The sequence below is a fragment of the Paracoccus sp. NBH48 genome (assembly GCF_015390265.1).
Taxonomy (GTDB): Bacteria; Pseudomonadota; Alphaproteobacteria; order Rhodobacterales; family Rhodobacteraceae; genus Paracoccus; species Paracoccus marcusii.
Map to the genome: position 1 here is coordinate 72501 of NZ_VUOJ01000005.1, position 56856 is coordinate 129356.

Here is a 56856-nt window from a genome sequence, read left to right on the forward strand (position 1 = left end):
CTGTGAAGATGCAGACTTCCCGCGGTTAGACGGAAAGACCCCATGCACCTTTACTACAACTTCGCACTGGCATCAGGATTGCGATGTGCAGGATAGGCGGTAGGCTTTGAAGCGGGGACGCTAGTCCTCGTGGAGCCATCCTTGAGATACCGCCCTTCGCACTCTTGATGTCTAACCGCGGCCCGTTATCCGGGTCCGGGACCCTGCGTGGTGGGTAGTTTGACTGGGGCGGTCGCCTCCCAAACAGTAACGGAGGCGCGCGAAGGTTGGCTCAGACCGGTCGGAAATCGGTCGTTGAGTGCAATGGCAGAAGCCAGCCTGACTGCAAGACTGACAAGTCGAGCAGAGACGAAAGTCGGCCATAGTGATCCGGTGGTCCCGAGTGGAAGGGCCATCGCTCAACGGATAAAAGGTACGCTGGGGATAACAGGCTGATGATGCCCAAGAGTCCATATCGACGGCATCGTTTGGCACCTCGATGTCGGCTCATCTCATCCTGGGGCTGGAGCAGGTCCCAAGGGTACGGCTGTTCGCCGTTTAAAGAGGTACGTGAGCTGGGTTTAGAACGTCGTGAGACAGTTCGGTCCCTATCTGCCGTGGGTGTTGGAGACTTGAGAGGAGCTGCCCCTAGTACGAGAGGACCGGGGTGGACGTTCCACTGGTGGACCAGTTGTCGTGCCAACGGCAGTGCTGGGTAGCTATGAACGGACAGGATAAACGCTGAAGGCATCTAAGCGTGAAGCCCCCCTCAAAACAAGGTCTCCCTTGAGAGCCGTGGAAGACCACCACGTCGATAGGCCGGAGATGTAAGTGCAGCAATGCATTCAGTTGACCGGTACTAATGGCTCGATAGGCTTGATTTGATCCGGAAGAAGCAGGATTACCCTCCTTCCTCCAAAGCATCCTTGGACAATATCAGACCCCTCAAAAGGGTCCGACGCTGAGCGTTTCTTTCCTGGTCTGGTGGCCCTAGCGCGAGCAAAACACCCGATCCCATCCCGAACTCGGCCGTTAAGTGCCGCTGCGCCGATGGTACTGCGTCTTAAGACGTGGGAGAGTAGGTCACCGCCAGACCTGGTAAGAAACGCAATATCTCTCTGATACGATAATACAAACCCGATCAGGACAACCTTGGCGCGGGGTAGAGCAGCCCGGTAGCTCGTCAGGCTCATAACCTGAAGGTCACAGGTTCAAATCCTGTCCCCGCAACCACCGTCAAAGACTCACCACCAGCCCCGGCCAAACGCCGGGGCTTTCGCATGTCCGGGCGACTGATGCCGGCCTGGCCTTCCGCAAGGCCAAGAATCGCCGCAAGCTTACCTAAAAGTGGAAAACCGTGGGCGCCCGGCGCAGCAGCCTCCGGCACCATCCGGATCTTACAGATCAGACCCCGCAAAATCCCCGTCGCCACAGATCGCGTGGACGGCCTCTGCATTGCCTCCGCCAGGCAGCCGATCTCCTGGCGGTAGCGCTCGCCCAAGGCCGGGTGCAGCCGCAGGGCAGGGGCTCGGGCGTCGCCGCAAGCATCCGGGTCAGCTCCGCCTTGCGTCCCTCAAGAGCCTCCATCTTCGCTTTCATCGACGGGTAATACATCCCATCCTCAATCGCGGTCAGGAGGCCCGCGATCTTCGCCTCGGCCTGCGCGAGCGCCGTACGGGCGGCGTCATGATCGCTGCTGCGCCGCCCGGCTGCCTCGTTGAAGGCCAAGCGATAGGCCTCCACGAAGGCGGCGATCAGCTCCGGATGCATCAGGCGATCCCGGAGCCCGCCTAGCACCCGCTCTTCCAAATCCTCGCGTCCGATCGTCGCCCGGTTGGTGCAGACGGCTGCACCGCGGTTGCGCGCCCCGCTGCAGCCGAGGCGGGTCCGATTGATCATCGAGTATCCAGACCCGCAGCAATCGCGACGCACCAGATCCGATAGCAGGTAAGCCGGTCGCCTCGCGCATTCCGGCCCTATGCGGGCATCGTTGACTCCGGCGGGGTTCATCGCTTCGCGGATGCCGGCCTGCCGCGCCTTTACCCGATCCCACAGCGCCGCGTCGATGATCCGTAGCTCGGGCACCTCGGTCGTCACCCACATCTCCGGCGGATTCAGACGCGCCTGGCGCTTGCCCGTGTCGGGGTCTTTCAGGAAGCTCTGGCGGTTCCAGACCCGCACCCCGACATAGAGTTCGTTGTTCAGGATCCCCGTGCCGCGCCGCCAGTTGCCCTGGATGGTCGATGATCCCCAGCTGCCAGAGCCCGTCCCGCCGCTACGGGGCGGCGCCACGCCTTCACCGTTCAGAGCCGCCGCGATTGTCCGTGCCGAGAGGCCGCTGTCGTAATCCGTGAAGATCCGGTGGACCACGGCAGCCTCACCTTCGTCGATATCCCGTTCGCCCGTGATCACCGAGCCGCCCGCATCGAAGCCGCGCCGCACCCGGTAGCCGTAGCTGTTGCCACCGCCCGATTTGCCCGCCGTCACCCGGCCCTCGAGGCCGCGGCGTGTCTTCTCAGCCAACTGCTTGAGGAACTGCGACGACATCAACCCGCCGAAGCTGATCCGCATCTCGTCAATCTCGCCCTCCGACCGGGTTATGATCTTGACCCTGTGATAGGCCATCCGCTTGTGGAGGCCCGCCATATGCTCCTGGTCCCGGGACAGCCGGTCCAGCGCCTCGGCCACGATGACATCGCAGATGCCGTCCCGCACCGCCTTGTGCAGCCGCTGAAGGCCCTGACGCAGATGCGGGGCGCAGCTGATCGCCTCATCCCGCATCTCCTCGACCACGTGCCATACATGCGCCTGGAAAAGCCGTCTGAAGACATGGGATTTTTTCTTCATCTGCGACTAGAATCCGCCCCAAGGAAAGGACGGACGATGAAGCGAACGATACGAAGCGATCAGCAGATCATCGGGATCGTGCAGGAATACGAGGCAGGCGCGAAGTGCGCTGATCTGTGCTGCAAGCATGGAATGTCGGAAGGCACGTTTTATGCCTGGAAGGCGAAGTATTCCGGGATGACAGTGTCCGAGACCAAGCGGTTGAACACGCTGGAATGAGACGCATATCGCCGAATGAGAACGCGAAGCTGAAGAAGTTGGTGGCAGAGCAGATGCCCGACATGGCGGCGATGAAAGAGCTACTGTCAGAAAAATGGTAGCGCTCGCCGCGAAGCGCGAGGCTGTCGCGCAGCTGAAGGCCCGGTTCGGGCTGTTGTAACGCCGGGCGTGCCGGATTGCTACGGCAGACCGGAAGATGGCGCGCTATCAGTCGCGACGCGCACCTGACACGGCGCTGCGGGGTCGGTTGCGAGACCTGGCCAATGAGCGGCGTCGCTTTGGGTATCGGCAGCTTTTTGTGCTGCTGCGGCGCGGTTGGGAGTTGTCGGACATCAACCGCATTTATCGGCTCTACCGCAAGGAAAGGTTAACCGTCCGCAAACGCAAAGCGCGCCGCAAGGCGCTCGGCACGAGGGCCCTGATCCTGATTGAGGCGTGCGCCAATGCCCACTGATCCCTCGACTTCGTGCATGACCAGTTCGCCTGCGGGCGACGGTTTAGGGTGCGGAACGTAGTGGACGACGTCACAGGGGAATGCCTGGCGGCGATCCCCGACACATCGATCTCGGGCCGCCGTGTCGCCAAGGAACTGACGACGCTGGTCGAACAGCGAGGCAAGCCCGGGATGATCGTCAGCGATAATGCGACAGTGCTGACCCCCAACGCCATCCTGAAGTGGTGCCCCGAGGCCAAGGTTGAATGGCACGACATCGCGCCCGGCAAGCCAATGCGAGACACGGCCTCGTAGAAAGCTTGACCGGCCGGATACGGGACAAGTTTCTGAACGACGTCCTGTTCCGCAACCTCACCCATGCCCGCGAACTGATGGCGGCATGGGGGACCGACTACAACACCGGGCGTCCGCATTGTGCGCGTGGCTACAAAACCCGCGCAGGCTTCGCCCTGCACCTGACCAAAACGCTACTGCCCTACCTGCTGCACGCGATAAGGGTTCCGCGCGCTGGGCGATTGCTCAAGCCGCGCCAACCTGCATAAATCCCAACCGAAATCCGGTCGTGGCTGGATGAAAGATAAGTGGCAGGTCATTGCGAACCGCCCTCGTTGAAAGACTTTGGTTATAAATGGGAGAAAAAGTTGCTAGAGGGTCGGCCTTGGCTCGTACCCCCGGAAATCAGCGGATGTGCGACCGGACATGGAGCGCGCGGACCTGTCGTGCAAATTCCTCGACAGGGCCGTCGACCGGCGTATCGCTGATCACGTCGCGGATGGGCAGCGGGCGAACCCGGAACGCGGGGACGCCCAGGTCGGAAAGCCACGCCGTCATCTGGGCTGCAGAGCTTGCATAGACGATTCGACCAAGCCCCACCCAGCCATGGGCGGCGGCGCACATCGGACAGTGTTCGCCAGAGGTATAGACCGTGGCCTTGGCGCGATCCTGAACGTCCATGTTGTTCGCCGCCCATCGGGCGATGGCGAACTCCGGGTGCTGGGTGTGGTCACCCCCGCCGATGCGGTTGTAGTCCTCGAACAGCACCTCACCCTCGGACGACACAAGCACCGATCCGAAGGGCTCGTTGCCGCGGTCCAGCGCTTCGGATGCCAAGTCGACACAGCGCTGCAGGTGCTTTCGATCCGTGTCATCGATCATGATACGCCTTTCCTTTCAACGGACCTGGTCTGGCTTTCGAATGACCGGGCGCAGCTCTCCTGTGACGACCTGATGGCATAAGACGGCCGCGGGACCATCACTCCAAGGCCTCGGAGATGGCGTCGAACACGACCAGCGGATCGACCGGTTCGCGTCCGACGGGCTTCGGTTGCGCCATATGCGTCGCGATGACGACGTTCCGCGTGGGGTTGATGTAGATGTTCTGCCCCTGGATGCCGATGGCGGCAAAGGCACCGTCGGCGATGGACGGCTCGGTCCAGCCCGGCCACCACATGTATCCGTAATCGATCGTCTCGCCGCTTTTCAGCTCCTGCGGTTGGCCGGCGGTCTCCGTCCATCCGTCGGGCAGGATGGTGCTACCGTCGATCACCCCGCCCTCCAGGAAGAACTGCCCGAAGCGGGCGAAGTCGCGCAGGGTGGCGGACAGGCCGCTGCCGCCGATCTCGACCCCGTCGGGACTGTCCAGCCACCAGTTTGCGTCGGCCTCCATCCCATAGGGCTGCCAGATCTTTTCCGCCAGATAGTCAGACAACGGCTTGCCGACCGCGCCATAGACAACCTCGCCCAGAACCTGCGTCTCGCCGGTGGAGTAGGTGTGGTGGGTTCCGGGTTCATGCGCGCGGGGCAGGGCGGCCATCACCTCCATCGCGGCGCCGGGGCGCTGTTCGATCTGCGCACGCAGCAGGTCGCGGCGGTCGGACTGGGGGTCGGTATAGGTCTCGTTCCAGTCGACGCCCGACGCCATCAGCAGGATGTCGCGGATGCTGACCCCGTCATAGGCGCTGCCGGCCAGTGCGGGGACGTAATCGACCACCATGTCGTCCACGCCACCGATATGGCCATCGACGATCGCCGCGCCGACCAGGGTCGAGGTGATCGACTTGGCCACCGACATCGACATCCAGCGCGTGTCCGCCGTGTTGCCGCGCTGATAGGTCTCGTAGACGACCTTGCCGTCCTTCAGCACGATCATCCCGGTGACATTGTCCAGCAACAGAAAGTCGTAGAGGTCATAGGTCGCGTCATCGACCTGATAGGTCACCATTTCCGGCAGATCGACCAAGGCCTCCGGCAGGTCGCGGGGCGTGTCGCCGGCCGGGATGGTCCGGGTGGGGAACAGCCGGTCGATGTTGCGGAAGGTGCTGACCGCCAGGTCCGGCGTCAGGTGGCCGTCATAGACGTCCTCGACCGTGCCGATGGGTTCGTCCGCATGCGGATAGTCCTGCGCCTGCACCGTGCCGGGCAGAGCCAGGCACAGGCCCCCCAGGGTCAGCAGGAACCGCGTCCGGTAAAGCGGCCTCAGGGTCATGACATCCTCCCATCCGTTTCAATCCATGAAAGGGCAGCCTTGCAGCATGTGCAAGGCTGGTCATGTCCGAAAGAGGGGCCGTCAGGTTGGCCAATCGTCGCTGGAGCGGTTGCGGCGCGTGCTTGCGCGGGGGATCAGCTGAAACCCTAGGTCGACCGCATGGCCGCGGGGCGCATCCTGTCCGGCAAGGCGCGCGCGGATCAGGCGGATCGCCTGAGCGCCCATCGCCCGCCGATCGGTGGCGACCGAGGTGATGGGCGGTTCGGCCGCGGACATCATCTCGTGGTCGTTGAACCCGCAGATGCCAAGGCGGGTGGGCACGGCGATGTTGCGGCGACGCGCCTCGAACAGGACGCCAAGCGCCAGATCGTCGTTGTTGCACAGGACCGCATCCGTCTGCGGCAGGCGCGCCATCAGATCCGCGAACAGCCGGCACCCCAGGCTGACCGAGGACGGCTCGGGTGTGGTGACGACGGGATCGTCGCCCCCCAGCCCGGCGGCCTCCAGGCAGGCGCGGAACCCTGCCAGGCGGCGCTGGCTGCGCGGGTCCATCTGAGCACCCAGAAAGGCCGGCGCGCGGTATCCCTGCGCCAGCAGATGCTCGGCGGCGGCCCGCGCCCCGTCGAAATGCGACAGGCCGACGGCCAGGTCGATGGGATCGGGGCCGACCTCCATGATCTGCACGACCGGGCATTCCGCCCCGGCCAGCAGGGCGCGGGCGGCGGGGGATTGATCGTGGCCCGCGACGATCAATCCGGCCGGGCGCTGTGACAGGAACACGCGGATCAGCTGCTCCTCGGTCAGCGGAGAGTAGCGCGTGGTGCCCAGCTGCACGATCAGCGGGCTGCCCTGCAGACCTTCGTCAATGCCGCGCATCACGTCGGCGAACACGTTGTTGCTGACCGACGGGATGATGACCCCCACGATATCGGTGCGCCCCGATGCCAGCGCGCGCGCCGCGGGGTTCGGCACATAGCCCAGTTCGCGGATCGCCCGGTCTATCCGGTCGCGGGCCAGCGGCGACACCTTGGACGGGTCCCGCAGCGCGCGCGACACGGTGATAGGGCTGACATCGGCGGCCAGCGCCACATCAGACAGGGTGATCCGCGAGGTTTTGTTCATGACGCGCGCAGATTACGCCATCGCCGCGTAAAGAAAAGGGGCTTGACCGATGACAGCGCTGTCATCCATGATTGCGCTGTCATTGGGAGGAGACATCATGGACGCGCGGCCGATTCTGGTCATGGGCATCTGCGGCACGGGCAAGTCGACCGTGGCCCGTGGCATCGCCGACCGCATCGGCGGCAGCTTCATCGAGGCGGACCTGTATCACGACGAATCCAGCGTGGCGCGCATGCGGGCCGGGCTGCCTTTGACCGACGACATGCGGTGGGGGTGGCTGGACCGCCTGGCGGCGGCGACGCGTGCGACGCCCCATCGCGCCGTTCTGGCCTGCTCGGGGCTCAGCCAGGCGCATCGTGACCGGTTGCGGGCCGGGGCAGGGGCGATGGACATCGTGTTCCTGCACGGCGACCGCGACCTGATCGCGGCGCGCATAGCGGCACGGCGCGACCACTACATGCCCGCCAGCCTGATCGACAGCCAGCTGGCCGCGCTGCAGCCCCCCGATCCCGCCGCCGAAGGCGCGCTGTGGATCGACGTGGCGCTGCCGCCCGACCAGATCATCGACCGCGCGGTCGCGGCCCTGTCCGACCCGCGCCCAGTTTCAACCGGAGGAGAGACACCATGACCAAGATGACCCGTTTCCTGATGTCGGCCAGCGCCGCGATGGCCTTGGCCGCACCCGCCATGGCCCAGGATCACAGCTTCCGTTTCCAGTCGTCCGACCCGTCGGGCAACCCGAACTTCGTCCTCCAGCAGGGCTGGGCCGCGGATGTCGCGGAAAAGTCCGGGGGCCGCATCGCCATCGACCTGCTGCCGGTCGAATCCATCGTCGCCCATAACGAAACCCAGGATGCGATCGCGACGGGCATCCTGGACGGTCACGTGACCGACCTGTCGTATTTCTCGGGACGCGATCCGGCCTTCGGCCTGATGGGCAACCCGGTGGGCGCCTGGTCCGACCCCGAGCAGATGCTGGACTTTGTCGAGAACGGCGGCGGGGCCGAGCTGCTGAACCAGATCATGAACCCCTATGGCCTGCAGTTCATCGGCGCCACCACGCCGGGCCTGGAGGCGCTGGTCAGCGCCGTGCCTCTGGACGGGGTCGATGATCTGGCCGGCGTCAAGATCCGCGCGCCCGAAGGCCTGGTCCAGTCGGTCTTTGCCGCCGCCGGCGCATCGCCGGTGAACCTGCCCGGCTCCGAAGTGTTCACATCGCTGGACAAGAAGGTCATCGACGCGGCCGATTACAGCGTCTTTTCGACCAACCAGGCGCAGGGCCTGAACGAGGTCGCGCCCCATCCGGTCTATCCCGGCTTCCACTCCATGCCCCTGGTCGAGATCTCGATGAACAAGGATAAATGGGACGCCCTGCCCGAGGACCTGCAGCAGGTCATGACGCAGTCGGTGCGCGATTTCGCCCGCGTCCAGGTCGCAGCCCTGGCCGAGGCCGACGCGGCCGCCGTGGCGGAGGCCGAGGCCGGCGGGACGATCACCGTCCACGACTGGTCCGACGAGGAGCGCAACAAGTTCCGCGGCATCGCGATGGGCGAATGGGAAAAGGTCGCCGGACAGTCGCCCGCGGCGCAGCAGGTCTATGACGCGCTGACCGCGTACCTGACCGAAAAGGGCCTGGTGCAGTAAGCGCCGCAGGATCGGGCGTTCGCGCCCGGTCCCTTCCAGGGAGGAGGACATGATGGACGCATCCGAAGCCATTCCGCGCGAGGAACACGAGGCCGTGCCCCAGTCGGGGCGCCTGGGTCGCGTGATCGACCGCCTGGCGATCATCCCGGCCCTGGGCCTGGTGGTCGCCATGCTGATCTTGATCCAGGAGGTCGTGCTGCGTTACGTGTTCGGCCGCCCGACGAACTGGGCGCACGAGACGACGGTGTTCCTGTGCGCGATCTCGTTCGTCTACGGGGGCTTGCTGTGCACCGCGCGCGACCGGCACATCCGGGTCGTCCTGGTCTATGACCTGCTGCCGCCCGCCGCGCGGCGGGTGGCCGACATCCTCATCTCGGCGATCTGCGGCCTGTCCTCGGGCGCCTTCGCCTGGGCGGCCTGGCAGATGGTCAAGCGGTCCGCCTGGCGCCCCGACGGCAGCTTTCACCTCGAGACCTCGGGCTCGGCCTGGAACCCGGCCTATCCGGGCGTGCTCAAGGTGCTGCTGATGGTGGCGCTGGCGATCATGGCCCTGCAATTCGCCATCCTGACCGTCAACTATGCCCGCGGGCACAAGGGAGCCCGCTGATGGAGATCTTCGGTTCGCTGCAATCCCTGGGGATCGAGGCCGGGACGGGCCTCCTGTTCGCGCTGCTGCTGCTTTTGCTGCTGACGGGCATCCCGCTGGCCTTCGTCACGCTGCTGGTCACGCTGATCTTCGCGCTGGGGTGGTTCGGCCCGAACGTCGTGCCGCTGATCACCAGCCGCGTCTACACCTTCGTGTCCAGCTTCGTCTTCGTGTCGGTGCCGATGTTCGTGCTGATGGCCGCGATCCTGGACCGCAGCGGCATCGCCCGCGACCTGTTCGAGGCGATGCGCCTGGTCGGCGGCCGCATCCGCGGCGGCGTGGCGGTCCAGACGATCTTCGTGGCCGTCATCCTGGCCGCCATGTCCGGCATCATCGGCGGAGAGGTCGTGCTGCTGGGCCTAATCGCGCTGCCCCAGATGCTGGCCCAGGGCTATGACCGCAAGCTGGCCATCGGCGTCGTCTGCGCGGGCGGCAGCCTGGGGACCATGGTGCCGCCTTCGATCGTGCTGATCATCTATGGCCTGACCGCGAACGTCTCGATCGGCGACCTATTCACGGCCGCCTTCGTGCCGGGCTTCATGCTGGCGCTGCTCTATGTGGCCTATGTGCTGATCCGTGCCTGGCTGACGCCGGGCGACGTGCCCCCGGCCGTCACCGCCCGCGTCCCGCGGGACGAAAAGCTGCGCCTGCTCAAGGGCCTGTTCCTGCCGATCCTGGTCGTGATCATGGTGCTGGGCTCCATCTATGGCGGCATCGCATCCGTGACCGAGGCCAGCGCCGTGGGCGTGGCGGGCGTGCTGATCTCGACCGTGATCCGCGGCGAATTCACCTGGGGCCTGCTGCGCGGCGCGGCCATGCAGACGCTGCAGACAGTCGGCATGATCGTCTGGATCGGCATCGGTGCATCTGCCCTGGTGGGCGTCTTCAACCTGATGGGCGGCATCAACTTCGTGTCGGAACTGATCACCGGCATCAGCGACAACCCGACGATCATCATCCTGTTCATGATGGCGATCCTGTTCGTGCTGGGTATGTTCCTGGACTGGGTCGGCATCGCGCTGCTGACCATGCCGATCTTCGTGCCGATCATCGTCAGCCTGGGATACGACCCCGTCTGGTTCGGGGTGCTGTTCGCGATGAACATGCAGGTCAGCTTCCTGTCGCCGCCCTTCGGGCCCGCCGCCTTCTACCTGAAGTCAGTGACCCCGCCGGACATCTCGCTGGGAGAAATCTTCCGCGCCCTGCTGCCCTTCATCGGGCTGCAGATCCTGGCGGTGGGCCTGCTGATCCTGTTCCCGGCCCTGGCGATCTACTGATCGCCTGCCGTGGATCGGGGGGCATGCCGGATGCGGCGTGCCCCCTTTTCGTTCGGGGACAGGAATGTTGCACCGGCAAGCGGATTGACGGATGATCCGGGTCCGTCACCCAAGGCTGACCCACCATGCACGACCCCGAACCCGTCCCCCGTCCGGACCTGTTCACGAACAAGGACCATGACGCCTGGCTGGAGCAGTTCCTGTTCCTGCGATACACCCTGCACATGCCGGCCGAACGCATCGCCCAGATCGACTATGGCCTTGACCCTGACCATCCCGAAGCCCCGATCGCCGGCCTGTTCTGGGGCAGCCAGATCGAGCGGGACTATCCCCGGCTGGACCTTCGCCACCTGTGGCGAAAGAGGCCCGGCCAGGTTTGAAGCCCTGCGGTGTCAGGCGCTGGATCGCCCGGTGGTCTGACGCCCTATATCCGACCCCCCATCAATGCCTGGCAGGAAGGACTGCGACCAACTCCTTCCTCCGCAGGGCGCCAGCGCGTTCGACCAGCGGCGCACCGGTCGCCGGGATCAGGCTGGCATAAGCGGCGGGTGTCACAGGTGCGTCGGCCGTGGTGGCCGGGTCGGCTGCGGGCTGCTTGCCGCGGCAGTTGACTTTGTCCCCACCCGGCGGCATTTCCGTCCGTGATGGTTCCCGTGCCGGCCAAGGCCCCGGCAGGGTGAAAAGGGAACGTGGTGAGGTGTAGCCATCAGGCGCCGAATCCGCGACTGCCCCCGCAACTGTAAGCGGTAGCCGACCCCATGATGCCACTGGCGCCCCCTGCGCCGGGAAGGCGGGGAAGGCCGCGACCCGCAAGTCAGGAGACCTGCCATCATGACCTGAACCAACCCGGGCGGGGTGCCCCGGAGAAAGACCGCATGCGCCGATCCACGGCCTTCATCCGACGCGACCGCGAAGGTGGGTGGGACCCCGGTGACGCCGCTGCGCCTTTTTCAGCCCCGTCCTTCGTTTCATGAAGGACGACCATGACGACCAGAATCTTCCTGACGACCGCGGTGGCGCTGGGCCTGGGCCAGGCGGCCCTTGCCGCGCCGACCGACTATCCGCTGGTGATCGACAATTGCGGGCACCAAGTGACCATCCCCGCGCGTCCCGACAACGTCGTGTCGATCGGCCAGTCCACGACCGAGATCCTGTATGCGCTGGGCCAGGCGGACCGGATGGCCGGGACCGCGCTGTGGTTCACCCCGGTGCTGCCCGCCTTTGCAGAGGATGATGCCAGGGTTGACCGCATCAGCGACGACACGCCCAGCTTTGAATCGGTGGTGAACCGGCGCCCCGGCTTCGTGCCGACGATGTTCGCCTGGATGATCGGGGATCAGGGGGCGGTCGGCACGCGCCGGCAGTTCGCCGATCTGGGCATTCCGGCCTATGTCATGCCCACGGACTGCCAAGGCAAGGACAACAGCGTGGGCGCCGACGGCACCCGCCTTGCGCCCTTCGACATCGCGACGCTGTGGGACGGCATCGACCAGATCGCGCGCGTCATGGACGCGCAGGACGCGGGCCAGGCGCTGATCGCCGACCTGCAGGCCCGAGAGGTGGCGGTCGTGGAGCGCGCGCGGGCGATGGACCTGCCGGATGCGTCCGCGGCGGTCTGGTTCTCCTCGGCCGATCTGGCGCTGGACCCCTACATGGCGGGCGGGATGGGCGTCCCGGCCTGGATGATGGACCGCCTTGGCCTGCGCAACGTCGTGACCTCGGACGAGGAATGGCCCGCCGTAGGGTGGGAGACGATCGCCCGTGCCGACCCCTCGGTGCTGGTGATCGCGCGCATGGACCGCCGCCGCTTTCCTGCCGACGATGTCGAGGCAAAGCTGCGCTTTCTGAAAACGGACCCGGTCACGCGCCGGATGACCGCCGTGCGCCGGGATCGCATCGTCATCCTGGACGCCGAGGCGCTGCATCCCGGCATTCGCATGATCGACGGGCTGGAGGCCTTGGCGGCGGGCATGGACGGGCTGTCCGAATGACCGCCGATGTCGGGGTGCCGACCGTCCGCCGCCCCTTGGCCCCGGTCTGGCTGTGGGTGTCGCTGCTGATCGTGGCGGCCCCCCTGGCCGGCACCGCCCTGGGGGAAACGCCGATCCCCCTCTCGACCGTCTGGCAGGCGCTGGCCAACCAGATGCTGGGTGCGGGCTATCCGCTGGACCCGATCGATCAGGGTATCGTCTGGGCTTACCGCCTGCCGCGCGCGCTGGTGGCAGGGGCCTGCGGAGCGGGGCTGGCGATCTCGGGGCTGGTCCTGCAGACGCTGTTGCGCAACGCACTGGCCGACCCCTATCTGCTGGGCATCTCGGCGGGGGCGTCTACGGGGGCCGTGACGGTCGCGGTGGCGGGGATCGGCGCGGGGTTCGTGCCGATGTCGGCGGGCGCGCTGCTGGGCGCGATCGCGGCCTTTGCGTTGGTGGTGGGGTTGGCGCGCCTGTCGGGTGGCGGTCCGGGCGCGCGGGGTGCCGCGCAGATCGTGCTGGCAGGCATCGCCGGGTCGCAGCTGTTCAACGCCCTGACCAGCTTCATCATCGCGCGGTCGGCCAGTGCGGAACAGGCGCGCGGCATCATGTTCTGGCTGCTGGGCAACCTGTCGGGCGTCCGGTGGGACGATGTCGGCCTGTCGCTGGCCGCCGCCGTGACCGTCCTTGGCGCGGCCGCATGGCACATCCGCGCGCTGGACGCCTTTGCCTTCGGCACGGAATCGGCGGCGTCCCTGGGCGTGCCGGTCCGGCGCGTTCAGGCCGTGCTGATCCTGGCGACCGCCATGGCCACGGCGGTCATGGTGTCGGTCACCGGTGCGATCGGCTTTGTCGGGCTGGTCGTCCCGCATGCGGCACGGTTCCTGGTGGGCACGCGCCACGCGCGGCTGGTGCCCGTGTCGGCGCTGATCGGCATGGTCTTCCTGATCGCCGCGGACGTGATCGCGCGGATGCTGGTACCCGGCCAGACCCTGCCCATCGGCGTCGTGACCGCGCTGGTCGGCGCGCCGGCCTTTGCGGCGATTCTGATCCGCGGGCGGTCCGCGTCATGATGCTGATCGCGCGTGATCTGACCCGCCGCCTGCGCGGACGCGCCCTGGTGGCCGGCGTCACCCTGGACATCCGCCCCGCAGAGATGCTGGGCCTGATCGGCCCGAACGGGTCGGGCAAGTCCACGCTGCTGCGGATGCTGGCCGGGTTGGTCCGCCCCGACGGCGGCCAGGTCGCGCTGGACGGCCGGCCGCTGCGCACCATGCCTGCGCGCCAGGTCGCCCGCCACATCGCCCTGGTCGCCCAAAGCGCCGAGACGTCGGACCGCATCACGGTCCGCGATGCCGTGGCCTTGGGGCGCACGCCCTGGCTGGACGCCCTGCGGCCCTGGTCCCCGGCGGACGAGGCGCATGTGACGCAGGCGCTGGCGCGGGTCGACCTGGCACATCTGGCGGGGCGCGACTGGTCGACTCTGTCGGGGGGCGAACGCCAGCGCGCCCATATCGCCCGTGCGCTGGCGCAGGCGCCGCGGATCCTGCTGCTGGACGAGCCGACGAACCACCTGGACATCCGTCATCAGCTGGCGATCCTGGATCTGGTGGGCGGCCTGGGCCTGACCACGGTGATCGCCCTGCATGACCTGAACCAGGCGATGCGCTGCGACAGGCTGGCGGTGATGCAGGCCGGTCGGTTGGTGGCCCTGGGCCCGCCAGACCGTATCCTGACCGCGGACCTTCTGGCGCGCGTCTTTCAGGTGCGGGCAAGCACGCTGACCGATCCGCAGGACGGCAGCCGCGTGATGCGGTTTCATCCGGTCGTCTGATGCACTGAGAGGGATTGGAGCGGGTGACGGGAATCGAACCCGTGTCTCTAGCTTGGAAGGCTAGGGTCTTACCATTACACAACACCCGCGCGGGGATCGGTATAGTCCGCCCGCGCGGCAGGTTCAAGCGGTCGCGTCACCGTCGTTGCGCAAAGAACCGCCGCAGCAGGTCGCGCGATTCCGGCGCGGCCAAGCCGTCATAGACCTCGGGGCGGTGATGGCACTGCGCGTGCCGGAACACCTGCGCGCCATGGGCGACGCCCCCCATGCGCGGGTCCGACGCCCCGTAATACAGCCGGGCGATCCGCGCGGCCGAGATGGCCGCCGCGCACATCGGGCAGGGCTCCAGCGTGACCCACAGATCGTGACCGGGCAGGCGTTCGGACCCCAGGGCCGCGCAGGCGGCGCGGATCGCCAGGATCTCGGCATGGGCGGTCGGGTCGGACAGCTCGCGCGTGCGGTTGCCCGCGGCGGCCACCACGCGGCCCTGCGGGTCGGTCACGACGGCGCCCACCGGCACCTCTCCGCGCAGGGCGGCGTCGCGGGCTTGGGACAGGGCAAGCGCCATATGGGTGGTGAAGGGGACCATGACCGTCTTGTCGCAATCCCCCGCGCGGCGCGCAAGCCGGGGAAAGAAACGCTTCCCACACGGCCCGCTTGGGCGTATGCACCCCTCTTTGCCCCGCAGCGATGCGAAGGAGACGCGCATGACCGACGATCAGATTCCCGACCGCAAGGCCCCCCAGGTCGCCCCCCCGCACCGAAGCCGACCGCATCGCCAAGGTGATGGCGCGCGCCGGTGTCGCCAGCAGGCGCGAGGCCGAGCGGATGATCATCGAGGGCCGCGTCAGCGTGAACGGCAAGAAGATCGACAGTCCCGCCCTGGACGTTCTGCCCACCGACCGGATCACCGTCGACGGCAAGAAGCTGGAGGAGCCGCAGGAGACGCGGCTGTGGCTGTACTACAAGCCCCTGGGCCTAATCACGTCGGAAAACGACGAGCTGGGCCGCCAGACCGTGTTCGACGCGCTGCCGCGCGACATGCCTCGGGTGATGACCGTGGGGCGTCTTGACCTGAACTCCGAGGGCCTGCTGCTGCTGACGAACGACGGAGAGCTGAAGCGACGGCTGGAGCTGCCGGCGACGGGCTGGCTGCGCCGGTACCGGGTGCGAGTGAACGGCACGCCCTCGGACATGACCTTCGACCCGCTGCGCCGCGGCGTCACCATCGAGGGAGAGGACTTCGCCCCCATGGAGATCAAGCTGGACAGCCAGCAGGGTGCGAACGCTTGGATCAGCGTGGGCATCCGCGAGGGCAAGAACCGCGAGATCCGCCGCGCGATGGCCCATGTCGGCCTGCAGGTGAACCGCCTGATCCGCATCGGCTATGGTCCGTTCAAGCTGACCGGCATGGACAAGAACCAGGTGACCGAGGTCAAGCGCAAGGTCCTGCGTGACCAGCTGGGCGGCCTGCTGACCGGAGAGGTCGAGGACAAGCCGCGCGAGATGCGCCCCCGCGGGGCTGCCGGCGAACGCGCCGCCCGGTCCGAGGGGGGCGATGCCGGCCCGCGCCGCTTCGGCCCCAAGCCGGGCTTTGACGGCAAGCCCGCCGGCCGCGGCTTCGGCGACCGTCCGCGCGACGGTCAGTCCGACCGCCCGGCCCGCAGCTGGGGTGCCAAGCCCCGCGGGCACCGACGGCGCACGCCCGCGCTTTGGCGCCCGCGACGATTCGGCTGGCGGTTTCGGCGACCGCCCCCGGCCCGCAGGCGACAAGCCGCGCTGGAAGAAATCCGGCCCCGGCGAAGGGGGCGGCCGCATGTCCGGTCAGGGCGACGATGCCCGCCCCGCGCGCTTTGCCGGCAAGCCCGGAGAGGCGCGCAAGCCCTTTGGCGGCCCGCGCGGCGAGGGTGGCGAAGGCCGCAAGCCGTTCGGTGGTCCGCGCCCTGAGGGGAAGCCCTTCGGCAAGCCCCGCGCCGATGGCGACCGCAAGCCCTATGGCGCACCGCGCGGCGAAGGAGCCGAAGGCCACAAGCCGTTCGGCGGCCCGCGTCCCGAGGGGAAGCCCTTCGGCAAGCCCCGCGCCGATGGGGACCGCAAGCCCTATGGCGCACCGCGCGGCGAGGGGGCCGAGAGCCGCAAGCCGTTCGGCGGTCCGCGTCCGGAGGGGAAGCCTTTCGGCAAGCCCCGCGCCGATGGTGACCGCAAGCCCTATGGCGCGCCGCGTGGCGAAGGGGCCGAGGGCCGCAAGCCGTTCGGCGGTCCGCGCCCGGAGGGCAAGTCCTTCGGCAAACCCCGTGCCGATGGCGACCGCAAACCCTATGGCGCACCGCGTGGCGAAGGGGCCGAGGGTCGCAAGCCGTTCGGCGGTCCGCGTGGTGATGCGGGCGGCAAGTTTCAGGGCAAGCCGCGGCCGGGTGCGGCCAAGCCGTTCGGCGCTGCGCGCGGAGATCGCCCGCAGGGTGGTGGCCGCCCCGGCGGCAAGCCCCGCGGCTGACAGGCGACAGCACGCATGACGAAAGGGCCGCCCGGGAGGGCGGCCCTTTTGCCAAGGTCGATCGACTATTTCGTCAGGATCAGCTTGCCCGCACGGGTGATCCGCAGCTGATAGACCTGCTCGTCCAGGACGATCAGCGCCTGGTTTCCGCCCTGCGTGAGGGCGGTGGCGTCATGCTGCGGCATCCGGGCCAGAATGGCGGTGCCGGGACGGGTGAAATCGGCGGGGCGCGTTGCGGTCATGGTCAGCCTCATGCTGGGACAGTGATGATGCCCCAATGCTGACAAATTCGTTCAGGTTTGTCAAAGTAAAATAGTCAGGATTCTTCACGATCAGATTTCGACCCGCTGACAGGTGGTCCGGACCGCCGCGAAGGCGGCCCGGACGGGCGATCACTGATCGGCAAGGCAATCGACGATGGTGTCTGCCATCTGAGTCAACAGAACCTCGTACTGGCCCGCGCCGGGGGACAGCGTGCCGCCCTCGGGGCTCAGTTCGCCGCCGGTGCGGATGTCGCTGCCCTCGGTCACGGTGGTGATCAGGCCGGCATCATGGGCGTATTCCGGAAAGGCGCAGACGGCCCCGGACTCGGCGATCTGGGTGCGGATCTGGTCGATGCGCGCCGCGGACGGGGTCGAGGCGTCCCCAAGCGACACGGCGATCGCAGGCTGCAGGCCAAAGTGATCGGTGAAGTGGCCATAGGCGTCGTGGAACACGACGAACCGGTCCTGCGCATGCGGGGCAAGGCGTTCGCGCAACGTGTCGTCCAGGCAGCGATGCGTTCGGCCGCCGCATCCGCGTTGGCGCGATAGGTGGCGGCGTTCTGGGGGTCCTGCTCGGACAGCGTCGCGACGATGGCGTCAAGCCAAGGCGCCGCGTTGGCGGGGTTCAGCCAGGCATGGGGATCGGTGCCGGCATGGACATGATCATGCCCCGCATGGTCCCCGTGGTCGTGGTCGTGGTCGTGGTCGTGGTCGTGGTCGTGGTCGTGGTCGTGGTCGGCATGATCGCCGTGATCGTGACCGGCGTGATCCGCGTGGTCGTCATGACCCGCATGGTCGCCATGGTCCGCGTCACCCTCCGACGCTGCACCGGCATAGTCGCGCAGGGCGACGCCCTCGACCTCCAGCAGGCGCAGCTGCGTGGCCCCCGACAGGGTGTCCGACGCCCGCGACAGCCAGGGCGTCAGCTCGGGTCCCATCCAGATCACCACATCGGCACCCTGCAGCGCCTGGGCGTCCGACGGGCGCATCTGGTAATGATGCGCGCTGGCCCCCTGGGGCAGCAGGACGCGCACCTCGGCCAGATCGCCCATGACCTCCTGGACCAGGGCGCCGGTGGGGACCAGGTCTGTGACGACCTGTGGGGTGGCCAGGGCAGGGGCGGCGGTCAGTGACAGGATGGCGGCAAGGGATGCAGGGCTGCGCATCGGGATCTCCTTTGCAGGGCGGGTTTGTTGCGATGGCAGGGTTCTGTGTGTTACAGGGTAACAAGTCAACCGCATTGTAATAAAGTAACGCATCGCTGCGTGAAGGACCCCCGTGCCAGACCACGACCACGACCATGTCATCGCCGCGACCTTTGCGCCGCATGACCACCGCGAATGCGCCCACCGTGCGCTGGACGAGGCTGCGGCCCGGCTGGCCGAGCAGGGCGCGCGCCTGACCCCCGTCCGCCGCCGCACGCTGGAGATCCTTCTGGAGAGCCACCGCGCGATGGGCGCCTATGAGGTGCTGGACCGCTTGGCGACCGAAGGGTTCGGCCGCCAACCCCCCGTCGCCTATCGCGCGCTGGAGTTTCTGGTCACGCATGGGCTGGCCCACCGGCTGCAGCGACTGAACGCCTTTGCGGCCTGCCTGCATCCGGGGCACGACCATCATCCGGCCTTCCTGATCTGCCGCAGTTGCGACAAGGTGGCAGAGGCCGCCGCCGCCCCGATCCGCGATGCGCTGACCGCGGTCGCGGCCCAGGGCGGGTTCCGCGTCGAACGCGCCACGATCGAGGCGCTGGGCCTCTGCGCCACCTGTGCCGCCGAAGGCGTCGCATGACCCCGCTGATCGAATCCCGCGCGCTGACGATCCACCGCCCCGGCACGACCGAACCGGTGCTGGCGCAGGTCGATTTCCGCATCCGCCCCGCCGAGATCGTGACCGTCGTCGGTCCGAACGGGTCGGGCAAGTCGTCGCTGATCCGGGCGCTGTTGGGGCACATGCCGCTGGCCTCCGGCGCGGTGACGCGGCGGCAGGGGCTGCGCATCGGCTATGTTCCGCAGCGTGTTCAGCTGGACACGGCCATTCCGATGACCGTGCGCCGGTTCCTGTCGCTGCCCGTGCGCGTATCCGACGTCCAGGCCGAGGATGCGCTGGTCCGCACCGGCGTTCCGGGCCTTGGTGCGCGGCAACTGACCCAGCTGTCGGGCGGCCAGTTCCAGCGGGTGCTGCTGGCGCGGGCCTTGCTGGCGGACCCGCATCTGCTGGTCCTGGACGAACCCACGCAGGGGCTGGATCAGCCGGGCATCGTGGCCTTCTATCAGCTGATCGAGGAGGTGCGCCGGCAGACCGGCGCGGCCGTGCTGATGGTCAGCCACGACCTGCTGGTGGTCATGCGGTCGTCGGACCGCGTGGTCTGCCTGAACGGGCATGTCTGCTGCGAGGGCACGCCCCAGCATGTCAGCACCGCCCCCGAATACCGCGCCCTGTTCGGCGCGGGGGCCGAGGGCACGCTGGCGCTGTACCAGCACCGCCACGACCACGACCACGACCTGACGCCGCATGTCCACGGGCCGGGATGCGGCCATGACCACGCCGACCGGGCGCAGGGGTGACCACCGATGCTTGACGATTTTTTCATGCGCGCCGTTCTGGCGGGGTTGGGGCTGGCCCTGGTGGCGGGACCGCTGGGCAGTTTCGTGGTCTGGCGGCGGATGGCCTATTTCGGCGATTCGACCGCCCATGCCGCCATCCTGGGCGTCGCGATGGCCCTGGCCTTTGAGGTGTCGATCTATGCCGGGACACTTGCGGTTGCGGTGGCGATGGCCTGCCTGGTGTCGGCGTTGGTGACGCGGGGGCAGGCGATGGACACGATCCTGGGCGTGCTGTCGCATTCCGCGCTGGCCGTGGGCCTGGTCGCCATCAGCTTCGTGCCTGCCGCGCGGTCCGATCTGTCCAGCTATCTGTTCGGCGACATCCTGGCGGTGGGCCGTGCCGACCTGGTTTTGATCTGGACGGGCGCGGCGCTGGTTCTGGCGGTCCTGGCCCTGCGTTGGCAACGGCTTGTGACCAGCAGCCTGAACGAGGAGCTGGCCATGGCCGCGGGGATCGACCCGCGGGTCGAGCGCCTGGTCCTGTCGCTGGCGCTGGCCGTGGTGGTCGCGTTGGCGATTCGAGTGGTGGGCTCGCTCCTCATCTCGGCGATGCTGATCGTGCCGGCGGCGGCGGCCCGCACATGGGCCCGGACCCCCGAGCGGATGGCCGCCGGCGCCGCCCTGATCGCCGCCGCATCCGTCATCCTGGGGTTGTGGGCCAGTTTGCGACTCGACACGCCGGCGGGTCCCTCGATCGTGACCGCGGCGGCGATCTTTTTCGTCGTCTCACAGGCACTTCGCCGGGCATAGTGCCGAATTGTCACAGTTTTTCCGGGGGTTTGCGGGGGCCGGAACCAAGTGCCGAAACAGGTGTTGGCCAATATGCAACAGTGGTTGCAAGCCCACGGGGGAATCAATTCAATGCTGCTTTTCAACTGTTCGGGTTTGTGTAACTGTCGCCTCGATGTTGCCAGAAATGGCAGCCGTCAATCGAAACGGAGCATGATCATGACCAAATTCGCTACTTTCGCGGCCGCTCTCGGCCTGACCGCAACCTCGGCTCTGGCCGGTGGCTATGTCGCCCCCGTCGTGGAAGTCGAGCCCGTCATCGTCGAGGAGCAGCCCGCTTCCTCGAACGCTGGCCTGGTCGTCCCCGCCCTGCTGCTGCTGGGCGTCATCGCCGCAGTCGCTTCGGACGACGACGACAGCTGATATCGGATCGGATCGTTCGCACGGTCCGAGCCACAAGGGGCTGGCCTTTGGCCAGCCCCTTTTTCGTTGCCCGCAGGCCTGCCCGCCATGGCACCCGCGCATGAAAAAACCGGCCCCGCAAAGGGCCGGTCTTTCCGTTCCGGTGTTGCCTGTCAGGGACGCAGCGTCTGGATGGTCACATAGCCCAGGCCCGGCCCGATCCATTGGCGCGATACGGGGATCTGCCCGTTCTGGACCAGATAGTTGTTCTGGAAGGTCGCACCATGCCCTTCGCAGGTCTCCAGGATCACGCCGGGGTTGGGGCCGGGCGCAGTGGTGCAGGAAAACTGCAGCGGCCGTTCCAGCCCGTCGCCCGACAGATAGCGCATGACGCGCGTGCCGCTGCCGGACTGGCCCGCCCGGATCAGCACCTCGGTCCCCGGTTCCGCCACCGACAGGTCGCGGCCCAGACCGCGCGTGCCGATCAGCATGCCGCCGCGCAGGATCACCGCCTGTTCGTCGGGGGTCATGTAGGTGCGCATGGCACCGTTCGTCCCCGTCAGCGCCAGGACCTGCGTGCGGGCAGGGCTTTCGAACGTCGCCTGGATCAGCGGACCGGGATTGACGCGCAACGCCTCGGCCGCGGCCTGCTGGGGGTTGGGGGCGGGTTGCGCCGGCTGGGCCGCCCCGCGGGCCGTGATGGCCTGGGTCGCGGTCTGGGCCAGAACCGACAGCGGGCTGGCCCCGGCCTCGTCCGCGCCGGTATTGCCGCAGGCCGACAGGGCGGCCAAGGCCACCCCGGCCAGGATTGCGCGCGTCTGCATCGCTCTGCTCATCGCCAGAACCTCCCCCAGCCTTCGTAAAGATCGACGGTGTGGCTTTCGCGAACACGGTCGTACAGGCGTCCGTTGACATTGACCCTCGATCCGCCGTCGCGCGACAGCGAGCGGATGTTGGTCGATACGCGGTCGCGGCTGGCCTGGCCCGTGGCCCAGCCAAGCGGGATCGACAGGGTCACGCCCTTGTCGAAGCTGCCCTCGCCGAATTCCTCGGCCGACAGGTCGGTCTTGGTGGCATAGGCGCCGATCTGCCAGCCGTTCGCGAACTCGCGCGCCAGGGTCACGGTCGCACCGACGTCCCCCGCCAGGTACTGGCCGACATCCAGCTGGGCGGTGAAACCTTGCGTGAACTCGTAGTATGCCGAGACGTGGCCGGTCGTGACCTCGTAGTCGCGGAAGTCGAACAACTGGTCGAAGTCGCGCTTGCGGACGCGGTTGATCTCGGCGCCAAAGCCCAGGGGCGAATTGGCGGGTTTCCACAGAGCCTCGGCCGAGACGCCGCCATAGGCGCGTTCCAGCAGGCCCACGGTCACGCGGGTATAGATCGCGTCCGACGGCTTGGCGTACCAAGCCAGCGTCAGTTCCGGGATCACCGGGCTGGAATTGCCCGTGTACATCCGCGTGTCGGACCGCACCCGCGGCACGCCCTGCGGCGTGGTTTCCAAGGCAGGGTTAGATTCATACTCGTCGGGGCTGTAGTATTCGCCCCGCTGGCCCGGAATGCCCGGACCGCGCTGGCCGATGTCGCCGAAGGCGCGCTGGCGCAGGGCCCCGGTGGCGATCAGGCCGGGCATCAGCTCATAGCTGGCACGCGCCTCGGCGCCGACCTCGTGGGTCAGTCCGTCCTCGGCGCTGAAGATGCCCAGGTCCAGATAGGGCTTCACCGACCAGCGGAACCGCGGATAGAGGCCCTGGCTGGCCACCAGCCCCGGCGCGCCCGGTGCGGCGTCCGACAGGGTGGATGCGGCGGCGATCTGCCCGGCCTCGGTGTTCTCCAGCCGCTCGACATCGCTGCGGCGGAGGGTCACCGACGAGGTCGGCATCCCGTCGCTGGTCGAGGTTATCACGAAGGTTTCGACCGACGGGGGCAGGGCGCGGGTCATCAGGCGCGCGGTGCGGCCCACGGCCTCGGCCTGGTTGATATAGCGCTGGTTGCGCAGGCGGACCTCGGCGCGGGTCGGCGCCAGGGCCATGCTTTCCAGCAGCATCCCCTCGTCGGCCATGCCGTCGCCCAGGGCCTTCTGGATGGCGGGCTGGGCGGTCGGGTCCTGCGACCAGCCGCCCGACCAGCCCTCGGGGTCCTGCGCGGGCGCCGGCCGCGGACGCACCGGGGCCGGCGCGCTTTCCAGGCCCGACGGATAGGTGGCGTCGCGCGGGTTCAGCGCGATGGTGAACTGGGCGCCGATCGTCTCTCCGCCGATGGTATAAAGCCCGGCCTCGTAGTTGCGGCCAAAGCGATAGTTGGCGGCAAGGTTGATGTTGCTGCCCGGCTCGTCGCCCTGCTGGTATTCGTTGCCGTCGCTGTAGCGGGCGCGATAGATGTCGTTGGAGTATTCCGCGACCAGGTTCAGGCGGTCGTTGACCTGCCAGCTGACCGAGGCGAAGGGCTTGGCCCCGCCGGTGAACCAGTCCTCGACATTGGGCGTCCCGCCCTCGTCGCCGACGTCGATGATGCGCGGCTTGCCCGCCAGCGTGCCCCAGCCCAGGCCGACCGATGCGCGCACCGTCGGCGTCACGTTGCGCGTCGCAACGATGTATTCACCCGAATAGACGCCGGTGCCCAGGAAATCCTGGAGGCCGACGGCCACCGCGGGGCGCCAGCCGTCCTCGTCCACGATCTGATAGCGCAGGTCCAGCGAGCGGTCCGAGATGAACCCCTCCTGCCGGTAATCGTTGATCCCGTCGACGCGACCATAGCGCAGGACCGTCGTCAGCCCCGGCAGCGCCTGGAAGAAGACGTTGCCGCGCCGGGCATAGTCGGACAGCGACAGCGTCGCGCCCAGGCTGCCGTCGGGCATCGTCTCGGCCGTGGGCGTGTCGATGCCGCCGGGCAGGCCATAGGTCGACATGTTGCGCCCCAGCATCGGGTCGGCGGTCGCGACGCCGACGCCCGACCCCACGATCAGGGCCAGGGGCAGGGTGGTGGCCATCAGCTGGCGGGTCAGTCGCGAGCGGCGCATCGGCGGCTTCCTTTCGGCGGCAGGATCAGGGCGGGCAGGGCAGGATCGTCAGGCGCAGTGGCAGGCTTTGCGGCACGGATCGACACACGAATGCGTGAGCCGTGCGCGCGCGTCAACCGGCGGCGGCCGGTGCGGCCTCGGCTGTGGCGGGTGCGGCCGGGGCGGCGGGCTGTGCACAGCCGGGCTGGGTCTGGCCGTTCACGGTCAGGCGCGCGGTCAGCGGATAGGTCTCGTCGACCATGCTGTCCTTGCATTTCGCCGCCCGCAGGTTCAGCACGAAGGGCCGCCCGCCCAGCACGCCGATGTATTCGACGCCCTGGCTGAAGACCAGGCGGTTCACCGGGATCTGGCGCCCGGTCTGGTTGTCCGCCGTGCGATAGACGGCCATGTCGCCGCTGACCTCGACGTTCCAGGCCGGTTCGTTCCCGCCCGCGACAAAGGCGGTGGTGCGATAGGTCACCGGTTCCGCGGTGGGCACGACGCGCCCGACCGTGCCCGTCTCGATCGGCTGTTCCAGCGGAGAGACGGCGGGCGGGCGCGGGCCGGTCGGCTCTTCGGGCTGGGCTGCGGCGTCGTCCAGGCCGACCCCGCGTCGCAGGTCGGTCATCACCTGGGTGTCGCAGGCGGCCAGGGGCAGGGTCATCAGGGCAAGGATGGCAAGGCGGGGGAACATGGGGCTTTGGCCTTCTGGTTCTGGGCGGATTTGTCGCGGGATCACTGTCTGCCAAGCGTTAGCAACCGCAGCCACAGGGGGCAAGCGTCACGCCCCCGTCCCGGCATGTCGCCGCCGCATGGACCGGCCGCACCGGACGGTTCACCTTGTTGATAAATGATGAATATTGGTGCGAAACCGGCTGCATCGAGGGTTATTCGTTGAATATCATACGGGAACCGGCATAGGTTTCGGTGATGTTCTCTCTGGTGGCACCCACATGACGGGATCTGCACAGCACGCCCGGGGGCCCGCCGCGCGGCCCGAACCGGCGCGATTTTCCTGGGACGACGGGCCGATGGCGCGTGCGACCGGAAACTTTGACTGGCAGGCCACGCCCCTGGGGCCGATCTCGGAATGGTCGGTCGCGTTGACGACCGCTGTGCGGATGATGCTGGCGCAGCGGCATGCGTCCTGCATGTTCTGGGGCCCCGAGCTGATCATGCTGTACAACGACGCCTATGCGCCCGTCCTGGGCCGCAAGGAGGCGCGGGCCCTGGGTCAGCCCTTCCAGCAGATCTGGGCGGATGTCTGGGACGACGTCAAGCCGCTGGTCGACCAGACGCTGTCCGGCCGTGGCACCTATTCCGAGGAGATGCGCCTTGTCATGACCCGCAACGGGTTCGACGAGGAGACGTTCTGGACCTTCAGCTACAGCCCGCTTTACGACGACGACGGCAGCGTGGCGGGTCTGATGAACATTACCGTGGACATGACTGCGCTGGTGCTGGCACGCCGCAACCAGCAGGTCATGCAGGAAGAGCTGCTGCACCGGATCAAGAACATCCTGTCGGTGACCTCGACCGTGGTGTCCTCCAGCCTGCGCAACGCGACCAGCATCCAAGAGGCCCGCGACACGGTCGGCGCGCGCATCATGGCGCTGGCCAAGGCACAGGGCCTGTTCACGGGCCTGGGCGAAAGCGCCGACATCACCGAGGTGATGGCCCGATCCATTGGCGCCCATCTGGTCGGGAACGACCGCATCCGCCTGTCCGGCCCGCCCGTGCCGCTGAGCAGCCAGCAGGCAGTCGGCCTGTCGCTGGCCTTGTACGAACTGGCGACGAATGCGGCAAAATACGGCGCGCTGGCCAGCCCGCTGGGCATGGTCGACCTGACCTGGTCGGTCATGGGCGACGACTTCGCGCTGGACTGGCAGGAGACCGGTGGTCAGGTCGTGGCCGCGCCCACGCGTGAAGGGTTCGGGTCGCGCCTGGTGAACATGATCGTCCCGGCCTATTTCAACGGCGAGGGGCAGGCCGAATTCCTGCCCCAGGGCCTGCATTACACGCTGCGCGGGCAGCTGACCCCCTAACAGTTCGGGACGTTCACGGCCAGGCCGCCAAGCGACGTCTCCTTGTACTTCTCGGACATGTCGCGGCCGGTCTGGCGCATCGTCTCGATGGCGGCGTCCAGGGGCACGATGTGGCTGCCGTCGCCGCGCAGCGCCAGGCTGGCGGCCGCCACGGCCTTGATCGCGCCCAGCCCGTTGCGTTCGATGCAGGGGACCTGCACCAGGCCGCGCACCGGGTCGCAGGTCATGCCCAGGTGATGCTCCAGCGCGATCTCGGCGGCGTTCTCGACCTGCTGGGGGGTGCCGCCCAAGACGGCGGCCAGGCCCGCGGCGGCCATCGCGGCAGCGGATCCGACCTCGGCCTGGCAGCCGCATTCCGCGCCCGAGATCGAGGCGTTGTGCTTGATCAGCCCGCCCACCGCCGCCGCCGTCAGCAGGAAATCGGGCAGCAGCCGTTCGGACGCGCCCGGCACATGGTCCAGCCAATAGCGGATCACCGCGGGCACCGTGCCGGCGGCGCCGTTCGTGGGTGCGGTGACGACCTGACCGCCGGCGGCGTTCTCCTCGTTCACGGCCATCGCATAGGCCGACATCCAGTCGTTGATGACATGGGGCGCGGTCATGTTCAGGCCGCGTTCCTCGACCAGCTTGGCGTGGATCGCGCGCGCGCGCCGACGCACATGCAGCCCGCCGGGCAGGACACCGTCCGTCGACAGGCCGCGGTCCATGCAGTCGCGCATCGCGGTCCAGATGCGGTCCAGCCCCGCCAGCATGTCGGGACGGGACCGAAAGCACAGCTCGTTGGCCTCCTTCATGCGGGCGATGGACTTGCCCGAGGCCTGGGCCATCTCCAGCATCTCGGCCGCGCTGGCAAAGGGATAGGGCACGCTGGACGTGGCATCGCTGCGCACCGCGCCCGCCTTGTCGGCCAGCTCCTGGTCGGTCATCACGAAGCCGCCGCCGATCGAGTAGTAGATCTGGTGATAGATCACGTCGCCCTGCGCGTCGGTCGCCGACAGGGTCATGCCGTTGGCATGGCCGGGCAGGGTGTGGTCGTAATCGAACCGCAGGTCGCGTTCGGGGTCGAAGACCAGCGGGCCCAGCCCCTGCGGTTCCAGCAGCCGGGTCTCTCGGTTGCGGGCCAGCGCGGCCTCGGCCGCGTCCATGTCCATGCTGGCGGGGGTGAAGCCCGCCAGACCCAGGATCGTGGCGCGGTCGGTTGCGTGCCCCTTGCCGGTGAAGGCCAGGCTGCCATGCAGGCTGGCGCGCAGCCCATGCGCCCGGAACGGCTGCACCCGCAGGGAGTCGAGGAACCGCTGGCCGGCCACCATCGGCCCCATCGTGTGCGAGGAGGAGGGCCCCACCCCCAGCTTGAACAGATCGAACACCGACAGAAACATGGCACCCCCTTGCATTTCCGCGCCCATCCAAGCACGACGCAGGCCCCGCCGCCACCACCGTCCACGTCGCTTCCGGTTCCGGTTGCGACATCGGCCCGCTTGCAGCCTTGGCGCGCGGTCTGCTTAAGATGATTGCAACATGCCCGGTTTGCAGGCAACCGGGACGCGCCTGCGATTTGGGCAGGCCAGCCGCCCCCTGCCGTTCTTGCGGGCGGTCTGCCCCGGGGTGAAGGAACAGAACATGCGATTGCCCGACCCGATCATGCTTGGTGACACACCTCTTGGCCCGCCGGTCTTCCTGGCGCCGATGGCCGGGATCACCGATGTCCCCTGCCGCCGCGCGGTCGCGCGGTTCGGCGCGGGCCTGATGGTGTCCGAGATGGTCGCCTCGACCGAGATGGTGACACCGCGCCCGTCGACCCGTGCCGCCGTGCGCGCCAAGGCGCTGACCGAAGGGGCGCTGCCCGTCAGCGTCCAGATCGCGGGCCGCGAAGCCGCGCCCATGGCCGAGACCGCGCGCATCGTGGCCGGCATGGGGGCGCGCGTCATCGACATCAACATGGGCTGCCCCGCCAAGAAGGTCACCGGCGGGCTGTCCGGCGCGGCGCTGATGCGCGACCTGGATCACGCGATGACGCTGGTCGATGCGGTCGTGGGGGCGGTCGACGTGCCCGTCACGCTGAAGATGCGGCTGGGCTGGGACGACAACTGCCTGAACGCGGTCGATCTGGCGGCGCGGGCGCGCGATGCGGGGGTCGCGATGCTGACCGTGCATGGCCGCACGCGGGCGCAGTTCTACAAGGGGCAGGCCGACTGGTCCGCGATCCGCGCCGTGGCCGACCTGCCGGCGCGCCCGCCGCTGGTGGCCAATGGCGACGTCGTCGATGCCGCCAGCGCCCGTGCGGCCCTGGCGGCGTCGGGGGCGGATGCGGTGATGGTCGGTCGCGGCGCCCAGGGGCGGCCCTGGATCCTGGCGCAGATCGCGCATGATCTGTGGGGCACGCCCGCGCCCGGCGTGCCGCAGGGCGCGGCGCTGGCCGATCTGGTGGCCGAGCATTACGAGGACATCCTGGACTTCTATGGCATCGACCTGGGCCTGCGCGTCGCGCGCAAGCATCTGGGCTGGTATGCGGATGCGAACGGCGCCCCGCTGCGCGACCAGATGATGCGGGCCGACACGCCCTGCGCGACGCTGGACCTGATCGCCCGTGCCTTCGGCGATGCCGCGGGGGTGGCCGCATGACGCCTCGGCCGCGCGATTTCCGTGAGGCGGCCCCCGGACCGGGCTGGGCGGCGCTGCCGCTGCCCGCGCTGATCCTGGACGCCGACGGACGCGTGGCTGCGATGAACGACGCCGCCGAGATCTGGCTGAACCTGTCGCGCAACTCGACCCTGGGCCGCGCGCTGGACGGGGACGAGATGTCGATGCGCCTGCGCCTGCAGCCCGGCCTGGGGCCGCTGCTGGCCCGCGTGCGTGCCAGCGAGGAGGCGCTGTACCAGACCAGTGTCCAGTTTGAGATCGGCGACCGGACCGGCAACCACCAGGCGCGGCGGGCGGCCGTGCATGCGGGCCCCGCGGACGGGGCCGGCGGGTCGGTGTCGCTGCTGATCGTGCCGCAGGACGATGATGGCGCGCACCAGGCCCGCCATGTCCGCAGCGCCGCCCGCAGCGCCATCGGCATGGCCGAGATGCTGGCCCACGAGATCAAGAACCCCCTGGCGGGCATCCGCGGCGCGGCCCAGCTGATGGCCATGAACGCCACCCCCGAGGACCGCGAGATGGCCGAGATGATCGTCGCGGAATCGCGCCGTATCGTGGCGCTTCTGGACCAGGTCGAACGGTTCGGCGACACCTCGGCCCCGCGCCTGTCGGCGCTGAACGTGCACGACGTGCTGGAACAGGTGCGCCGGTCGGCCAAGGCGGGCTTTGCGCGCGACGTGCAGATCGTGACCGATTACGACCCCTCGCTGCCTGCGGCGCTGGCGGATGCGGACCAGCTGGTGCAGGTCTGCCTGAACCTGGTCAAGAACGCGTCCGAGGCGCTGGACGGCAAGGCCGGCGGCGCGATCCGCCTGCGCACCCATTACGACCACACGCTGCGCCGCCCCCCCGACGAGACCGATCCCACGGGCCGCCCGCTGCCCCTGCAGATCGAGATCGAGGACAACGGCCCCGGCTTCCCCCCGGCCATCGCCGACCAGGTGTTCGAGCCCTTCGTCTCGGGCCGCGAGAACGGCACCGGGCTGGGCCTGGCGCTGGTCAGCAAGATCATCACCGACCACGGCGCGCTGATCCGGGTGGACAGCCGCCCCGGTCGCACCGTGTTCCGCATCTCCCTGCCCAAGGCATAAGGACCTGAACCCATGGACGGCACCGTTCTGATTGCTGACGACGATCGCACCATCCGCACGGTGCTGACGCAGGCGCTGACCCGCGCTGGATGCCGCGTCCACGCCACGGGCAGCCTGGCGCAGCTGTTGAAATGGGTCGAGGAGGGGCGCGGCGACCTGGTCATCACCGACGTGATGATGCCCGACGGCAACGGCATCGACCGCATCCCCGCCATCCGCGAGGCGCGGCCAGACCTGCCGGTGATCGTGATCTCGGCCCAGAACACCATCGTCACCGCGATCCGCGCGACCGAGGCCGAGGCGTTCGAGTACCTGCCCAAGCCCTTCGATCTGCCGGACCTGATGTCCAAGGCGAACCAGGCCCTGTCCCGCCGCCCGCGCAAGTCCGACCCGATCCCCGAACCGCTGCCCGCCCCGCGCGAGGCGGCGGACCCGGCCATGCCGCTGATCGGTCACGCACCGTCGATGCAGGCGCTGTTCCGCATGGTCGCGCGGGTGCTGAACGCCGACCTGCCGGTGATCATCGCCGGAGAGGCGGGGGTGGGCAAGACCACCATCGCGCGCAGCTTTCACGAGCTGTCGGACCGGCGCGATCGGGGGCTTGCGGTCCTGACCTCGTCCGACGCGACCGAGGAGGCGATCGCCCGCGCCGCCGACAAGGCCCGCGGCGGCACGATCATCATCGAGAACCCGGCCGGGTTCGATACAGGCGCGCAGGCCCGCCTGATCGGCCTGATCGAGACGATGGAGGCCGGCCCCGACCGCGCCCATGCGCCCCGCATCGTGGCGACCACCGGGTCCGATCCGCAGGCCGACGTGGCGGCGGGCCGGTTGCGGTCGGACCTGTATTACCGCTTGGCGGGCGTCACCGTCAGCGTGCCGCCCCTGCGCGCGCGGGTGGACGACATCCTGCCGCTGGCGGCGCATCTGCTGGCCCGTGCCGCCGCGCAGGGCCTGCCGGAGCGGATGCTGTCGGACGATGCGGCCGCCATGCTGCGCGCCCATCCGTTCCCGGGCAACGTCCGCGAGCTGGAGAACATGATGCGCCGCCTGGCTCTGACTGCCAGCGGCCCCGCCATCAGTACCGCCGAGATGCGCGAGGCGCTGTCCCAGCAGTCGGGCCACCGCGCCCCCGCGGCGGCCCCGGTATCGGCCCTTGCCCCCGCGCCCGAACCCGCGGGCGTCGTCAGCCTGCCGCAGGTCGGATCGCGCCTGTCGGATTCGGTCGAGGCGCATCTGCAGCGCTATTTCGACCTGCATGGCGACGCGCTGCCGCCGCCGGGCCTCTATGACCGCATCCTGCGCGAGGTGGAACGCCCGCTGCTGCAGGTGGCGCTGGATGCGACCGGGGGAAATCAGCTGCGTTGTGCCGATCTGCTGGGGATCAACCGCAATACGTTGCGCAAGAAACTGACCGAGCTGAATATCGAGGTGACACGGAGGCGCAAACTGATGTAAAACCGCCACAGGGACCAGCGCGAAGGACACGCGCGCCCGCAACAAAAGCCGCGAAAGACGGCAAGTGGGGGATATGGCAGGTTTGGCATCGGGGCTCAGCTGGGACAGGCTGGCCCGTATCCGATTGCCCCGACCGTGGCGCGGGGCGCTGACCTGGGGCATCGTGCTGTCGGGCGTGGCACTGGCCGTGGCGACGCTGGCGGTGATGGGGCCGTTCGGTCGGGGCATGCAGGGCGCGACCCTGCGGGTGGTCCTGCTGGCGGACCTGGCCTTTCTGATCGTGCTGATCGGGTTCATCGTCGCGCGCATGGCGCGGCTGATCTCGGCCCGGCGCAGCACGGCGCCCGCATCGCGCCTGCATGCACGGCTCGTCGCGATCTTTGGCGGGCTGGCGCTGGTGCCCACGGTGCTGGTCGCGCTGTTCGCCGGATTTCTGGTCAACATCGGGCTGGAGGGCTGGTTCTCCGACCGCGTGCAGCAGGTCGTGACCACGTCCCAGGCCGCGGCCGAGGCCTATCACGCGGAACATCGCGGCGATCTGACCGAGGATGCGCGCGCGTTGGCCAGCATCCTGACCCGTGCGGGGCGCGCCAATCCCCTGATCGAGGACGGAGAGATGCGCGAGCTGCTGGTGCAGGGCCAGGGCCTGATCCAGCGCGGCCTGCGCGAAGCCTATATCATCAACGGCGCCGGAGAGATCCGCGCCCGGGGCGAGCGGAGCTATCTGTTCTGGTACGAGGCGCCGGGCGCCGACCAGTTGGACCGCGCGCAGGCCGACGGCATCGCCCTGATCGAGGATTGGGCGAATGACGAGTTCCGGGCGCTTGTCGCGCTGCCGCCGCTGGCCGACCGATACCTGTACGTGACACGCGACGTGGATGGCGACCTGTTGGGGCTGGTGGACGACACGCGGGCGACCGCGGGCGATTATCGCCAGCTGGAGGCGATGCGCAGCCAGGTCCTGTTGGAGTTTTCGCTGGTCTATCTGGGGTTTGCGCTGCTGCTGGTGGCGGCGGCGATCTGGCTGGGGCTGTGGTTCGCGTCCCGCCTGTCGCGGCCCATCGGTCTTCTGGCGCAGGCGACCGACCGCGTGGGGCGCGGCGATCTGGACGTGCAGGTTCCCGAGGTCCGCACCGGGGACGAGATCCAGACCCTGGGCCAGGCCTTCAACCGCATGACCCGCCAGCTGAAGACGCAGCGCGAGGAGCTGGTCGAGAGCTATCGCCTGTCCGATGACCAGCGGCGGCTGTTCGACAATGTTCTGACTTCGGTCACGTCGGGGGTCATCGGGCTGGACGCGGCCGGAGAAATCGACTTCGTCAACCGCTCGGCCAGCCGGCTTCTGGGGCTGGATGCGAAACGCGACATCGATGCCCTGCTGTCCGAGGTGGTGCCGGAATTCGCGCCGCTGTTCGCGCGCCTGTCCGCCTCGGTCGCCGAGACGATCCAGGATGAGGTCCGCCTGATGCGCGAGGGCCGGGTAGAGAGCCTGCTGGTCCGCATGGCCGTGCGCCGCGGCGCGGACGGTGCGCTGGAGGGATACGTGGTGGCCTTCGACGACGTGACCGAACTGGTCAGCGCGCAGCGCATGGCCGCCTGGGGCGACGTCGCCCGCCGCGTGGCCCATGAGATCAAGAACCCGCTGACGCCCATCCAGCTGTCCGCCGAACGCCTGCGCCGCAAGTTCGGCCCGCTGGCGGCCGAGGGCGACCGCGCCGCGCTGGATCAGTACACCGAGGTGATCATCCGCCAGACGAACGACCTGCGCCGGATCGTGGACGAGTTCAGCCGCTTTGCCCGGATGCCCGAACCCGACCGGGCCGAGACCGACCTGGCCGCGCTGCTGCGCCAGGTGCTGCTGTTGCAGCAGGATGCCCTGCACGCGACCATCGTCCGCGACATTCCGGAGGAGCCGGTGATCGTCGACTGCGACGCGGGGATGATGCGCCAGGCGCTGACCAACCTGCTGAAGAACGCCGGAGAGGCCATCGACGAACAGGCCGCGCAGGCGATCCCCGGCTGGACGCCGAAGATCGCCGTCGCGCTGGAGGTGCAGCCCGAATCCGTCTGCATCCGCATCACCGATACCGGGCCGGGCCTGCCCGCCGACCGGTCGCGGCTGTTCGAACCCTATGTGACGCTGAAAAGCCACGGCACCGGGCTGGGCCTGCCCATCGTCAAGAAGATCGTCGAGGAACATGGCGGCAGCCTGTCCCTGACCGATGCGCCCGATCCGCCGGGCGCCATGGCCGAGATCCGGCTGCCCCGCGAACGCCATCCCGTGCGGGGGCCCAAGACCAAGAGCAGACAAGAAAAAGACGAGGCGACACCATGAACGACATCCTGATCGTCGATGATGAACGCGACATCCGCGAACTGATCGCCGACATCCTGCGCGACGAAGGCTTTGACACCCGCATGGCCGCGAATTCGGACGAGGCCGTGGCGGCCCTGAACGACCGCGAGCCATCGCTGATGATCCTGGACATCTGGCTGAAGGACAGCCGCATGGACGGGATCGACATCCTGAAACAGGTCAAGCGCAACAATCCCGACGTGCCGGTCATCATCATCTCGGGGCATGGCAACATCGAGATCGCGGTCGCCGCGATCAAGCAGGGGGCGTACGATTTCATCGAGAAGCCCTTCAACATCGACCAGCTGATGGTCGTCATCAACCGCGCGATGGAGACCGCCCGCCTGCGCCGCGAGAACAGCAGCCTGCGGCGCGGCGGCGACCGCGTGGCCGACATGCTGGGCCAGTCCGCATCCTTCAAGCGGCTGCGCGACGCGCTGGACAAGGTGGCGCGGTCCAACGGCCGGGTGATGCTGGCGGGCGAGCCGGGCACCGGCAAGGAGAGCGCCGCGCGCTATATCCACGCGCACAGCCCGCGCGCGTCGGCGCCCTTCGTCACCGTCCCCTGTGCCACGATCGAGCCCGAGCGCATGGAGGAGGTGCTGTTCGGCCGCGAATCCCCCGAACGCGGGATAGAGCCGGGCCTCTTGGAGCAGGCGCATGGCGGCATCATCTATTTCGACGAGGTGGGCGACATGCCCATGGGCACCCAGCCCAAGATCCTGCGGGTGCTGACCGAACAGCAGTTCGTGCGCGCGGGCGGCGCGGACAAGGTGCGGGTCGACCTGCGGGTGCTGTCGTCGACGAACCGCGACCTGGTGGCGGAAATCGCCGCCGGCCGGTTCCGGCAGGAGCTGTTCGACCGGCTGAACGTGGTGCCCATCGCGGTGCCGTCCCTGGCCGACCGGCGCGACGACATCGCGGCCCTGGCGCGCCATTTCATTGAGCAGTTCCACAAGAGCCAGGGCCTGACGCCGCGCGATCTGCCCGAGGAGACCGTGGCCGCGCTGCAGTCGATGCGCTGGCCCGGCAACATCCGCCAGCTGCGCAACGTCATTGAACGCGTGCTGATCCTGGCGGAAAGCCACGGGCCGATCCTGCCGTCCGAACTGGAGCCCCAGGGGGCCACGCCGGACAACAGCGACACGCTGAGCCTGGGGCCATCGGTCACCGCGATGGCGCTGCGCGAGGCGCGCGAGCTGTTCGAGCGCGAATACCTGGTTGCCCAGATCAACCGGTTCGGCGGCAACATCAGCCGCACCGCGCAGTTCGTCGGCATGGAGCGCAGCGCGCTGCACCGCAAGCTGAAGTCGCTTGGTGTCGTCGGCGGGATGCGCGGCGAGGACGAGTTGATGATGGGCAAATAGCCTGCCGCTTGCGCGGACCGCGCGCCCGGCTTAGGCAAGGGGGCGCGGGACAGGAAGGGTGACGCATGAAGATCATCATCTGCGGGGCAGGGCAGGTCGGCTGGCAGATCGCGCGCCACCTGTCGGGCGAGCGCAACGATGTCACCGTCATCGACAACAATCCCGACCTGGTGCGCCGGGCCACGGAATCGCTGGACGTGCAGGGGGTGACGGGTTTTGCCAGCCATCCCGACATCCTGGACAGCGCCGGCGCGCGCGACGCCGACCTGATCATCGCCGCGACCCATTCGGACGAGGTGAACATGGTCACCTGCCAGGTCGCGCATTCGATCTTCCAGGTGCCGCGCAAGATCGCCCGCCTGCGGTCGGGCGCCTATCTGGACGCGATCTATTCCGATCTGTACCGCACCGAGCACCTGCCCATCGACGTGGTCATCAGTCCCGAACGCGAGGTCGCGCTGGCCGCCCTGCAGCGCCTTTCGGCGCCGTCGACCTTCGACGTCGAGACCTTCATGGACGGCAAGATCCAGCTGCTGGGGATCGACCTGGAACCGGACTGCCCGGCGCTGAATACGCCGCTGCGCCAGCTGACCGAGCTGTTCTCCAGCCTGCGTGCCATCGTGGCGGGGGTGCGCCGCAAGGGGCGGCTGTTCGCGCCCGAGCCGGGTGATCAGCTGTTCGCCGAGGACCAGATCTATGTCTTCTGCCACATCGACGACGTGGCGCGCACGCTGGACATCTTTGGCAAGCCCGCCCGCAAGCAGGAGCGCGTGACCATCATCGGGGCGGGCAATGTGGGCCTGTCGGTGGCGCAGGCGCTGGAGGCGCGGCCGGACCGCATCCGCGCCAAGCTGATCGAACGCGACCGGGGGCGTGCCGAATTCGCGGCCGACCGTCTGGAACGGACCATCGTGCTGAACGGCGACGGCCTGTCGGCCGAGATCCTGGACGAGGCCGCCGTCCCCCAGGCCGACGCCGTCCTGGCGGTCACCGACGACGACAAGACCAACATCCTGGCCTCGGTGCGCGCCAAGCAGGCGGGGGCGAAAATGGCCATTGCGCTGATCAACGACCCCACGCTGGTGCCGCTGATGGGGGCGCTGGATATCGACGCCTATATCAACCCGCGATCGACGACCGTGTCCACGATCCTGCGCCACATCCGCCACGGGCGCGTGCGCGACATCTATTCCGTCGGCGATGCCGAGGCCGAGGTGATGGAGGCTCAGGTCCTGTCCACCAGCCCCATGGCGGGCCGCGCGATCCGCGACATCGACTTCCCCGAAGGCGCGCTGCTGGGTGCGGTGCGCAAGGGCGACCGGGTGGTCAAGCCGCTGGCCGACACCCGCATCGACGAGGGCGACATCGTGCTGATCTTTGCCCTGACCAAGGACGTCCCCGAAGTCGAGCGCCTGTTGCAGGTCTCGATCGACTTCTTCTGAGGGGCGGGGGATGACGGGCTTTCTTCTGCGGATGCCGCTGCTGGTGCTGCTGGTCGGGCTGGCGGCGGTGCTGATGCTGGCGCCTGCGGGCTTTGCCTCGGTCACGGGATACGCCGCAATCGCGCGCAACTTCTTCTATGCGGCGCTGCTGACGCTGACCTTCTGCGGGCTGATCGGGCTTGCGGCGCAGGCCAACCCCCGCGGCCAGACCGCGCGAGAGATGCTGCTGCTGATGCTGGGGGTCTATGGGCTGCTGCCGCTGCTGCTGGCCGTGCCCTTTGCGGAAAGCCAGCCTGACACAGGGTTCTTCAACGCCTGGTGGGAGATGGTGTCGTCGCTGACCACCACCGGGGCGTCGCTGTATTCGGCCGACCTGCTGCCGCTGCCGCTGCATCTGTGGCGGTCGATGGTGGGCTGGATGGGGGGCTTTTTCGTGCTGGTGGCGGCGGTCGCGATCCTGGCGCCGCTGCGCGTCGGCGGGTTCGAGATCATGTCGAACCCCTATGGCCGCGAGGAATACCGCGAGCACCTGCCGCCGTCGGACCAGCCGCGCCGCCCGGTCCTGCACCTGTCCGATCCCAGCTTCGACACGCAACTGGCCGATCCCGCCAGCCGGCTGGGCCGCGCTGCGCTGCAGGTGGGCCCGCTCTATCTGGGCTTCACGCTGGTGCTGTGGGTGGGGCTGCTGATGCTGGGCGATCCGTCCTTCGTGGCGCTGACGCGGGCGATGGGGACGCTGTCGACGTCGGGCATCTCTCCCGTGATCGGGCCGTCGGGCGAGGCTTCGGGCATTCCCGGAGAGATGCTGGTCTTTATCTTCCTGATCCCCGCCCTGTCGCGGCGCTTCTGGCCCGGGGGCGCGGAACTGCGCGCGACCGAGCGGCTGATCGAGGACCCCGAACTGCGCATGGCGCTGGGCCTGGTCCTGGGGGTGGGCGTGATGCTGTTCCTGCGCCATTTCCTGGGCGCGATCGAGGTCGACCGCGCGGCGCCCCCCGATCCGACCGGCATGGCCGAGGTCGGGCGCGCCCTGTCGGCCATGTGGGGCAGCATGTTCAGCGCGCTGAGCTATCTGACCACGACCGGCTGGACCTCTGTCGCCTGGGCGGGGGCGCGGTCCTGGTCGGGGCTGGACGCGCCGGGGCTGGTCCTGGCGGGGCTGGCTCTGATGGGGGGCGGGATCGCCACGACCGCGGGGGGCGTCAAGCTGCTGCGCGTCTATGCGCTGGCCACCCACGGCCAGCGCGAGATGGAGCGGATCATCCACCCCCATTCCGTGTCCGGCGGCGGGCGAATCGCCCGAAGGTTGCGCCGCGAAGGCGCCTATCTGGCGTTCATCTTCTTCATGCTGTTCGCGATTTCGATCGCGCTGGTGGTCAGTTTGGTGTCCATCCACGCCATCGAGTTCGAGACCGCGACCATCCTGTCCATCGCCGCGCTGACCAATGCCGGCCCGCTGGCCAGCGCCATTCCCCTGACGCCCGCCTTTGAAGGCACTGCCGGCATCGCCTCCGCGCCGTGGGAGGGTTGGTCGGGCCTGCCCGATTTCACCAAGGCGGTGCTGGCCTGCGCGATGGTCCTGGGCCGGATCGAGACGCTGGCGGTGCTGGCGCTGTTCTCTCCGGAGTTCTGGCGCCGCTAGGTGTGGCCCAAATGTTGCCTTCGCGTTTTCGCGAAATCCGCCATGCTTGCATGGGGTGGGGCATCGGCTTAGATGTTGAACGGACAGGGACAGTGAAAAACGGACGATAAACAAATGGCTGGCGACAAGCAGAACCTGCAGGATGCGTTCCTGAACCATGTCCGCAAGGCCAAGGTGCCCGTCACCATCTTTTTGATCAACGGTGTCAAGCTGCAAGGCGTCATCACCTGGTTCGACAACTTCTGCGTCCTGCTGCGTCGCGACGGACAGTCGCAACTGGTCTACAAGCATGCGATCAGCACGATCATGCCGGGCCAGCCCATCACCCTGTACGAAGGCGAGGATTGATTGGCCGAACTGACGGAAACCGCAGCCAAGCCGACACGCGCCTATGTGATCCACCCCGATCTGGGCCGCGCCCGTACCCAACGGCGCGAGCCCGAGCATGCGTTGGCCGAGGCCGTGTCGCTGGCCCTTGCCCTGCCGGGCATCGAGATGGTCGGATCCGAGGTCGCCAACCTGCGCGAGCCCAATGCGGGCAAGCTGTTCGGCAAGGGCAAGCTGGCCGAGATCAAGGAGCGCCTTGAGGCGCTTGAGGTCGAACTGGTGCTGATCGACGGGCCGGTGACCCCGGTCCAGCAGCGCAACCTGGAGAAGGACTGGGGCGTCAAGCTTCTGGACCGGACCGGGCTGATCCTGGAGATCTTCGCCGACCGCGCCCGCACCCGCGAGGGCGTGCTTCAGGTCGAGCTGGCGGCGCTGTCCTATCAGCGCACGCGGCTGGTTCGTGCCTGGACCCACCTGGAGCGTCAGCGCGGCGGGTTGGGCTTCGTGGGCGGTCCCGGCGAGACGCAGATCGAGGCCGACCGTCGCGCCATCGACGACCAGATGACGCGCCTGCGCCGGCAGCTGGACCGCGTGGTCAAGACCCGCAGCCTGCACCGCGCATCGCGTGCGAAGGTGCCCTATCCGATCGTCGCGCTGGTGGGATACACCAACGCCGGGAAATCGACGCTGTTCAACCGGCTGACCGGGGCAGACGTGTTCGTCAAGGACATGCTGTTCGCGACGCTGGACCCGACCATGCGGGCGATCCGCCTGCCTGACGCGCAGGGCGCGAATTCGGGGCGCAAGGTGATCCTGTCGGACACGGTGGGCTTCATCAGCGATCTGCCGACCGAGCTGGTCGCGGCCTTCCGCGCCACGCTGGAGGAGGTGCTGGAGGCCGACCTGATCCTGCATGTGCGCGACATCAGCCACCCCGAGACCGAGGAGCAGGCCCACGACGTGGCCGCGATCCTGGACAGCCTGGGCGTGGACGAGGACGTGGCCGCGATCGAGGTCTGGAACAAGATCGACGCCCTGGGCGACGACACCCGGGCGGCCTTGCGTCGCACCGATGCCCGCACCGAGGGCGTGCAGGCGGTCAGTGCCCTGTCGGGCGAGGGGCTGGACGACCTGATCGCCGCCATCGACCGTCAGCTGGGCGAGGTTCTGGACGAGCCGCGCGTGGAGGGGCAGGTCGTGCTGGATTTTGCCGATGGGCGCAGCCGTGCCTGGCTGCACGAGGCCGGCGTGGTCGAGCGTGAGGAGGCAGGCGAGGACGGGCTGCATCTGGATCTGCGCTGGACCGCGCGGCAGAAGGGCGCGTTCGAGGCGTTCACCGGCTCGGCCACCGAGGCCGACGAGGATGACGAACCCGAAGAGCCGCGCAGCGGCGGGTGGCACCCGGCGGACTGAGCCCGTTGCGTCCCGCGACGGAAGGGCGGGGGGCCAGCCCCCCGCACCCCCCGCCGGGATCGGGCTGCGCCCCTCCCGGGACCCTCCCCCAGATCAGGCAGGCATTTCGTGTGACCAGGGCGGGTTGGCACCGGGGCGCGAGACGGTGACGGCGGCGGCCTGCGCGCCGAGCGTCAGCGCCGCGTGGATCTGGGCGGGGGTGATCGCCGCGATGGCGTCCTTGGTCAGCAGGCCCTGGCGGTCCAGCGAGGCCAGCACGCCCGCATTGAACGTATCGCCCGCGCCGATCGTGTCGGCCACGGTGGCGCGCACGGCGGGGGCGTGGACTGTCTCTCCGGCCCAGATCGCCTTGGCGCCGGCCTCTCCTCCGGTCTGCAGGACCAGCTTGGGGCCGGTGGCCAGTACCGCGCGGGCGGCGTCTTCGGGCGCCAGGTCGGGGTGCAGCCATTCCAGGTCATCGGCCGACAGCTTGACGATGTCGGCCATGGGCATCAGCCGCGCCAGTCGCGCACGATAGGCGCCCGCATCGGTGATGAAGAACGGCCGGATGTTGGGATCGATCATCACCGGCAGGCGGTCGTGATGCTGCGCGATCAGCGCCTCGATGGTGCCGCCGCAGGGGTCGGGCACCAGGCTGATGCCGCCGGCGAAGAGCGCGGTCACTGTCTCGGGCAGCGGCCCGATATCCTCGGGCAGCAGCATTCGCCCGGCGGAGCCCTCGTCGTAGAAGGAATAGCGCGCCTCGCCGTTCGTCAGCGTCACCAGCGCCAGCGTGGTCAGCCGGTCGGTGCGGGGGCACAGGTCGGTGTTCACCCCGGCCTCGGCCAGCGGTCGCAGGATCTGGTCGCCGAAGGGGTCGCGGCTGATCGGCCACAGATAGCCCGTGTCCTGGCCAAGCCGCCCAAGCGCGATGGCGGTGTTGTAGACCGCGCCGCCGGCCAGCGGGCGGAAGGTGCCGTCGGACGGCACCATGTCGATCAGCGATTCGCCTGCGCACAGGATCATGGTCGGTCCCCCTTGGTTCGGCCCTATTGGGTCAGATACAGGATGGCTGCTAACGCTACCAGTGCCACGGCGACGGCCCCGGCGATTTTCCATGCCGAATACGGGCGTTCGCCCATGACCTTGCCGGTCTGGCCATTGACCACGAAGCGGTAGCTTGCGCCGTTGTAGCGATAGGCCGCCGCCCAGATCGGCAGCAGCACGTGCTTGAAGGTCTCGTTCACGAAGCGGCTGTCGACGTGATCGACGCGCTGTTCCGCGCCGCCGATGCTGCGGCGGGCGTCCTGGTAGATGACCTGCGCCATCTGCTGGCGCGCAGCCCCGTGACCCGTCCGCCAGGGGGACGGTGTACCCCTCTGCCTCGAACCCCGACAGAAAGCGGGGGTCGTATTCCGCCACGGCCGACAGATCCCAAGGCTTCATCGCCTCGGAGAAGCGCGGCGGCAGCGCGGTCGATGCGGGGATCAGCACGTCGTTGAACTGGCGCGCGACCTGACCCGACACCGGGGTCCAGCGGATGCGGCGTTCCTGGCGGCTGACCGTCTGCGTCCGGCCGTTCACGGTCTGGGTGCTTTGCACCATGACGTAATACGCATCGCCCCGCTGGCCGCGATAGCGCGACGTCGTGTCGGCGTCGAAGGTCCAGAAGGGGGAATAGATCCCGCTCAGCCGCCGATCCTTGCGCGCATAGGCCGTCAGGCCGGAGGGCGCAAACCACAGGCTGCCCAGCCACGCCTTCATTGCGGCGCGAGCCTGCGCCTCGGTCAGGGTAAAGGGCATCACCCCCTGCGGCTTGATGCGGCGGGTGGGGCCGGTGTCGGTGACGACCGGCGTCGCGCAGAAGGGGCAGGCGCTGGCGTGTTGGTCGGCGTCCAGATCGACCTGTGCCCCGCAGTTCGGACAGGACAGGGTGCGGACGGTCTGCACGATGTCCACGGCACCCTGAGACAGATCCAGCCCCTCGGCCAGGGGGATCTCGCGAAGCGCGGGGCCCGGCGCGCGCGGGCCCTCGGACCATTGCAGGGCGGGGTCGGCGCTGCTGTCATCGGCCTTGCGCCCCGGCGCGCGGGCGGGGCCGGGGCCGATGGTTTGCCGGTGGCCGCACCAATCGCAGACAAGCTCCTGCTGGCCGGGGCGAAAGGTCAGGCTGGCCCCGCATTGTCCGCAGGGAAAGCGGTGTTCGGCCGGAATCATCCGGTCCTCAGCGCGGCAGAGGCGGCGGCGTCGCACCAAGGATGGCGGTCAAGGCCGGGACCTGACCGGCCTCCAGCCAGCCATCCTGGCCTTCGGTCCAGACCAGCGTGGCAGGGGTCAGGCGCCCCTCGGCCACAAGCCGCGGCAGGTCGGATTGCGCATAGGGCCCCGAGGCCGCGCCGTCGATGGCCACATGCCAGCGTGGTGCCGTGCCGCCGGGCAGGGGCGGCGGGGCCGCAGGCGGCGCTGCGGGTTGCGGAGCGGCCGAGGGCACGGCGCCCCAAGGTCCGCGCATCGTGGCGCCCATGGCGGCCCCCATCGCGGCGCCCAGGCCGGCACCGGCGCCCCCCTCGTTCCGCGCGGCCGCCAGCATGGCCTCGGACACGGCATACTGGCCGAAACGATCCAGATCGCCGATGATCCCCATGCTGGTACGCTTGTCCAGCATCGCCTCGACCTCGGCGGGCAGGCTGATGTTCTCGATGTAGAATTCCGGCAGGACCAGGCCATAGGCCTCGATCACCGGGGCGATGGCCTTGGCGACCAGCGCACCCAGCTGGTCGGTGTTTGCGGCCATGTCCAGAACGGGAATGTTCGACGCGGCGATGGCGCGGGAAAACTCCTGCACGATCACGTTGCGGATCTGGAAGGTGATCTCGTCGGCGGGTGAAGTCGCCATCGGTGCCGACGATCTCGGACATGAACCGGGCGGGGTCGCTCACCCGCATCGCATAGGTGCCGAAGGCCCGCAGGCGGACCGGGCCGAATTCGGGGTCACGGGCGATGATGGGGTTGCGGGTGCCCCATTTCAGATCGTTGAAGCGGGTCGTGCTGACGAAATAGACCTCGGACTTGAAGGGGCTGCGAAAGCCGTGGTCCCAGTGCTGCAGGCGCGTCAGCACCGGCAGGTTGTTCGTCTCCAGCAGGTACAGGCCGGGGCCGAACACGTCGGCCAGCTGGCCCTCATGGATGAAGACGGCGGCCTGACCCTCGCGGACGGTCAGCTTGGCGCCATACTTGATTGCGCGCCCGACCGTGTCGAAGCGCCAGACCATCGTGTCGCGGTCGTCGGCCGTCCATTCGATGATCTCGATGAATTCGCCGCCCAGGATGTCGAAGATGGACATAGGTGCCTCCCGCTGACCTCGCCCCTTTCTAGGGGCGGGCCGGGGACGGGATCAAGCGTTCTCGCCCAGCAGCTCGGTCGCGATGCGGCGGACGATGGGCGCGGCCTCTGTCTCGGACATGCCGGGACGCAGGCGGGGATCATAGAGGATCCGCAGCAGCAGCTCGTCATGGCGCGTCAGCAGCGCGAATTCCTCGTCGTCGTTGAAGATCGACGGACGCGCGCCGGGGCTGTCATTGGCCAGCCCCATTCCCTGCGCCAGCTCCTCGTGGATGCAGGACGTGCGCAGCAGTGGCGGCAGTTCAGCCCGGATCACCGCCACGGCGCGGGCATAGTCGGCGGCCGCCCCCTGCGAATAGGCGAAGACCGCGCAGCTGATCGCGGCGGGCAGGTCGGTCATGATCGACACGTCCTGCGCCGGGATGCCCGGCACAAGCTGGGCCAGGCGCGGGCCGATGGCCCGGCGCTCATCCTCGGTCAGGACCAGGATGGTAAAATTTCCGCCCTCGGCCGTCAGCGACACGGGATGGCGCGTGGCGTCCGACAGGCGGCCCGCGAAATCCGCGACCTCCGACCGCCAGGCGGGGCGGGCGGCCATGTCGGTCGAGGCGCCGAACTCCAGCTGCATCCGCACCGGACCCTGCCAGCGGCGCAGGGGTGCCGCGCGGGACTGCGACACCAGCCCGCCGTCGGTCTGGCTGTATTCGTCGCGCAGCGCGATGTCGATGAAGTTGCGGGTCAGGATCTCGGCGTCGATCGGCGCGTCCAGCGGGGTCCGGTCGCGGCGCAGGCGACCCTGCGCCACCAGCCGCCGTTCCGCCGCGGCATAATAGTCACGCTGTGACTGGCTGGCTTGGCTGGGCGAGGCCGAAGCCTGGCGCGCAACGGCATTCGCGGCGCGGTTGCGCTCGGCCCGCGCGCGGCGCAACTCGGCCTGGCTTTGCGCGGCCGAGGCGGCCTCGGGACGTGCCTGCGGGCGCGGAGAGCCGGGCGTGTCCGTGAACGGGTCGGGGGCGCAGCCGCCCAGCAGCAGCGCCAATCCCAGGGCGGGGGCAGCCAGGCGCCCGCATCAGCGCCGCCCACCGGGGCCGGTGACGGCCGCAGGCTGCCGCGAGGATGCCGCCGCCAGCGCATCGCGCAGTTTCGGCCTCCATGCGCACCAGTTCGGTCTCGGCCGAGGCGCGCCGCGAGCGACCTTCGTCGGCGATGCGCAGGCTGTCCTCGATCGTGGCGATAAGCTGGGCGTTGGCGGTCTGAACCGCCTTGATGTCAAAGACGCCGCGTTCCGTCTCGGCCCCGGATCTGGGCGTTCGCCTGACGCAGGTTGTCGGCATTGCGCGTCAGCAGCTCGTTGGTCAGGTCGTTGGCCTCCTTGACCGCGCGGGCGGCCTCGGCGCTGCGCTGGATGGTGACGGCCTGGGCCAACTGCGTCTCCCACAGGGGCACCGTGTTCACCAGGGTCGAGTTGATCTTGGTGACCAGCGACTTGTCGTTCTCCTGCACCAGCCGGATCGAGGGCAGCGACTGCATCGTCACCTGGCGCGTCAGCTTCAGGTCGTGGACGCGGCGTTCCAGGTCGTCGCGCAGGGTGCGCAGGTCGCGCAGCTCCTGCGCCTCGATCACCTGGTCGGGCTGCGCCTTTGCGGCCAGCTCGGCCTCCTTGGCGGGGGATCGTCTCTCGGTCCAGCTCGGCCAGCTTTTCGGTGCCGGCGGCGATGTACAGGGCCAGTTCGTCATAGAAGGTCAATGTGCGGTCATACAGGATGTCCAGCGACTTGATGTCCTTAAGCAGCTTCTGCTCGTGCCCCTCCAGCTCGGCCGTGATGCGGTCGATCTGGGTCTGGACCTGTTCATAATTCGCAACGAACTTCGCAAGGGCGCGGACCGGCCCAAAAGCTTCTCCCACCAGCTGCGGCTGCGGCGCATGTCCAGCTCGCTGGTCGAGAACCCACGGATCGTGGTCACGACCTCGCGCAGGCTGTCGCCGGCCGGACCGACCTCCTTGGCCTTGACATCAGCCAGCATGGACTGGCTGATCTGCTGCAGATCGGCCTGAGCACGGGTGCCGAAGCGGAGGATGGAATTGCTGTCCTTCAGGTCGATCTCGGCCATGCGGGCGCGGATCTGGGCCTGGACGGCGGGGTCGGCATCGGACAGGGGACTGCGCCGCAGGAGCAGGCTCGGGCAGCGGAGCCGAGGCGATCGCCTCGATCTGGGCCTGGGCAGCTTCGGCGCGGCGTTTCGTCTCGTCACTCATCGGCATGTCCCCTTGTCGGCCATCCGCCCGTCGGGCGGTTCCGTTGTCGCAGCATATGACTAATTTCCGCGGCTTCAACGACGGCCAGACCGGAAAAGTTTCGTCACATGGCAGGGCGGACACAGCGGGTGGTGCGGATGGGCCACAAGCGCGGCCCATCCGGGGGTGTCAGGCCGCGGCCTTGCGCCCGTAGAAGCTGTCACCCCTGGCGGCCATGTCGCGCAGCATCTGCGGCGCCTTGAAGCGAGCACCGTGCGCGGCCTCCAGCCGGTCGCAGATCTCGACCGCCTTCTGCGCGCCCAGGATGTCCAGCCAGCCGAAGGGACCGCCCGACCAGGGCGCAAAGCCCCAGCCCAGGATGGCGCCCACATCGCCTTCGCGGATGTCCTCCAGCACGCCGTCCTCCAGCGCGCGAACGGCCTCCAGGCTCTGGGCGAACATCAGGCGGTGCTGGATCTCGTGCAGGTCGGGCTGGTCAGGGCTGCGCGGGTACTGCGCGTCCAGACCCTCCCACAGGCCCTGTCGCTTGCCGTCCTCATAGGCATAGAAGCCCGCGCCGCCCTTGCGTCCCATCCGCCCCTGGTCGGCCATCCAGAACAGCACGTCGTCCACCGCGCCGTCGGGATAGGCGTCGCCCATCGCGGCTTTGGTCGCCTTGGCGATCTTGACGCCCAGGTCGATCGAGGTCTCGTCGACCAGCTGCAGCGGACCCAAAGGCATGCCCATCATCTTGGCGGCGTTTTCCACCAGCGTAGGGTTCACGCCCTCGGCCACCATGCGGATGCCTTCGTTGATATAGGGGATGATGCAGCGGTTGGCATAGAAGAACCGTTCGTCGTTCACGACGATGGGGGTCTTGCGGATCTGGCGCACGAAATCCAGCGCCTTGGCGACCGCCACGGACCGGTTTCCTGGCCCTTGATGATCTCGACCAGCAGCATCTTGTCGACCGGGCTGAAGAAGTGGATGCCGATGAACTGTTCGGGGCGCGCGCTGGCACGCGCCAGATCGCTGATCGGCAGGGTCGAGGTGTTGGTGGCAAAGATCGCGTCCTGCGGGATCACGGCCTCGGCCTTCTTTGTCACCTCGGCCTTGACCGACGGGTCCTCGAAGACCGCCTCGACGATCAGGTCGCAACCCTGCAGGGCGGCGTAATCGGTGGTGGCGGTGATGCGGTCCAGGACCTGGGCCTTCTTCTCCTCGGTCGCCTTCTTGCGGCTGATGGCCTTGTCCAGAAGGCCCGTGGAATAGGCCTTGCCGCGGTCGGCGCTGTCCTGGGCCGCGTCGATCAGCACGACTTCGATTCCGGCCATGGCACTGACATAGGCGATGCCCGCGCCCATCATGCCTGCGCCCAGGATGCCGACCTTGCGGACGGTCTGGTCGGGGGCCTCGGGACGGTTCGCGCCCTTCTCAAGGGCTTCCTTGTTGATGAACAGGCTGCGGATCATTGCGGTGGACGACGGGTTCATCAGCACATTGGTGAACCAGCGCGCCTCGATCTTCAGCGCCTGGTCAAACGGCACCATCGACCCCTCATAGACCGCCGACAGCAACGCCTTGGCCGCCGGATAGACGCCCATCGTCTTGCCATGCACCATCGCGGATGCGCCCACGAAGGTCATGAAGCCCGCCGGGTGGAACGGCTCTCCGCCCGGCATCTTGTAGCCCTTGGCGTCCCACGGCTTGACCAGGTCGGCCTCCTTGGCCCCCAGCACCCAGGCCTTGGCGGCGGCCAGCGGGTCTTCGACGACCTCGTCGATCAGCCCGGCCGATTTCGCCTTCTTGGGGTCCGACAGCTTGCCTTCCAGCAGGAAGGGTGCGGCCATCATGGCGCCCAGCTTGCGCGTCAGGCGGGTGGTGCCGCCGGCGCCGGGAAAGATGCCGACCATGATCTCGGGCAGGCCGATCTTGGCCTTGGCATTGTCGGCCGCAAAGATGCGATGCGTGGCCAGCGGCAGTTCCAGCCCGATGCCAAGCGCGGTGCCGGGCAGGGCGCTGGCGATCGGCTTGCCGCCCTTCTTGGTCTTGGGGTCCATGCCCGCCAGCTCGATCTTGCGCATCAGGTGGTGCAGCGTCATCACGCCGTCGAACACGCCCTGCGCGCCGTTCGCGTCCTTCATGCCCGCGATGACCTTCAGGTCCATCCCGGCGGCAAAGTCCTTCTTGCCGCTGGTGATGACGATGCCCTTGACGGCATCGTCGGCCAGTGCGTCGTCGATCAGCCCGTTCAGGGCGGTCGCGCCGTCCATCGACAGCACGTTCATCGACTTGCCCGGCACGTCCCAGGTGATCACCGCGACGCCGTCGGCGCCTTTTTCCATCGTGAAATCGGTCATGTCCGGGCTCCTCACACGCGTTCGATGATGGTGGCCGCGCCCATGCCGGACGCGAATGCACAGGGTCGCCAGACCCATGGTCTTGTCCTGCCGCTCAAGCTCGTTCAGCAGGGTGCCGATGATGATCGCGCCGGTCGCGCCCAGGGGGTGGCCCATGGCGATTGCGCCACCGTTCACGTTGATCTTGGAATGGTCCACGTCGAAGGCCTGCATGAAGCGCAGCACCACGGACGCGAAGGCCTCGTTCACCTCGAACAGGTCGATGTCGCCGATGGACAGGGCCGCTGTCCTTCAGGATCTTCTCGGTCACGGGAACCGGGCCGGTCAGCATGATCGTGGGGTCCGTGCCGATCTTGGCGGTGGCGCGGGATGCGCGCGCGGGGCTTCAGGCCATGCGCCTGCCCGAATTCCGCATTCCCGATCAGCACCGCCGCGGCGCCGTCGACGATGCCGCTGCTGTTGCCGGCATGGTGGATATGATCGACATGGGTCAGGTGCGGGTATTTCAGCATCGCGACCTTGTCAAAGCCGGGCATCATCTCGCCCATCTCCTTGAAGGCCGGGCGCAGCTTGGCCAGATCGTCCGCCGTGGTGCCGGGGCGCATGTATTCGTCGCGGTCCAGGATGGTCAGGCCGTTCTGGTCCAGCACCGGGACGATGGATTTGGCAAAGCGGTTGTCGGCCCAGGCCTGCGCCGCGCCGGCGCTGGCTTTCCAGCGCCAGCGCATCGGCATCCGCGCGGCTGAAGCCGTATTCGGTCGCGATGATGTCGGCGCTGATCCCCTGCGGTACAAAGTACGACCGCATGGCCAGTCCCGGATCGACCGCGATGGCCGCCCCGTCGCTGCCCATGGCAACGCGACCCATCATCTCGACCCCACCTGCGATATAGGCTTGGCCCGCGCCGCCCTTGATCTGGTTGGCAGCCAGGTTCACGGCCTCCATGCCGGATGCGCAAAAGCGGTTGATCGACAGGCCGGGAATGCTCTGGTCCAGGTCCGATGCCAGCACGGCGCTGCGCGCCAGGCAGCCGCCCTGTTCCTTGACCTGGGTCACGTTGCCCCAGATCACGTCCTCGACCGCGTGGCCCTCCAGCCCGTTGCGTTCCTTGACGGCGTTCAGCAGGCGCGCCGACAGCGCCAGCGAGGTGACCTCGTGCAGGCTGCCATCGGGCGGCCCTTGCCGCGCGGCGTGCGGGCGGCGTCATAGATGAATGCGTCGGTCATGTGTCCTCCTTGGGCGCCGGTCGGATGGGTTGCCGGGCATTCAGATCATATGGGTGTTTCCAGCCGGGCAGCGCGGCGATGCCGTCCAGCCAGCGATCGATATGGGGCCCAATCCCCTGCGGTCAAAGCCGAAGGGCTCAGGGTAGTACAGGTATCCGCACAGCGCGAAATCGGCGATGGTCGGGCCGCCGGGTGCGACCCAGTCGCGGTCCGCCAGATGCGTGTCCAGCACATGATAAGCCCTTTCAGCCGTCCCTGCAGGTATTCCGCCGCTCCTGCCGGCCGCTTGTCCGCGGGCAGGAAGTTCAACAGGAACCGCGCCGGTCCCGCCTGGCCCGAGACCTTGTGGTTGTCGAACATCAGCCAGCGCAGCGTCTCGTTGCGGTCGCTGCCCAGGAACCGGCCGGTGCGTTCCGCGACATGCAGCTGGATGACGGCCGATTGGGTCAGGGTCACATCGCCCTCGCGGAACACCGGGACCTCGCCCATCGGGTTCAGCGCCCGAAATGCGGGGCTGCGCCCCTCCCCCGTTAAAGAAATCGACATAGACGGGCTGCCAGTCATAACCCGCCACTTGCATCGTCAGAGCCGGTTTGTAGGCGTTTCCGGATTCGCCGAAGCACCAGAGTTGCGCGGTCATCTTTCCTCCTCGACGCCGGGGGGCTGCGCGCCCCCGGACCCCCCGCGGGGTATTTGGACAAAGAAGAAGCGGCGTTAACCGCGTCTTCACCTGAGCGGCATTAGTCTGGTCCTGCGGTACAGGCTGGGGAGCCGATGACCGCCAAAGGAGAAGTCGCCCCGGCCTGTGGGCCGACAACGCCTGACCCGACAACAATCGGGAGAGGTGGGGGCGCATCCTGCTTCTTTTTTGCAAAAATACCCAATGCGACCTCTCCGCCCTTGATGTCGGATCAAAAGGCTTCTGCCTCCAGCTCCATCACCGTGGCTGCTCCGGATTGGATGCGGGCCAGATGCGTGGCGGTCATCGGCAGCTGCCCGCTTCATGTAGTAGCGGCCGGTTGCCAGCTTGGTATTGTGGAACGCCGGGTCCGCGGTGCCCGCATCCAGCGCCGCCTGTGCGGCGACCCGCCATCCGGGCCCACATATAGCCCAAGGTCACGTGACCAAACAGGTGCATGAAGTCGTAGCTGCCCGACAGCGCATCGTTCGGGTTCTTCATGCCGCGTTCCATGAAGAACATGGACGCCGCCTGCAGGTCCTTGGACGCGGCCTTCAGCGGTTCGATGAAATCGGCCGCCAGTGCCTGATTGCCGGACTGTTCCTTGCAGAACGATTTGACCATGTCGAAGAAGGCCATCACATGCTTGCCGCCATCCTGGGCCAGCTTGCGGCCGACCAGGTCCAGCGCCTGCACGCCGTTCGCACCTTCGTAGATCATGGTGATGCGGGCGTCGCGGACGAACTGGCTCATGCCCCATTCCTCGACATAGCCGTGGCCGCCGAAGACCTGCTGGGCCAGCACCGTCGCCTCGAAGCCCTTGTCGGTCAGGGAAGCCCTTGATGACCGGGGTCATCAGCGACACCAGCCCCTCGGCGTCCTTGTCGCCGGCCAGGTGGCCGCGGTCGATCAGATGCGCGCCCCCACAGCGCCAGCGCGCGGGCCCCCTCGATAAAGCTCTTCTGGTCCAGCAGGCTGCGGCGGATGTCGGGATGCACGATCAGCGGATCGGCGGCGCCCTGCGGATTCTGCACGCCGGTCACCGCACGGCCCTGCAGGCGGTCCTTGGCATAGGCCAGCGCGTTCTGATAGGCGGGCACCGCCGCGGCATAGCCCTGCAGGCCCACGCCCAGACGCGCCTCGTTCATCATGGTGAACATGGCGCGCATGCCCTTGTACAGGTCGCCCAGCAGCCAGCCTTTCGCGCCGTCATAGTTCATCACGCAGGTCGCGTTGCCGTGGATGCCCATCTTGTGCTCCAGCGCGCCCACCGACACGCCGTTGCGATCACCTAGAGAGCCGTCCGCGTTCACCAGGAACTTCGGCACGATGAACAGGCTGATGCCCTTGGTGCCCTCCGCCGCCGCCGGGCGCCTTGGCCAGGACCAGGTGGATGACGTTCTCGGCCATGTCGTGATCACCGGCCGAGATGAAGATCTTCTGGCCCGTGATCAGGTAGCTGCCGTCATCCTGCGGTTCCGCCTTGGTGCGCAGCAGTCCCAGATCGGTGCCGCAATGCGGTTCCGTCAGGTTCATCGTGCCGGTCCAATCGCAGCTTACCATCTTGGGCAGATAGGTCTGCTTCTGGTCGTCGGTGCCGTGAGCGTGGATCGCAGAATAGGCGCCGTGGGTCAGGCCCTGGTACATGTTGAAGGCCATGTTGGCCGACACGAACATCTCTCCGGTGGCCACGCCCATCGTGTAGGGCATGCCCTGGCCACCGTATTCGGGGTCGCAGTCCAGCGCGGTCCAGCCGCCATCCTTGACCTGCTCGAACGCCTCGCGGAAGCCCTTGGGCGTGCGGACGACGCCATTCTCCAGAACGCAGCCCTCCTGGTCGCCGGACAGGTTCAGTGGCGCCAGCACCTCGGCGGACAGCTTGCCGGCGGCTTCCAGCACGGCCTCGGTGAAGTCGGGGGCCAGTTCGTCATGACCGGGCAGGTCGGATTGCGACAGCTTCAGAACGTCGTGCAGGACGAACTGCAGGTCGCGGATCGGGGGCGTGTACGAAGGCATGTCGGGATCCTTTACGGCTGTTCTGTGGGGGCTGCGGAAAGCCGGCCCTCGGCATCCGAGATCTGCTGGCGAAGGTCGGCGATCGCCTCGCTCAGTTCGGCATATTGCCGTTCCATGTCCGCCAGGCGGTCGCGGCCGACATCGAATCGTGGCCGCGATCTGCGCGCGGTTCGTGCCGCCGGGTTCGTACAACTGCAACAGCTGGCGGATCTGTTCCAGGCTGAACCCGAAGCGCTTGCCGCGCAGGATCAGGATCAGCCGGGCCCGGTCGCGCCGGTCATACAACCGGTGCTGGCCGCGGCGCTGGGGAAAGATCAGCTCTCGTGCCTCGTAGAACCGCAGCGTGCGCGGGGTCACGTCAAAGGCGTCGCACATCTGGCGGATGGTCATCAGATCTTCGGACATGGTGCGGCTCCTCCTCAAACCGGCTTTCCGTCCTTTCCTGAACATAGCCCCAAGTTGACGCGAACGTAAGCAGGACGCGGCGTCACAAGGGCGCGTGCCGCCGCGTCAGCCCATCTTGGCCAGTTCGGCCACGGTGGTCTGGCGCAGCTGGTCCAGATCCGCCCGCGCCGCCGTCAGGTCGGCGATCTGCCCGTCCAGCACGGCAAGCTGCCGGTCGGCCATGTCGATCCAGACCTGGTACTGCTCGCGAGAGCCTTTCTTGTCATAGATCTGCAGCCACTGGCGGATCTCCTCCAGGCTGAAGCCGAAGCGCCGCCCGCGCAGGATCAGGGTCATGCGGGCGACCTCGCGCGGGCCATAGAACCGGGCGCGGCCTTCCTTTCGGGGCTGCAGCAGTTCGATGTATTCGTAATAGCGCAGCGTGCGGGGCGTCACCTCGAACCGTGCGCACATGTCCTTGAAGCTGATGCGGTCTTCGGTCACCCGGCACCTCCCTGGAAGATTTCCCTTGGCGTCAACCTAAGCGCAGCCGCATCCTTTCTCAACCGAATCGCGCGCCGGGGCTTGATCCGGGTCCCGACCGGACGCTACCCCTCGCGCAAAGAAGGACGCCCCATGACCGATCCCGACGATCACGCCCGCATCGCCCAGCAGTTCATCGAGGCGATCCCCCATGCGCGCGCCCTGGGCATGCGGGTCGAGGAGATCGGCGCGGGCCGCGCCACGATCAGCATGCCTTGGGCCGAACACCTGGTCGGCGATCCGCGCACCGGGGTGATCCACGGGGGTGTCGTCTCGGCGCTGATGGACACCTGCTGCGGGGCGGCGGTGATGGCGCATCCGACGAACCCGCGATCGACCGCGACGATCGACCTGCGCATCGACTATATGCGGGCCGCTACGCCGGGACAGCGGATCACCGCGCGGGCCGAATGCTATCACATGACCCGCAGTGTGGCCTTTCTGCGCGCCGTGGCCCTGGACGAGGACGAGGCCAATCCCGTCGCCGCCGCCACCGGCGCCTTCACGGCGGAGCGGTGATCATGGGCGACCGCAACGAACCCCTGCACCAGATCAAGTCGCGCCGCGATTCGGCCCTGGCGGCGATGGTCACCGGCGTGCCCTACATGACCTGGCTGGGCATCCGCTTCGATCGGCGCGGGGACGAACTGACCGCGATCCTGCCCTATGACGACAAGCTGATCGGCAACCCGATGCTGCCTGCGATCCATGGCGGGGTCACCGCGGCCTTTCTGGAGGTCACGGCGATCATCGAGCTGGGCTGGGCCGCGATGTGGGAGGACCTGGAATCAGGCCGCATCGCCCCCGACGCGGCCGTTCCCGACAGCCTGCCACGGCTGCCCAAGACCATCGATTTCACCGTCGACTACCTGCGCTCGGGCCTGCCGCGCGATGCCTATGCCCGCGCCCGCGTGGTGCGGTCGGGACGGCGCTATGCGTCCGTTCATGTCGAGGCGTGGCAGGACAACCGCGCCCGCCTGATCGCCCAGGCCACCGGTCACTTCCTGATGCCGCAGCCTTGAGCCTGCTGACCCACCGCCGGGTGCTGCAGATCGCGGTGCCCATCGTGCTGTCCAACCTGACGGTGCCGTTGCTGGGGCTGGTCGATACCGGCGTGGTGGGCCAGCTGGGCCAGCCGCAGGCCATCGGTGCGGTGGGGATCGGCGCGATCATCCTGACGTCCATCTACTGGGTGTTCGGGTTCCTGCGGATGGGCACGTCCGGTCTGGTGGCGCAGGCGCATGGCGCGGGCGACGCGCCCGAGGTGGGCGCCCATCTGCTGCGCGCGCTGGCCATCGCCGCCGCCGCGGGGCTGGTCTTCATCGCGCTGCAGGCGCCGATCTTCTGGGCGGCCTTCCGGCTGGCTCCGGCCTCGGATGCGGTCGAGGCGCTGGCCCGCGACTATCTGGCGATCCGCATCTGGGGGGCGCCTGCGACCATCGGATTGTACGCGATCACCGGCTGGCTGATCGCGGTCGAACGCACCCGTGCGGTGCTGGGGCTGCAGCTGTTGCAGAACGGGCTGAACGTCGCGCTGGATGTGTGGTTCGTGCTGGGCCTGGGGCTGGGCGTGGCGGGCGTCGCCTGGGCCACGCTGATCGCGGAGCTGTCCGGCGTGGCGCTGGGCCTGTGGCTGGCGCGGCACGTGCTGGGACAGGCGCGGCGCGCGGCGGGGCTGTGGGCGCGCGACCGCCTGACGCGGCTGGCGCGGGTGAACGGCGACATCATGATCCGGTCGATCCTGCTGCAGGGCTGCATGACCAGCTTCCTGTTCCTGGGGGCGGGGCAGGGCGACGTGCCGCTGGCCGCGAACCAGGTGCTGCTGCAGTTCGTGGCGCTGACCGCCTATGCGCTGGACGGGTTCGCCTTTGCCGCCGAAACCCTGGTGGGACAGGCCGTGGGCGCGCGCCGGCCGGACCGGGTGCGGCGGGCGTCGCTGCTGACCTCGGCCTGGGGGCTGGGGGGTGCGGTCGTGATGGGGCTGGTCTTCATCGTCGCAGGGGGCGCGATCATCGATCTGCTGACCACCTCGGACGCGGTGCGGCAGGCGGCGCGGATCTATCTGCCTTGGCTGGCGCTGGCGCCCCTGATCGGGGTGGCGGGCTGGATGCTGGACGGCATCTTCATCGGGGCCACGCTGACGCGGGACATGCGCAACGCGATGATCCGGTCGGTGGCGGTCTTCGCGGCCTGCGTGCTGATCCTGCCGCCCTTCTGGGGCAACCACGGCCTGTGGGCGGCGCTGATGGCGCTGAACCTGGCCCGCGCGGTGACGATGCTGCGCCGCTATCCCAATGCCGAGGCCGCCGCCGCCTAGCCTGCCATGCGGCGCAGCAGGCGGTCGCGCAGCACGATCTGGTGGAACAGCGCCATCGCGATATGGCCCAGGATCAGCACGCCCATCACCCAGGCCAGCTCTCCATGAAAGTTCGACCCGATGTCGGTGGCGGTCTTGACGACCTGGTCCGGGGCGCGCGGCGCAAAGATCTGGAACCCGAAGGGCGCAAAGCCGCGTTCCCCGCCCCAGGCCCGCAGCAGCGCCGCCGAGGGAACCGCCAGCATCAGCGCATAGAGCGCGACATGCCCCAGCCTTGCCGCATGGCCCAGCAGGCCCGCCCGGCGCGGCGGGCGACGATCACGGTTCAGGGCGGCCCAGACCACGCGCAGGACGATCAGCACGAACAGGATGGTTCCGACCTGGGTGTGGTTGGCGGTCAGTGCGACGGCCAGGGGCGCCTCGTCGCCCAGCAGGCTTTCGGACAGCATGCCGCCGAACTGCCACGCCATCAGGGCGGCGATTCCCCAATGAAGCGTCCGGGTCACGGCACCATAGCGGTCCTGATTGTCCCAAAGCATGTTCCGGCATCCTGTTGTTGATAGGGCAGACCCTTTCATCCCACGGTTCGGCAGGAACGCGACGGCAAAAATGCCGGGTCACCAAAGCTTGACCCCGGCTGCCTTGCGCGCGTGCACCGCGGGGAGGAATAGAAAAAGGGGGGCGCGATGCCCCCTGATCCGGTCTGCTGACGATGGCGGCTCAGGTCTCGTCGATGACCTGGCGGCGGGCCTCGTCCATCAGGCGGGCCATCTGCGCGCGGATCGTTTCGGCATCGGCGACGCCTGTCAGGTCGGCCTCGACCTTGCGGAAGACGTCCTCCTCTCCGGGCTCGGCGAAATCGGCGCTGACGACGGTCATGGCGTAGGCGCGGGCGTCGTCGCCGGTCTTGCCCAGTTGTCCGGCCGCCCATTCGCCCAGCAGGCGGTTCCGGCGCGCCTCGGCCTTGAAGCGCAGGTCGGCGTCATGGGCGAACTTGGATTCGTAGGCGCGCTCTCGATCGTTGAACGTGGTCATCGGGCCCTCCTGTGCGGCGTCTGGGACAAGATATGCCCATCGGCATGCCTTGTCGCAAGGCTCGTATTGCCCCCGACCGGCAATCCGGGGTAAGCGGCATCTTCAGGGACATGCGAAAGGACGGTGGGCCCATGGCACCGCGGCGCAAGAAAGTTTACGAAGGCAAGGCCAAGATCCTCTACGAGGGCACGGAACCCGGCACGCTGATCCAGTACTTCAAGGATGACGCGACCGCCTTCAACGCGCAGAAGCGCGCCACCATCGAGGGCAAGGGCGTGCTGAACAACCGCCTGTCCGAGTTCTTCATGAACGGGCTGACGAACATCGGCGTCCCGAACCACTTCATCCGCCGCATCAACATGCGCGAGCAGCTGATCCGTCAGGTCGAGATCATCCCGCTGGAAGTGATCGTGCGCAATTTCGCGGCCGGGTCGCTGTCCAAGCGCCTTGGGCTGGAGGAGGGCACGGCCCTGCCGCGGCCCATCGTCGAATACAGCTACAAGAACGACGAGCTGGGCGACCCGATGGTGTCCGAGGAATACATCATCGCCTTCGGCTGGGCGACCCAGCAGGACCTGGACGACATCGTCAGCCTGGCACTGCGGGTGAACGACTTCCTGTCGGGTGTGTTCTACGGCGCCGGCATCAAGCTGATCGATTTCAAGATCGAGGTCGGACGGGTCTGGGACAATGATTTCATGCGCCTGATCGTGGCCGACGAGATCAGCCCCGACAGCTGCCGGCTGTGGGACGTCAAGACGGGACAGAAGCTGGACAAGGACGTGTTCCGCCGCGACCTGGGCAACCTGACCGACGCCTATACCGAGGTGGCGCGCCGGCTGGGCCTGATGCCCGCCAACACGACCAGCCTGAAACCGACCGCGATCAACTGAGAGGGACTGCCGCCATGAAAGCACGTGTCACCATCATGCTGAAGGACGGCGTCCTGGACCCCCAGGGCGAGGCGATCCGCCATGCCCTGGGCGGGCTTGGC

43 protein-coding genes, 2 tRNA genes, 2 rRNA genes, 10 pseudogenes and 1 riboswitch (2 of these 58 running past the window's edge) are annotated in these 56856 nt (G+C 68.1%); of the genes and pseudogenes, 32 read left to right on the forward strand and 25 right to left on the reverse strand.

Features of this window, described 5'->3' with window-relative positions; genetic code table 11:
* From F1642_RS11570 to F1642_RS11580, 3 genes are all read left to right on the forward strand, one after another.
* Positions 1-863 (forward strand): 23S ribosomal RNA (locus F1642_RS11570); it begins 1970 nt to the left of the window's first position.
* A 96-nt stretch (positions 864-959) separates the two neighbouring features.
* Positions 960-1074 (forward strand): 5S ribosomal RNA (gene rrf / locus F1642_RS11575).
* A 61-nt stretch (positions 1075-1135) separates the two neighbouring features.
* A tRNA-Met gene (locus tag F1642_RS11580) sits at positions 1136-1212 on the forward strand.
* A gap of 171 nt (positions 1213-1383) precedes the next feature.
* Here the strand turns inward: F1642_RS11580 and F1642_RS11585 are convergent.
* Positions 1384-2826, reverse strand: a complete 1443-nt coding sequence (locus tag F1642_RS11585) for a recombinase family protein (RefSeq protein WP_194886301.1) — start codon at positions 2824-2826, stop codon at positions 1384-1386.
* Positions 2827-2862: 36 nt separating this feature from the next.
* Here F1642_RS11585 and F1642_RS11590 point away from each other — a divergent pair.
* Positions 2863-4073, forward strand: a pseudogene (locus F1642_RS11590) (IS3 family transposase).
* Between the two features lie 104 nt (positions 4074-4177).
* Here F1642_RS11590 and F1642_RS11595 read toward each other — a convergent pair.
* The 3 genes from F1642_RS11595 to F1642_RS11605 form a co-directional block, all read right to left on the reverse strand.
* On the reverse strand, positions 4178-4654 hold the full coding sequence (locus F1642_RS11595; RefSeq protein WP_139599628.1) for a nucleoside deaminase: 477 nt from the start codon (positions 4652-4654) through the stop codon (positions 4178-4180).
* Between the two features lie 97 nt (positions 4655-4751).
* A complete protein-coding gene (locus F1642_RS11600; protein ID WP_194886302.1) occupies positions 4752-5984 on the reverse strand; it encodes a serine hydrolase in 1233 nt (410 codons plus the stop codon).
* An 81-nt stretch (positions 5985-6065) separates the two neighbouring features.
* Complete coding sequence (locus tag F1642_RS11605; protein ID WP_194886303.1) at positions 6066-7106, reverse strand: LacI family DNA-binding transcriptional regulator; 1041 nt, start codon at positions 7104-7106, stop codon at positions 6066-6068.
* Between the two features lie 97 nt (positions 7107-7203).
* Between F1642_RS11605 and F1642_RS11610 the strand changes: the two genes are divergently transcribed.
* From F1642_RS11610 to F1642_RS11645, 8 genes are all read left to right on the forward strand, one after another.
* Positions 7204-7734 (forward strand): gluconokinase, encoded by a 531-nt coding sequence (locus tag F1642_RS11610; protein WP_206692750.1) that lies wholly within the window; start codon positions 7204-7206, stop codon positions 7732-7734.
* Entirely contained in the window at positions 7731-8750 is a 1020-nt protein-coding gene (locus F1642_RS11615) for a TRAP transporter substrate-binding protein (RefSeq protein ID WP_194886304.1), read from the forward strand. Before F1642_RS11610 ends, F1642_RS11615 begins: the two co-directional genes overlap by 4 nt.
* A gap of 52 nt (positions 8751-8802) precedes the next feature.
* Positions 8803-9357 (forward strand): TRAP transporter small permease subunit, encoded by a 555-nt coding sequence (locus F1642_RS11620; RefSeq protein WP_239441317.1) that lies wholly within the window; start codon positions 8803-8805, stop codon positions 9355-9357.
* Positions 9357-10673 carry a TRAP transporter large permease subunit gene (locus F1642_RS11625; protein ID WP_045982566.1) on the forward strand — a complete coding sequence of 439 codons (1317 nt, stop codon included), beginning with the start codon at positions 9357-9359 and terminating at the stop codon, positions 10671-10673. Before F1642_RS11620 ends, F1642_RS11625 begins: the two co-directional genes overlap by 1 nt.
* A 125-nt stretch (positions 10674-10798) precedes the next feature.
* Positions 10799-11053 (forward strand): hypothetical protein, encoded by a 255-nt coding sequence (locus F1642_RS11630; RefSeq protein WP_046001128.1) that lies wholly within the window; start codon positions 10799-10801, stop codon positions 11051-11053.
* A 248-nt stretch (positions 11054-11301) separates the two neighbouring features.
* A riboswitch (cobalamin riboswitch) is annotated at positions 11302-11519 on the forward strand.
* A 137-nt stretch (positions 11520-11656) separates the two neighbouring features.
* Positions 11657-12664: an ABC transporter substrate-binding protein gene (locus tag F1642_RS11635; RefSeq protein ID WP_139599626.1), complete on the forward strand. Its 1008-nt coding sequence runs from the start codon at positions 11657-11659 to the stop codon at positions 12662-12664.
* On the forward strand, positions 12661-13716 hold the full coding sequence (locus tag F1642_RS11640; RefSeq protein ID WP_046001126.1) for an iron ABC transporter permease: 1056 nt from the start codon (positions 12661-12663) through the stop codon (positions 13714-13716). Before F1642_RS11635 ends, F1642_RS11640 begins: the two co-directional genes overlap by 4 nt.
* On the forward strand, positions 13713-14477 hold the full coding sequence (locus F1642_RS11645; protein ID WP_046001125.1) for an ABC transporter ATP-binding protein: 765 nt from the start codon (positions 13713-13715) through the stop codon (positions 14475-14477). Before F1642_RS11640 ends, F1642_RS11645 begins: the two co-directional genes overlap by 4 nt.
* 15 nt (positions 14478-14492) lie before the next feature.
* Here the strand turns inward: F1642_RS11645 and F1642_RS11650 are convergent.
* Positions 14493-14566 (reverse strand) — tRNA-Gly (locus F1642_RS11650).
* Positions 14567-14613: 47 nt separating this feature from the next.
* Positions 14614-15066, reverse strand: coding sequence for a nucleoside deaminase (locus F1642_RS11655; RefSeq protein ID WP_042246386.1), 453 nt, complete (start codon positions 15064-15066; stop codon positions 14614-14616).
* A gap of 197 nt (positions 15067-15263) precedes the next feature.
* On the opposite strand from F1642_RS11655, the gene F1642_RS11660 reads away from it, so the two are divergent.
* A complete protein-coding gene (locus F1642_RS11660; RefSeq protein ID WP_194886305.1) occupies positions 15264-16424 on the forward strand; it encodes a pseudouridine synthase in 1161 nt (386 codons plus the stop codon).
* Positions 16425-17036: 612 nt separating this feature from the next.
* On the opposite strand, the gene hemP is transcribed toward F1642_RS11660, so the two are convergent.
* Together hemP and F1642_RS16545 are read right to left on the reverse strand one after the other, a co-directional pair.
* Positions 17037-17213, reverse strand: coding sequence for a hemin uptake protein HemP (hemP, locus tag F1642_RS11665; RefSeq protein ID WP_064503568.1), 177 nt, complete (start codon positions 17211-17213; stop codon positions 17037-17039).
* Between the two features lie 150 nt (positions 17214-17363).
* Positions 17364-18541: pseudogene (locus tag F1642_RS16545) on the reverse strand (zinc ABC transporter substrate-binding protein).
* On the opposite strand from F1642_RS16545, the gene F1642_RS11675 reads away from it, so the two are divergent.
* The 4 genes from F1642_RS11675 to F1642_RS11690 all read left to right on the forward strand — a co-directional run bounded on the left by F1642_RS11675 (position 18513) and on the right by F1642_RS11690 (position 20986).
* Complete coding sequence (locus F1642_RS11675) at positions 18513-19019, forward strand: Fur family transcriptional regulator (RefSeq protein WP_369799443.1); 507 nt, start codon at positions 18513-18515, stop codon at positions 19017-19019. The pseudogene F1642_RS16545 and the gene F1642_RS11675 sit on opposite strands and share 29 nt — an antisense overlap.
* Positions 19016-19795 carry a metal ABC transporter ATP-binding protein gene (locus F1642_RS16550; RefSeq protein ID WP_127899057.1) on the forward strand — a complete coding sequence of 260 codons (780 nt, stop codon included), beginning with the start codon at positions 19016-19018 and terminating at the stop codon, positions 19793-19795. Before F1642_RS11675 ends, F1642_RS16550 begins: the two co-directional genes overlap by 4 nt.
* 6 nt (positions 19796-19801) lie before the next feature.
* Positions 19802-20584, forward strand: coding sequence for a metal ABC transporter permease (locus tag F1642_RS11685; protein ID WP_045982018.1), 783 nt, complete (start codon positions 19802-19804; stop codon positions 20582-20584).
* 198 nt (positions 20585-20782) lie between these two features.
* Positions 20783-20986, forward strand: a complete 204-nt coding sequence (locus tag F1642_RS11690) for a hypothetical protein (protein ID WP_369799442.1) — start codon at positions 20783-20785, stop codon at positions 20984-20986.
* Between the two features lie 152 nt (positions 20987-21138).
* On the opposite strand, the gene F1642_RS11695 is transcribed toward F1642_RS11690, so the two are convergent.
* The 3 genes from F1642_RS11695 to F1642_RS11705 form a co-directional block, all read right to left on the reverse strand.
* Entirely contained in the window at positions 21139-21789 is a 651-nt protein-coding gene (locus tag F1642_RS11695) for a YjbF family lipoprotein (protein WP_255522405.1), read from the reverse strand.
* Between the two features lie 8 nt (positions 21790-21797).
* On the reverse strand, positions 21798-23984 hold the full coding sequence (locus tag F1642_RS11700) for a YjbH domain-containing protein (RefSeq protein WP_052715298.1): 2187 nt from the start codon (positions 23982-23984) through the stop codon (positions 21798-21800).
* Between the two features lie 112 nt (positions 23985-24096).
* The gene (locus tag F1642_RS11705; protein WP_194886307.1) at positions 24097-24657 is read right to left on the reverse strand and encodes a hypothetical protein; all 561 of its coding nucleotides are present in this window, start codon (positions 24655-24657) and stop codon (positions 24097-24099) included.
* 259 nt (positions 24658-24916) lie between these two features.
* Between F1642_RS11705 and F1642_RS11710 the strand changes: the two genes are divergently transcribed.
* On the forward strand, positions 24917-26008 hold the full coding sequence (locus F1642_RS11710) for a sensor histidine kinase (RefSeq protein ID WP_206692751.1): 1092 nt from the start codon (positions 24917-24919) through the stop codon (positions 26006-26008).
* Here F1642_RS11710 and F1642_RS11715 read toward each other — a convergent pair.
* On the reverse strand, positions 26005-27387 hold the full coding sequence (locus F1642_RS11715) for an L-serine ammonia-lyase (RefSeq protein ID WP_046001118.1): 1383 nt from the start codon (positions 27385-27387) through the stop codon (positions 26005-26007). The genes F1642_RS11710 and F1642_RS11715 overlap by 4 nt on opposite strands.
* A 241-nt stretch (positions 27388-27628) precedes the next feature.
* On the opposite strand from F1642_RS11715, the gene dusB reads away from it, so the two are divergent.
* The 9 genes from dusB (at position 27629) to hflX (ending at position 39744) form a co-directional block, all read left to right on the forward strand.
* Positions 27629-28630 carry a tRNA dihydrouridine synthase DusB gene (dusB, locus tag F1642_RS11720; RefSeq protein WP_194886308.1) on the forward strand — a complete coding sequence of 334 codons (1002 nt, stop codon included), beginning with the start codon at positions 27629-27631 and terminating at the stop codon, positions 28628-28630.
* Complete coding sequence (locus F1642_RS11725; protein WP_045982013.1) at positions 28627-29739, forward strand: nitrogen regulation protein NR(II); 1113 nt, start codon at positions 28627-28629, stop codon at positions 29737-29739. Before dusB ends, F1642_RS11725 begins: the two co-directional genes overlap by 4 nt.
* 12 nt (positions 29740-29751) lie before the next feature.
* Positions 29752-31197 carry a sigma-54 dependent transcriptional regulator gene (locus F1642_RS11730; protein WP_194886309.1) on the forward strand — a complete coding sequence of 482 codons (1446 nt, stop codon included), beginning with the start codon at positions 29752-29754 and terminating at the stop codon, positions 31195-31197.
* A 73-nt stretch (positions 31198-31270) separates the two neighbouring features.
* The gene (locus F1642_RS11735; RefSeq protein ID WP_148911917.1) at positions 31271-33532 is read left to right on the forward strand and encodes a PAS domain-containing sensor histidine kinase; all 2262 of its coding nucleotides are present in this window, start codon (positions 31271-31273) and stop codon (positions 33530-33532) included.
* Positions 33529-34920 carry a sigma-54 dependent transcriptional regulator gene (locus F1642_RS11740; protein WP_194886310.1) on the forward strand — a complete coding sequence of 464 codons (1392 nt, stop codon included), beginning with the start codon at positions 33529-33531 and terminating at the stop codon, positions 34918-34920. The genes F1642_RS11735 and F1642_RS11740 overlap by 4 nt, the downstream gene beginning before the upstream one ends.
* 65 nt (positions 34921-34985) lie before the next feature.
* A complete protein-coding gene (gene trkA / locus F1642_RS11745) occupies positions 34986-36362 on the forward strand; it encodes a Trk system potassium transporter TrkA (protein WP_046001114.1) in 1377 nt (458 codons plus the stop codon).
* 10 nt (positions 36363-36372) lie between these two features.
* On the forward strand, positions 36373-38004 hold the full coding sequence (locus F1642_RS11750; RefSeq protein ID WP_045982008.1) for a TrkH family potassium uptake protein: 1632 nt from the start codon (positions 36373-36375) through the stop codon (positions 38002-38004).
* Between the two features lie 114 nt (positions 38005-38118).
* Positions 38119-38352 carry an RNA chaperone Hfq gene (hfq, locus tag F1642_RS11755; RefSeq protein ID WP_042250201.1) on the forward strand — a complete coding sequence of 78 codons (234 nt, stop codon included), beginning with the start codon at positions 38119-38121 and terminating at the stop codon, positions 38350-38352.
* A complete protein-coding gene (gene hflX / locus F1642_RS11760; protein WP_084693860.1) occupies positions 38353-39744 on the forward strand; it encodes a GTPase HflX in 1392 nt (463 codons plus the stop codon).
* A gap of 93 nt (positions 39745-39837) precedes the next feature.
* Here hflX and F1642_RS11765 read toward each other — a convergent pair whose 3' ends face one another.
* The 11 genes and pseudogenes from F1642_RS11765 to F1642_RS11815 all read right to left on the reverse strand — a co-directional run bounded on the left by F1642_RS11765 (position 39838) and on the right by F1642_RS11815 (position 52441).
* Positions 39838-40749: a carbohydrate kinase gene (locus tag F1642_RS11765; RefSeq protein ID WP_139598803.1), complete on the reverse strand. Its 912-nt coding sequence runs from the start codon at positions 40747-40749 to the stop codon at positions 39838-39840.
* Between the two features lie 23 nt (positions 40750-40772).
* Positions 40773-41940 (reverse strand): annotated as a pseudogene (locus F1642_RS11770) (zinc ribbon domain-containing protein).
* Positions 41941-41947: 7 nt separating this feature from the next.
* A pseudogene (locus F1642_RS11775) lies at positions 41948-43067 on the reverse strand (SPFH domain-containing protein).
* Positions 43068-43118: 51 nt separating this feature from the next.
* Positions 43119-44105 carry a DUF2927 domain-containing protein gene (locus tag F1642_RS11780; RefSeq protein ID WP_255522406.1) on the reverse strand — a complete coding sequence of 329 codons (987 nt, stop codon included), beginning with the start codon at positions 44103-44105 and terminating at the stop codon, positions 43119-43121.
* Positions 44106-44135: 30 nt separating this feature from the next.
* Positions 44136-45323: pseudogene (locus tag F1642_RS11785) on the reverse strand (toxic anion resistance protein).
* Between the two features lie 168 nt (positions 45324-45491).
* Positions 45492-47662 (reverse strand): annotated as a pseudogene (locus tag F1642_RS11790) (3-hydroxyacyl-CoA dehydrogenase NAD-binding domain-containing protein).
* 11 nt (positions 47663-47673) lie between these two features.
* Positions 47674-48888 (reverse strand): annotated as a pseudogene (locus F1642_RS11795) (acetyl-CoA C-acetyltransferase).
* Positions 48866-49528: pseudogene (locus F1642_RS11800) on the reverse strand (glutathione S-transferase family protein). Before F1642_RS11800 ends, F1642_RS11795 begins: the two co-directional pseudogenes overlap by 23 nt.
* Positions 49529-49799: 271 nt before the next feature.
* Positions 49800-51583 (reverse strand): annotated as a pseudogene (locus F1642_RS11805) (acyl-CoA dehydrogenase C-terminal domain-containing protein).
* 201 nt (positions 51584-51784) lie between these two features.
* A pseudogene (locus F1642_RS16555) lies at positions 51785-52033 on the reverse strand (MerR family transcriptional regulator); the annotation flags it as partial.
* A 60-nt stretch (positions 52034-52093) separates the two neighbouring features.
* Positions 52094-52441 carry a MerR family DNA-binding transcriptional regulator gene (locus F1642_RS11815; RefSeq protein WP_206692757.1) on the reverse strand — a complete coding sequence of 116 codons (348 nt, stop codon included), beginning with the start codon at positions 52439-52441 and terminating at the stop codon, positions 52094-52096.
* A 162-nt stretch (positions 52442-52603) separates the two neighbouring features.
* On the opposite strand from F1642_RS11815, the gene F1642_RS11820 reads away from it, so the two are divergent.
* The 3 genes from F1642_RS11820 to F1642_RS11830 are packed head-to-tail and all read left to right on the forward strand — an operon-like array spanning position 52604 to position 54827.
* Positions 52604-53029, forward strand: coding sequence for a PaaI family thioesterase (locus F1642_RS11820; protein WP_045981990.1), 426 nt, complete (start codon positions 52604-52606; stop codon positions 53027-53029).
* A 2-nt stretch (positions 53030-53031) separates the two neighbouring features.
* Positions 53032-53532 (forward strand): PaaI family thioesterase, encoded by a 501-nt coding sequence (locus F1642_RS11825; protein WP_042247551.1) that lies wholly within the window; start codon positions 53032-53034, stop codon positions 53530-53532.
* Positions 53529-54827 (forward strand): MATE family efflux transporter, encoded by a 1299-nt coding sequence (locus tag F1642_RS11830; RefSeq protein WP_194886311.1) that lies wholly within the window; start codon positions 53529-53531, stop codon positions 54825-54827. Before F1642_RS11825 ends, F1642_RS11830 begins: the two co-directional genes overlap by 4 nt.
* Here the strand turns inward: F1642_RS11830 and F1642_RS11835 are convergent.
* Both F1642_RS11835 and F1642_RS11840 read right to left on the reverse strand, forming a co-directional pair.
* The gene (locus tag F1642_RS11835; protein WP_194886312.1) at positions 54824-55366 is read right to left on the reverse strand and encodes a cytochrome b; all 543 of its coding nucleotides are present in this window, start codon (positions 55364-55366) and stop codon (positions 54824-54826) included. The two genes, F1642_RS11830 and F1642_RS11835, sit on opposite strands and share 4 nt — an antisense overlap.
* 181 nt (positions 55367-55547) lie before the next feature.
* Entirely contained in the window at positions 55548-55862 is a 315-nt protein-coding gene (locus F1642_RS11840; RefSeq protein ID WP_046001099.1) for a DUF1476 domain-containing protein, read from the reverse strand.
* A 131-nt stretch (positions 55863-55993) separates the two neighbouring features.
* Here F1642_RS11840 and purC point away from each other — a divergent pair, with 131 nt between their 5' ends.
* Positions 55994-56755, forward strand: a complete 762-nt coding sequence (gene purC / locus F1642_RS11845) for a phosphoribosylaminoimidazolesuccinocarboxamide synthase (RefSeq protein WP_045981986.1) — start codon at positions 55994-55996, stop codon at positions 56753-56755.
* A 14-nt stretch (positions 56756-56769) separates the two neighbouring features.
* On the forward strand, positions 56770-56856 hold the 5' portion of the coding sequence (gene purS, locus F1642_RS11850) for a phosphoribosylformylglycinamidine synthase subunit PurS (RefSeq protein WP_194886313.1). The gene runs 153 nt beyond the window's last position; 87 of the gene's 240 nt are visible here — the first part of the coding sequence; its start codon is at positions 56770-56772; the stop codon falls past the right edge of the window.

Bases quoted from the DNA above. Each gene is read 5' to 3' on its own strand.
- F1642_RS11655 (WP_042246386.1), bottom strand. From the start codon at position 15,066: ATGGTCCCCTTCACCACCCATATGGCGCTTGCCCTGTCCCAAGCCCGC.
- F1642_RS11630 (WP_046001128.1), top strand. From the start codon at position 10,799: ATGCACGACCCCGAACCCGTCCCCCGTCCGGACCTGTTCACGAACAAG.
- purC (WP_045981986.1), top strand. From the start codon at position 55,994: ATGGCACCGCGGCGCAAGAAAGTTTACGAAGGCAAGGCCAAGATCCTC.
- F1642_RS11705 (WP_194886307.1), bottom strand. From the start codon at position 24,657: ATGTTCCCCCGCCTTGCCATCCTTGCCCTGATGACCCTGCCCCTGGCC.
- F1642_RS11620 (WP_239441317.1), top strand. From the start codon at position 8,803: ATGGACGCATCCGAAGCCATTCCGCGCGAGGAACACGAGGCCGTGCCC.
- F1642_RS11645 (WP_046001125.1), top strand. From the start codon at position 13,713: ATGATGCTGATCGCGCGTGATCTGACCCGCCGCCTGCGCGGACGCGCC.
- F1642_RS11765 (WP_139598803.1), bottom strand. From the start codon at position 40,749: ATGATCCTGTGCGCAGGCGAATCGCTGATCGACATGGTGCCGTCCGAC.
- F1642_RS11640 (WP_046001126.1), top strand. From the start codon at position 12,661: ATGACCGCCGATGTCGGGGTGCCGACCGTCCGCCGCCCCTTGGCCCCG.
- F1642_RS11635 (WP_139599626.1), top strand. From the start codon at position 11,657: ATGACGACCAGAATCTTCCTGACGACCGCGGTGGCGCTGGGCCTGGGC.
- hemP (WP_064503568.1), bottom strand. From the start codon at position 17,213: ATGACCGCAACGCGCCCCGCCGATTTCACCCGTCCCGGCACCGCCATT.
- F1642_RS16550 (WP_127899057.1), top strand. From the start codon at position 19,016: ATGACCCCGCTGATCGAATCCCGCGCGCTGACGATCCACCGCCCCGGC.
- F1642_RS11750 (WP_045982008.1), top strand. From the start codon at position 36,373: ATGACGGGCTTTCTTCTGCGGATGCCGCTGCTGGTGCTGCTGGTCGGG.
- trkA (WP_046001114.1), top strand. From the start codon at position 34,986: ATGAAGATCATCATCTGCGGGGCAGGGCAGGTCGGCTGGCAGATCGCG.
- F1642_RS11840 (WP_046001099.1), bottom strand. From the start codon at position 55,862: ATGACCACGTTCAACGATCGAGAGCGCGCCTACGAATCCAAGTTCGCC.
- F1642_RS11700 (WP_052715298.1), bottom strand. From the start codon at position 23,984: ATGCGCCGCTCGCGACTGACCCGCCAGCTGATGGCCACCACCCTGCCC.
- F1642_RS11735 (WP_148911917.1), top strand. From the start codon at position 31,271: ATGGCAGGTTTGGCATCGGGGCTCAGCTGGGACAGGCTGGCCCGTATC.
- F1642_RS11825 (WP_042247551.1), top strand. From the start codon at position 53,032: ATGGGCGACCGCAACGAACCCCTGCACCAGATCAAGTCGCGCCGCGAT.
- F1642_RS11815 (WP_206692757.1), bottom strand. From the start codon at position 52,441: ATGTGCGCACGGTTCGAGGTGACGCCCCGCACGCTGCGCTATTACGAA.
- F1642_RS11625 (WP_045982566.1), top strand. From the start codon at position 9,357: ATGGAGATCTTCGGTTCGCTGCAATCCCTGGGGATCGAGGCCGGGACG.
- F1642_RS11690 (WP_369799442.1), top strand. From the start codon at position 20,783: ATGACCAAATTCGCTACTTTCGCGGCCGCTCTCGGCCTGACCGCAACC.
- F1642_RS11715 (WP_046001118.1), bottom strand. From the start codon at position 27,387: ATGTTTCTGTCGGTGTTCGATCTGTTCAAGCTGGGGGTGGGGCCCTCC.
- F1642_RS11685 (WP_045982018.1), top strand. From the start codon at position 19,802: ATGCTTGACGATTTTTTCATGCGCGCCGTTCTGGCGGGGTTGGGGCTG.
- F1642_RS11740 (WP_194886310.1), top strand. From the start codon at position 33,529: ATGAACGACATCCTGATCGTCGATGATGAACGCGACATCCGCGAACTG.
- F1642_RS11710 (WP_206692751.1), top strand. From the start codon at position 24,917: ATGACGGGATCTGCACAGCACGCCCGGGGGCCCGCCGCGCGGCCCGAA.
- F1642_RS11615 (WP_194886304.1), top strand. From the start codon at position 7,731: ATGACCAAGATGACCCGTTTCCTGATGTCGGCCAGCGCCGCGATGGCC.
- F1642_RS11730 (WP_194886309.1), top strand. From the start codon at position 29,752: ATGGACGGCACCGTTCTGATTGCTGACGACGATCGCACCATCCGCACG.
- F1642_RS11835 (WP_194886312.1), bottom strand. From the start codon at position 55,366: ATGCTTTGGGACAATCAGGACCGCTATGGTGCCGTGACCCGGACGCTT.
- F1642_RS11725 (WP_045982013.1), top strand. From the start codon at position 28,627: ATGACGCCTCGGCCGCGCGATTTCCGTGAGGCGGCCCCCGGACCGGGC.
- F1642_RS11660 (WP_194886305.1), top strand. From the start codon at position 15,264: ATGGCGCGCGCCGGTGTCGCCAGCAGGCGCGAGGCCGAGCGGATGATC.
- dusB (WP_194886308.1), top strand. From the start codon at position 27,629: ATGCGATTGCCCGACCCGATCATGCTTGGTGACACACCTCTTGGCCCG.
- F1642_RS11820 (WP_045981990.1), top strand. From the start codon at position 52,604: ATGACCGATCCCGACGATCACGCCCGCATCGCCCAGCAGTTCATCGAG.
- F1642_RS11610 (WP_206692750.1), top strand. From the start codon at position 7,204: ATGGACGCGCGGCCGATTCTGGTCATGGGCATCTGCGGCACGGGCAAG.
- F1642_RS11585 (WP_194886301.1), bottom strand. From the start codon at position 2,826: ATGAAGAAAAAATCCCATGTCTTCAGACGGCTTTTCCAGGCGCATGTA.
- F1642_RS11595 (WP_139599628.1), bottom strand. From the start codon at position 4,654: ATGATCGATGACACGGATCGAAAGCACCTGCAGCGCTGTGTCGACTTG.
- F1642_RS11695 (WP_255522405.1), bottom strand. From the start codon at position 21,789: ATGCAGACGCGCGCAATCCTGGCCGGGGTGGCCTTGGCCGCCCTGTCG.
- F1642_RS11605 (WP_194886303.1), bottom strand. From the start codon at position 7,106: ATGAACAAAACCTCGCGGATCACCCTGTCTGATGTGGCGCTGGCCGCC.
- hfq (WP_042250201.1), top strand. From the start codon at position 38,119: ATGGCTGGCGACAAGCAGAACCTGCAGGATGCGTTCCTGAACCATGTC.
- F1642_RS11600 (WP_194886302.1), bottom strand. From the start codon at position 5,984: ATGACCCTGAGGCCGCTTTACCGGACGCGGTTCCTGCTGACCCTGGGG.